The sequence below is a fragment of the Lyngbya sp. PCC 8106 genome (assembly GCF_000169095.1).
In the GTDB taxonomy this organism is placed as follows: domain Bacteria; phylum Cyanobacteriota; class Cyanobacteriia; order Cyanobacteriales; family Microcoleaceae; genus Capilliphycus.
This window is the reverse complement of record NZ_AAVU01000011.1, coordinates 115344-166738: the sequence shown is the minus strand read 5'-3', so window position 1 is coordinate 166738 and position 51395 is coordinate 115344. Positions and strand designations below refer to the sequence as shown.

The window sequence follows — 51395 nt, the reverse complement described above, 5'->3', positions numbered from 1 at the left end:
CTCCGGTTAACGGTGCAGCGACAACATTGAAAAAGAAGTGAATATAAACTCTGAATTTATCCCAAATTGAATTGTAGATAACAATATCATAATACTCAGTAACAGGTATAGAGTTGTACTGAATTGAATAAATAAAACTACAAAATACAAAAGATGTTAACCATAAAAATAATCGTTTTGTTTTTTGTATTGGTGAACCTTCTAGGGTTGAAATTGATGGAATCAAAGCCAGCCAAGACATTAAACCCTGTGCCGAAGAAAAACTAGCAATAATACAAAAAAATCCAGCCAACTTTAGCTTGGTTCGAGAGTTAAACTTAGAAAAGCTTGCGAAGATAAAGATAGCTAAAATAACACAAAAATTAATCAAATAGAGAGCAATTTGAAATCCCCATAGCCAATTGCTGTATTGAACCCAGGAGAACATCAGAAAACAGGTAATTATATTTGTTGCATGAAACAAAAAAATACTTTGAGTTCGATTGGTAATTTCTGAAAGTTTATAAATGAGTAAAAATGTAATTAAAGCTAAACTAAAACTCCAATAGAGTTCATAAAAAATATTCCAGTTAGAAAAAAAAGCAGTCACCGCAAAGATAATTTTAGGAAAAATCATACGATGATTATTGTTTAATTCCCACAGTTCAGCCAAAACAGAGGATAAATCAATTGAAGAAATTGCCTCAAATAAATCAACCAAAGACCATTGATCAACCCAAACCGGGACATCGACTCCATATCTTTTAATTAGCCAAAAAGTTGATAATATCGGTACAAGATATAAAATCCAGATAAACTTGTAAAAAATAGAATCATTTTTCGCTTCTTCGATCTGAGTTTCTAGCAATTTCATTTAAGATTTAATTCTCAATGATTTTAAGATTAAAATGATATACTATGACTGTTGAACTGTCAATACTCTAACGATCAATCATTCTGATCAATTTTTATTCGCTATCCTTATAATGATCAATCAGCTTTTCAAAAATACAGCATCAGCGCTATGCTACTCTATCATTCAGCAGTCCGGTGAACCGATTCACTCAAGTAGTGTTTTCCCCCATAATGATGTCGTTCGCTTTGTTTTGCAACAACACAACCGAATGCCAGATTATCTTCGGTTTCCGATTGTATGCTTGACAATCCTCTTTAATTTCTGGGGTTTTATAGTAAGAGGTTATCCCTTTTCTCGTCAACCTCACACAATGCGTTGGTGTCAAATTTTAGCTTGGAAAAATGCACCGATTAGTATTTGTAGAGATTTGATGCGCTTTTATGAAAGTCTAGTGGTACTCTGTTGGAAATCCGAGCAAATAAAAGAATTAAATTAAAATCAAAGAAAAAGTTAAGTTGATGTCTAAATCCGTACAAAATCACAGAATTACTCATCCTAAATCGCCTCTAACTTGTGAAATTGCCGTGATCGGTTCAGGCCCAGGAGGAGCAATTACAGCTTGTCTATTAGCCGAAGCAGGACGAGACGTTTTATTAATCGAAGAAGGTTCCTATTTTTCTTTAGAATCTTGTCGTGCTTTTTCTCAAGTTGAACTCGAACAAAAATATCGCAACGGAGGTTTAACCGCAGCATTTGGAAAGCCTAAAATTCAATATGTAGAAGGGCGATGTGTCGGAGGTGGAAGTGAAATTAATAGCGGGCTTTATCATCGAACACCTCCCGAAATATTAGAAAAATGGCAAACTGAATTTGCAGTAGAAAGTCTAACAGAAGCTGAATTATTACCTCATTTTGAAGCCTGTGAACAAGCCGTTACCGTCTGCAAATTACCCGGAAAACCTCCCCTTGCTTCTCTTAAACTTCATCAGGGAGCAGTCAGTTTAGGTTGGCAATCTTTAGAAGTACCTCGTTGGTTTCGGTATCAAGAACAAACCGATTCTGCTGTCACTCCAAAAGGAACCCGACAGTCAATGACTCAAACCTTTATTCCTAGAGCAATAGATGCAGGCTGCAAACTATTAACAAATACTCGAATAAACTCAATCAAACAACAGGGAAATCAATGGTTGATTAAAGGAGAATATATCCCCGATTTACAATCCCAACAAACGGTAAAAATTCAAGCAAAAACTCTATTTATTTGTTGTGGAGCCATTCAAACACCCGCTTTATTAAGACGTAGTGGAATCACCAAAAATATTGGGAATAGCTTACAAATGCACTCCACCGTTAAAGTTATTGCTCAATTCAATGAAACGGTTAATTCAAAAGACATGGGTGTTCCGGTTCATCAAGTCAAAGAATTTTCTCCTCGATTTAGTTTTGGTTGTTCAATTAGTTCGCCTCCTTATCTCGCCGTGGGAATGACCGATCATCCTCAATATAAACATGAAGTCGATCAAAATTGGCAAAAAATGGCGATTTATTATGCCATGATTACAGGTTCAGGTCAAGGTTCTGTTCGCTGTTTACCCGGATTTCGTGATCCGCTTGTTCGCTATCATCTCACTCAACAGGACTTAAAAGACTTATCAGAAGCCCTGCAAAAATTATCTCAACTTTTGTTTGAAGCAGGAGCTAAAATATTGTATCCTAGTATTTCTAATTTCCCTCGATTAACTCAACCGGATGACCTTAAACAAATTCCAGATCTATTACCAAAATCTCAGACAAACCTAATGACCGTTCATGTGATGTCTTCTTGTCCGATGGGAGAAAATCTAGAAAAATGTGCAGCAAATTCCTTTGGAAAGGTTCATGGTTTCGATAATTTATATATCTCTGATGCGAGTTTACTTTGTACTGCTCCAGGTGTCAATCCTCAAGGTTCAATTATGGCAATTGCTCGTCGTAATGCACTCAAATTTTTAGGAAAACTTTAAAAAAATGATAGAATTTGAAACAGATTTAGTTTTAGTAACCGGAGCATTAGGCTGGCTAGGAACCAGTTTAGTTAAAGCCTTAGCTCAAGGATTAACAGATTGTGAATCTTTAAGTCAGCCCTCAGAAACACTCAAAATTCGCTGTCTAATTTTACCCCATCAAGATGCAACAATTCTTGAAAAAATTTCCGATAAAATAGAAGTTTTCAAAGGAGATCTACGAAATTCTCAAGATTGCGATCGCTTTTGTGAAGGAGCAAAAAATGCGGTTTTATTTCACACTGCTGGAATTATTCACCCTCAAAAAATCAACGAATTTTATCAAATCAATGTAGAAGGAACCCAAAACCTACTGAATTCCGCCATTCAAACCTGGATTAAACGAGCGGTTATTGTTTCCTCTAATTCTCCCTGTGGGTGTAATCCCCATCCCGATCATTTATTTGATGAAAAATCGCCCTACAATCCTTACATGAACTATGGGCGTTCTAAAATGTTAATGGAATTAGCGGTTAAAGAATATTATCAAGCGGGAAAAATAGAAACCGTTGTTGTGCGTCCACCCTGGTTTTATGGCCCTAATCAACCGCCTAGACAAACCCTATTTTTTCAGATGATTCGAGAGGGAAAAGGGCCGATTGTTGGGGATGGAAATAACCTCAGATCTATGGCTTATGTTGATAACTTGTGTCAGGGTTTACTGTTAGCCGCCCTCACCGAAAAAGCCAACGGAGAAACCTATTGGATTGCCGATGAACGTCCTTATTCAATGAATGAAATCATTGATACTGTGGAAAAATTATTAGAATCAGAATTTAATCAAACCTGCAAACATAAGCGGTTAAAACTACCCGGTATCGCCAGTGAAGTTGCTCTAGGTGTTGATAGTTTACTGCAATCTTTAGGACTCTATCAACAGAAAATACACGTTCTATCTGAGATGAATAAAACCATCGCCTGTTCTATTGCCAAAGCCAGACGAGAATTGAATTATAATCCTCAAATTTCCCTAGAAGAAGGAATGCGACGCAGCTTAAAATGGGTGTTTGAAAACTATGGAGGAATTGATCCCTAATGGTTCTCATATTGTTATCCCAGAAGGCTTAGTTACAGAGGATAATACCCCCGAATAACTTGAAATAAATGGATTTTTGTATTGATCGTGTAAGTTCCATTTTAAATCCTTTACGAATGAACAGCTTTCGTTATATCATTTGTGCAGTCAAATTGTGTGAGGCGTGAACAAAAGTCAATGAAACATCTCGTTACAGGTGGCTCTGGTTTTTTAGGAAATTTAATTGCTCGACGCTTACAAGAACGGGGAGAAGATGTTAGCATCCTCGATATTTGGGAAGATCCTACGCGCCCCAAAGATATCCAATTTATTCAGTGTGATATTCGTGATCGCGAAGGGGTTGCAAAAGCGATGAAAGGGATTGATATCGTTCATCATAACGTTGCTTTAGTTCCCCTAACAAAATCCGGTAACAAGTTTTGGGAGGTGAATGTAAAAGGAAGCCAAATCGCCGCAGAAGAAGCTGTAAAAGCAGGTGTTCAAAGCTTTATTCACATGAGTTCTAGTGCATTATTTGGTGATTGTCAATGTCCGATTAATAACGACACACCCACTAAAGCTGTTGAAATTTATGGTCGAGCTAAACTCGCTGGAGAAATCGCCGTTCGTGAGGTTTGTGAACAGGGAAATTTACCTTTAATTGTGATTCGTCCTCGGACAATTTTAGGAGAAGGAAGACTGGGTATTTTTCAGATTTTATTTGAATGGATTCAAGAAGGAAGAAATGTATACGTGATTGGGGATGGAAACATTAAATTTCAGTTCATTCACGCCTTAGATTTGATGGATGCTTATCTACTCGCTCTTGATTTAGGTAAACCCGGAATTTATAATGTGGGAACTGATCGTTTTGGAACGCTACGAGAAGGTTTAGAAAACTTAATTGCTTATGCGGGAACAAAATCACAAGTCAAAAGTCTACCTACAGGATTGACCATTAATACCTTGAGAATTTTAGATTTAGTTGGTTTGAGTCCCCTCGCGCCTTGGCATTACTTAACCTATCATAAAGAGTTTTATTTTGATGTCAATCCTCTGCTAGAACTCGGCTGGAAACCTAAATATTCTAATGATGAAATGTTTCGTGAAAGCTATGATTGGTTTCAAAAAAATTATGATAAGTTACTGGCTGAAAAAGCAGGTTCAGCTCATCGACGCCCTGTGAAAGAAAAACTTCTATGGGTTCTCAAAAAGTTTTCTTAAAACTTGATCAAAACTTTTAATCTCAGCTCTCTAGTATAGACTTGAAGACTTACTACTGTTATTCCAGAAGAATTAGAAATCACCTCTACTCGTCTGAGGCTAACAGCATTTTTTAACTGTCTTTCTCAGGTTGATTTCAGAGGCGAAACTCACTAAAAAGGTTAAGATTGACGTAAAATTTCACGAACCGCCATTAAAATCTCGCCGAGTTTATTCTTTCCACTGCCATCTTGACCACACCCCCAATAATAATCAATTGGAGAATTTTCGACAATGAATTCATCACCCGTTGATAGTAATATTTCTCGAATATCTGCATGAGTTTGAAACTTACATAAAACGACTTTTTGCATAATTTCATCTTTGACTTCTTCCCAGTCTGAACGTAGAGGATGTTCACGGCTGCGTCCCATTCTCGCTGATTGTGCAGGCGTTTTTGCAGTCTGAATTTTTGTAAACCACTCTGGATCTGTAGAAACAAACTTTTGGGCTTGAAAATAATGTTCGTTTGTTGGCCACCACAATTCATCGAGTACAAAACCGTGATAGGAAAAGTTAGAAAAACAACCGTACTGTTCCTCGCGACTGCTATAAAAGTAAATTGTCATTTCTTGACTGTTCTTCTGAATCAACTCTTACACCTATAAAATTATACACAGTATGAATTGAGTACAAGTCAGAGATCAGCAAGAGACAGAGAACAAAACAAGGCCCCGGTGACAATCATATCTTGATTATCCCGATTTCTAATCTAAATCTAGAAAGAGGGTTAAACAATAATGAGTGTAAAGACAGTCGGATATCGCTTTCAGGCGGACAGGTTAGAGTTGCTCCTCTGCTCACACGGGTTAGAGGGGATTATGGTAGGATCAGTCAAAACTATGGTTAAATAGTCCATAATCAAAAAATTAAAAGACATTTTTGGGATAAAAACCGGGAGTTGGGTCGTCTATGAAGCTGTCTCAGTTTGATCAGAAAGAGAAGATAAATTCTCTCCAGCATGAGTTATTCAAACAGTGTTTGGCAGACCTATAAGATACCGCAAAAAATCGAGAGTCGGTAAAATAAAACTGCTTTGTGTGACACTGAGATCTACCCCATAGGTCTAACCCTTGATGTAATGTTCTTTCAACATAAAAATAGGCAAAAATGATGAAATCACTGGCTCGTTTAAGTTTGGTATTAGGAATAATAGGTAGTCATTTACTCATTAACCCGGGCTTACCTTCTCGTCTACCTAGCTTTTTACCCATTGGAATTCAACCCGCATTCGCACTCACCCCTAACGAAGTATTAGAAAAATTGGGTGCGGTTCCTGTTTTTACGATTACAGATTCTGAAGGTTCTCCTTTAGTGGGAACGGCTCAAAGTCAAGGTCAGAGTGCTTCTGTTGTCGAAGTTTATATTAGTCGTCAGGATGCTCAAGCTTTTATTAATGAGTTAAAAACCCAAAATCCTGAGTTAGCTTCCTCAGTTCAAGTCACAGCAGTTCCTCTCGGAAAAATTTATGAAATTGGTCAACAAAATCAAAGCGATCCAGAACGGTTGATGTTTGCTTTTGTTCCAACTCAACAACAATTAAACTCTGCAAAGGCTGTTTTAGAAGCCAACGGTCAAGATGTTAATCAGTTTAGAGGAGTGCCATTATTTTTGGCAAGAGCTGGAGCAGATGATCGAGTAATTACTGTACAACAGGGCGATAAACAGGCGATTCCTTTCTTTTTCACCAAAGAAGACTTACAGGGAATGCTGGAACAATTTAAAACTCAACAACCGGATTTAATTTCGTCGGTCAAAATCGAGGTGGTACCGTTAGAAGTTTTACTGGAAGCGTTTCGGACAGATAGTGACCAATTTTTAGATTTGGTGATTTTGATTCCTCCTCGCGAAACTGTAGAATTTATCCAACAACAACGACAATCTTCGGGTCAGTAACCGCTCGAAAGCTTAATCAGATCAACGGTTGAGTCAGCAACACGCGCAAATTTTCAGTATGAAAGAGAATGCCGTGATCACAGGTCAACAGCTCTGGGAATGGTCACAAAAGGCAAAAGCAGAAGCCATTGCTGCCGATATTCCCCCCAGGGAAGTAGATGGGTTGTTACAAGAATGGGTGGGGTTAGATCGCCTCACCCTCCGTTTGGGATCGTTTAAAGATCAGCCTGAGATCAACTTACGTCTTCCCTGGCGAGAATTTATGCAGTTGTGGGAACGACGAGTCAAGGAACGAGTTCCCCTACAATATCTCACCGGGGTAGCGGGTTGGCGGCATTTTGGGCTGACGGTTTCTCCTGCGGTTTTGATTCCTAGACCCGAAACCGAATTGATCGTTGATTTAGTAGTCGGATTGATTCAACGTCAATCTCAGATCTGCGATCAGAATCTTCAACTCGGACATTGGGTAGATTTGGGAACGGGGAGTGGAGCGATTGCTTTAGGGTTAGCGTCCGTTTTAACAGAGGCTTCTATTCATGCCGTTGATTGTAGTCGAGAAGCGTTGGCGATCGCTCAAAAAAATGCTCAAGATTTGGGGTTTGCAGACCGAATTGCGTTCTATCAGGGTCGATGGTGGGAACCGTTAGACTGTTTGCGGGGAAAAGTCAGTGGGATGGTATCTAATCCGCCTTATATTCCGACTGCAATGCTTTCGACCTTACAACCAGAGGTGGCTCGACATGAACCTCATTTAGCCCTAGACGGCGGAGAATCGGGGTTAGATTGTATTCAACATCTCGTTCAAACGGCACCCGCTTATTTGCATTCTGGAGGGGTTTGGCTGGTAGAAATGATGGCCGGACAAGGGGAACAGGTGGTTGAACTCCTCAAGGATCAAGGCTGTTACACTCAGATTGAACAAATTAGAGATTTGGCAGGAATTGAACGATTTGTCCTCGCCAGATACCAGTAAGACTGAATTGACGGGGAGATTGGGAGATCTCAACGTCTAAAACCTCACGACTGTAAACACGGAGCAATGGTACAAGTTTCTTTGGATACCCTCGTTGAAGCCGCAATTTCAGGGGATCAGGTGGTGAGTTTTCCCACCGATACCGTACCTGCGTTGGCGGTTCAACCCCAACAAGCGGAGTTGATTTTTCAACTCAAACAACGATCTGCGGATAAACCCTTAATTTTGATGGGAGCAACACCGGAGTCACTTTGGCCGTTTGTGCAAGGGACGGTTGAGGAGTTGCAAGTTTGGAGTCAAATGGCTCGTCAGTATTGGCCGGGAGCCTTAACGTTAGTTTTACCTGCGAGTGAGAAGGTTCCTCGAGCAATGAACCCGAGTGATCCGACAACGATTGGTTTGCGGATACCTAACGCTGAGATTTCTCGCGCTATTCTCCAACGAACCGGGCCATTAGCGACGACCAGCGCCAATTTATCGGGTCAACCTCCGTTATTAACTATGGCTGAAATTGAGGTACAGTTTCCCCAAGTGTTCACCCTTGATCCTGGCGAGTTGAAAGTTGTTTCAGAAGTCTCTTGTGTTCCCTCGACGGTAATTAAGTGGAATCGAGAAGGAACTTGGAATATCTTACGACAAGGGGCTGTAACAGTTTCCCATAATCTCTTGTAAACTACCCAACGCCAACGTATAAACACTTATGACGTGGGCTTTATCCCTAACCCAGTCCCATCGGGAAACAACAAAAGCTGTCCCGACCACTGACAGGAATAGGTCGAGATTTCAGGCTGATTTACGGCAGCCCCATCTTGAAAACTTTGGCCGGACAGAAATTGCCAAGTTTCCGCAAGTTGAGAGATATTTAACGCCCCATTAACATCGGCATCATGTTCACGCGCCACAAAAACCACACTTAAAAATCTTTCCCTTTCGGTAAGATTTTCCTTTTTGAGGGTGGATGTGGTGACATCTCGAACAGGTTTGAGAGGTGTATCTCGGCTCAACCAAGATCACACTAATTCCAGCAATACGGGCTTTGTATTCTGTGAACAATCTCAACTGAAAAAAAGCCCATCTATTGATTTCTGTTCGGGTTTTCTTCCTAACTTTCGTTCTCAGTCGAATACCCGACAAGTCTTCAAAAGCAATTGCCGAATTAAGTTGTTCAGCCTCTTGTACAAGCTGTTTGCTGATGTTGTGATTGACCCAATGCCCGAAACCTCGATTCCTTTCCAGAGAGCCTTCTAAGCAGGCGTTTTGCGGACTTAGTGCGTTTGGATTGAATCGAGGCGCGAACACGGACAAACTTGGCTCGGGTTTGCCTCAATTGCTTGCCATCCCAGGTTTTTCCTGTACTTGTTGTTGCAAGATCTCGAAGCCCCAAATCGACACCCAACACTTTCGGAGTTTTCCCTTTGGGTTGGGTGGGAACTTCAACTACTATATTGATGTAATAGTTGCCATTCCTACTCTTAGAAAGCGTGGCACTTGTGGGGAGTTGACCTCTAAGCAATGCGATTTGATAGCCACCAATTTTCAACTCAAAATTAGTCCGTCCCGACTTAAGTGTGACTCCAACTTTTTGCAAGGACTCAATATATTTGAATGTTCTTGCGTCAAGAGAGACACTTGTTGGTCGAAACTTGTGGATTTGTTTGGTAGTTTTGTGTTGGTTAACAACCCTTCTGATGGCTTGACAAACGTGGTTAGCCTTCAACCCCGTCGCCTCTCTGACGGGTTTGTAGGTCAGGTGATGCAGCTTGGTTGTGTTCCAACAGTTCTGTTCTTTTGCCTCGAGCAATATTTGGTTACAAGCATCGGAAAATCCCACCAAAGTTTCATCGACCGATTGGGTCAAGTCTGGTGGGACTATCAACTTGCATTTGACCGTTATTGCTTGCGTCATACCCCTACAATATCTCAAGCAGGGGTTTTTTGTAAACTTTATAGGTCGCGGCATTCCTCCCATCGCCAACTCAGACTTCTGGCGTGGGTCTCCTGCCGAAATCTAGATGAGTTCAGAAGACAACTTGAATATAAATGTAAGTTGTATGGTTCTGAGCTTGTTATTGTAGACCGATGGTTTCCGAGTTCTAAAACTTGTTCCAACTGTGGAACGATTAAAGAGTCTCTATCTTTATCTGAGCGAACATTCATCTGTGATGATTGCCATTTTGAGTTAGACAGGGACTTAAATGCCGCTAGAAACTTGGCGGCGTTGGCGGGTAGCTTGCCCGTGTCAGCTTGTGGAGTAGTAGATGCCGACATCACTACATCGAAGCAAGAACAGAACGAAGAACCCAGATAGTTAGAGATTATCTAAGGTTCTTGTCGGTTTCTGAGAGCGGCAATCAGGTTAAAATTTCAATAAAACTTAGCAAGAGATACTAAGCTCATGGGTTGGAGTGAATTTCTGTATTTGGCAGTGGGGCTAGGCTTAGGGTGGGGAGTCAAGGAAATGTTGCCGAACAAGGCGGAAAAACCGTCTAAATTCAACACCCAACCCGAACCCATAACGCCTTCTGAGCAGTTCTACCAAATTTCGGATCAATTAAAGCAGACTCAATTGGCTTATCGGATGGCCCTGGAGATGAGTCTGTTTAAGGCCGGGTTTCTGGCTCGGACTTCCCACGAATTGCGATCGCCGATCAATAGTATTATTGGCACGCTTCAGTTAATTTTGTCGGATTTGTGTGAGAGTCCCGAAGAAGAAAAAGAGTTTATCCAGCAAGCCTATCTTTCCGCTTTAAAATTTGTCGAACAACTCGATGAAATTATCCACGTTGCCAAAACGGATCATGGTACGGAAAAGATGAATATCCAACCGCTTTCTTTGAGTGAGATCCTTGAAGAAGTTGAGGATTTAACTCATCTCCAAGCCGCTAACGGCAGTATTCGCCTCAAGTTTCAAATGCCTGACACTCAAGTTAAAGTTTTGGCGGATCGACCTCGACTTACACAAGTTTTATTAAGTCTGGTGGATACAGCAATTGCTCAAATGGAACATGGAAGTGTGATCATCTCTTGCCAGACGGCCCCGGAATCAAAATCGATTTATGTTTGGGTTGATGATCAACGTCCAGTCAGTGCCTGGAGTGAGTCTTGGGATTTACTCAAGTTGACTTTAGAAAAGTCTCCTCTAGAAACGGCTTTGACTTCTATTTCTTCAACTGACGCTCATCAATTATCGCCGGGAATGCGGTTGTTGATGAATCAAACCCTGATGGCATTGATGAACGGATCTCTAGAAGTCGTTGCGATACCGACAGAGGGAGAGGATTCTAATTTTACTCGCACTCAATGCTCACTCCCTTTAGCTTGATCAATTCAACCCAAAAACGATTCACAAAAATAAAAACTTAGCCACCAATACTGACTGCATCTGCCGTTTGATTGACACTATTGTGTTCGGTTCGGGGTAAACTTTCCATCGGCTGATTGTATAAAACCATCGTGGTACTTTGGTTATATTCAAAGCCAATCCGCTCATAAAATTTTTGTTGATGAGTGGTCATCAGATAAACCCGTTCAACTCGACACATTAAGGGATGACTTAAAACCGTTTCCACCAATTTTCGTCCGAGTCCACCGCCTTGATAATCGGGATGAATCACCACATCCCAAATGGTAGCGCGATAAATACCATCAGAAGTACCGCGTGCAAAACCAATCATTTCTTCTCCATCCCAAGCGGTCACAATAGGATTACTGTTGGCGACTGCAATTTCCAAGTCTTCTGAGCATCGTTCTCTTGCCCAAAATGCAGCGAGTTTAAATAAAGTTTGGAGTTGTTTGATATCTACTTGGGAACGATCATCACAGAATTGGATATGACGGTAATCTTTTGTAGTGCTTTTCATGGGTTAGATTTTCCTTGTATAGATGGAATTTGATCCTGATCTTGACCAGGAACGATGCAGAAACTTTTGCTGCGTCTCAATCTACAAATTTTCCAAAAAACTAGACTAAAGACGAATTCAACTCAATCTGAAGTTATCCACAGGCTTGATCGAAAGTTGTATCTGTTGACTAGAGCTGTTGTGCTTTCAAGAGGTTAGCAATATTGTAGATCTTGACATAGACTAAACCGATTAAATGCAATAAAGTATACGAACATTCAGTGACTAGATTGGGAGCGATAGTTTACCTGGAGAACGATAGATAAACGTTTGGAGTGAAGTTATGCTCTTGATGGCTTGGGAATGTTCAGAAAAAATTATGGATCAGATAATCTTTACTGATTCCAAGAGTTCGTGGACTTTAGAGCAGTTTTAATCTTCATACTGTTAAATGTATAACATTTTTCTAAAACTATCAAGAGATCTCGCGAAATTTTGAGTCTTTTTTTGTGGTGATTTGATGACATTTTGCTGGGATTCCGTTTTTGATCTTTTGACCCATTTTTCAACCCAATCAATCCACGTCAGAGTCGGAAATTGACAAAAATCTGACCGAGGTTCAAGACTATATATTGCTAAAGCTAGGTGACAAAACTAAAGTGATGACAGTATTTTATCGGACAGAACTTTTAAAACTATTTTGATAGAGAGATTACCCGAGTAATCTAAAAATTCTTTTGGTAATTTTAGACAAAAAAACGGGCTAAAGATAGCCCGAACACAGCATAAACTTCTAGACAATTCGACTAGGAAGCCTCAGCCGTTGCTAATACAGGTTCAGCTTCAGTTTCAGGGATGGAATACACACTAATTTTTTTGCGGCTTTTTCCCTTGCGTTCAAAGGTAACAATTCCATCAATTTTGGCAAACAAGGTGTCATCTCTACCAATGCCAACATTATTACCGGGGTGAAACTTACAACCCCGTTGACGGACTAAAATACTACCCGCGCTAACAACCTGACCACCATATCGCTTTACACCCAACCGTTGGGCGTTAGAGTCGCGACCGTTACGGGTACTTCCTGTTCCTTTCTTATGAGCCATGATTTCCTCTGCAACAGTTCACTTTACTATTATTATGGGCTTTTGATTGGCAAAATTGAGCCAGTTAACCCCCTTCTCAGCCTTTTTGCTACTCCGCTTCCGATGTGACCGAAGCCGTTTCAGTCTCTACAGGAAGTTCTGCGGCGCTATCAGAAACAAGTACAGGCGTTTCCTTTTGTTCCTCGCTGCTGCTGGCTAACACAGAACCATTGAAGGAGATTGCATTAATCATCAACCGAGTAATCTCCTGGCGATGTCCTCGTTTTTTGCGGGTTTTCTTTTTCGGTCGCATCTTGTAGACAATCACCTTGCGTCCCCGAAAGTGGCGTAAAACCGTCCCTTCTACCGTCGCGCCCTCGACCCAAGGTTGACCAACATGAATATCATCTTCATGCTTGACTAACAACACTTTATCGATGGTCACTTTTTCGTCGGGTTCTACAGCAAGCAGTTCGATATCATAAAACCGACCGGGTTCAACTCGTATTTGCTTGCCGCCCGTTTCAATAATCGCGTAACTCATGAGATTATGATTAAATTTGGCCGTACAGGTAGCTGGCGCGTGTTTCTTTGTTGACTAGATTCTTCAACCCAAGCACTCGGATATGGTCAGTTAAACCCGATCAACCCAAAAACACAAGACCAACATTTGCTGATGTCTCAACCTGATCCGAGCAGGGATATGACACACAATCTGTCATTATCTCAACTTATGCGTTTTTTGTCAAGTTTTATTTTCCTTTGACTTGATCAAGCTCAGTTGCTTTTTCTGAGGCTTCATTGAGGACGAAAAAATCCAGATCAACCGCTTCTATTCCCTTCTCAGACCAAAGTTCTAACATTGAACCGAGTTGAAACCACATCAACAAAGCAGTCGGGATAACAACAGCAAAAGCGATCGCAGAGGCTAACCAAAAAATCTGTACAAATACAGTTAAACTGAAGGCAACCGAAAACAGAACAAAGAGGCTAGTTGCAGAGTAAGCCAAAATAATATTACCTGTTTTGTAATTAATTTTGGGGTTAGCTTCAGGGTTTGTCGTCCACAACGCCACCTGGTACTCCAACATATCTTTAAATATTAGCCCAAACATGACTGCAAAAAATGTTGTCGCCACAACAAAGATATAAATGGGAGCAATTACCGTAGATTCAGGATACATAAGTGCAGATTAAAAGAAAAGTTTACAAAATGTTAACATTAAGTATAAACTCAGACTGCCCCAGATCGCAATTGCTTATTTTTTAGTCTGATTTAACGATAATCTGACCTTGGCTATCAATTTCTAACGGCGTTTCCGGAAAGTTACTTTTAGTCAGACTCCGAATTAATCCCACACTGCGAAAATTATTATCTCGAAAAGGAACTCCTTTGCTATCAAGTTGAATCGGAATAATTTTACCGCCTTTAAAATTTCCCACCGGATCAAGATCCGCTTCCAACACCAAAGAATATCCGAGTTGAGCTTTAGTAGATAAGGTACGATAACCCATAAAATTCCCTAAAGAATAAGCAATTAATTTACCGTTATAAAGTTCTAAAGCCCGAGGAACATGAGGCCCATGTCCTAACACCAAATCCGCCCCCGCATCAATTAAAGTTCGAGCAAACAATACCTTATTACCGCGATTTTCCCCATAGAAATATTCCGTTTTATTCCGAACATTCAAAGCCGCAGTTCCTTCTGCACCAGCATGAACAGAAATCACAATCACATCAGCGCCTTCTGCTTCTGCCTTTTTGACAATCGCCTTAGACGCTTCCAAATCTAACATATTATTATGAACGGGAAAATAACTAAACCCAATAAAGGCAAATTTTACCCCTTTCACTTCATGGTAAACAATTTCATCCTTACGTCCGACCGCCTTCATTCCCAGTTGATTAATATTATCAATCGTATCATCAAAACCCGCCTCAAAAAAATCAAAAGAATGATTATTTGCCACACTCAAAATATTAAAGCCCGCATCTTTTAAAATCGAAGTATATTCGGGCGGTGTTCGGAACGCAAAAACCAAACCCCGACCAATATTTTTAGCACTCCGAGGATAATTTGTTAAAGTGCTTTCAAAATTCCCAAAAACAATATCCGCCCCTTGCAATGCAGGTTTCACATCTTGAAACAACGATTCTTTGCTAGCGGGAAGTTTATTAGAAGGATAATTGGTACCCGGAATAATATCACCCACCGCTTTGATTTTAATCCGCATATCCGGACTAATCGGATTTTGTAAAGAAGTCAAAGCTAACTCCGAAAATCGATTCAGATTAGCCAGGGTTTCTGCTTCACTCACCGAAAGAGGAACAGGTGTAGATTCCGCAAAAGCAAAAGAAAATTGAGGAAGTTGAGGAAATTTTGGCGGTTCCACACTTTTCAGCCCAGAAGTCAGCAGAGATGGAATTGAAGCAAAAGTTTGAGCAATTGTTCGAGAAAATTCAGAAATTCTATCTTGCTGAAGTGTAAAAAACCAACCCGAAAGCGGCGCCATCATCAACCCAATTGAACTCGCCATCAATAACTGTTTAACAGATCGAGACAGTGAAAGTTGAGGAATAGGGAAGGAAACCGCTTGATTTTTGGCTGGGGGAGAAGGTTTTTTGGCGGTTCGAGAAGAAGGTTTTTTGGCTTTTTTGGGTTTGTCAGCAGATGTGGGTATAAAATGGGATGGAGCGGGAATCGATTTTGCCTTCACAAAGGCAGATTCTTTCTCTCTTGTCGGCACGCAGGTTTTTGCAGATGCCACAGAAGTCTGGAGTGCGATCGTATCAGTCCAATTTAAAGATGGCTGACTACTTTTTTGACCTCTAATGGTGATCAGTGTAATTGCAGTGATTCCCAGACGGAGCATACCGTTCTGGATAACTCGAATGCAAGCCGATTGATTAGGCAGTTCCTCGGACTCAAGTAAAATGTACAGGAGGTGATCCCGTCGTGTGGCTTTTGCTTCGACTCCTTTGGATTGTAATGCCTGATTAATTAAGGTAGCAATTGCACTGGAATCCCCCTGCTGGGCGAGCTTAATTAGGTTTTGCTGACTCACACTCAGTCTCCTCACGCCGACAAATAAAACAAACTGTATCAATAATACGGTTGAGTGGCGACTTATGGAGGGGTTTATTAAGGATTGCTCAAAAGGCAGGATTTTTCTATCCCAGACGCAATAGAGTAGTTAGAATGGTCAAAGTTATATAGGATCAGGGCTTAGAGCATCTCTGCTCGATAAGTTTTTAGATAAACAAGCAGATTTTTGGGAGGAAATCACTGTGGCAATGCAGTACAGTTACGATAACAGTGAAGACAGTTCGCCCCGTCGATTGTTGGTGACTGGGGGAGCAGGTTTCATTGGCTCAAATTTTGTCCATCACTGGTGTCACGCCTACCCGGAAGATCGGGTTGTGGTATTGGATGCGTTGACTTACGCTGGAAATCGTCAAAATTTAGCGACTTTAGAGGATAAAGAGCATTTTCGCTTTGTTCAGGGCGATATTTGCGATGGTGCGCTGGTGAAAAAATTACTTCAGGAAGAAGAAATTAACACTGTAGCTCATTTTGCAGCAGAGTCCCATGTTGATCGGTCAATTTTAGGGCCAGGAGCTTTTATTCAAACGAATGTTGTGGGTTCGTTTACGCTACTCGATGCTTTTCGCCAACATTGGAATGCTCAAAGTAGTCCTCCTGATTACCGCTTTCTTCATGTGTCTACCGACGAGGTGTATGGTAGTCTTAGCGCTGATGATCCGGCTTTTACCGAAACAACTCCCTATGCTCCTAATAGTCCCTATTCTGCCTCAAAAGCAGGTAGTGATCATTTAGCAAGAGCTTACTATCACACCTACAATGTTCCCACAATTATCACCAATTGTTCTAACAATTACGGGCCTTATCATTACCCTGAAAAATTGATTCCGTTGATGTGTATCAATATTTTGTTAGGGAAACCTTTACCCGTTTATGGAGATGGACAAAATGTTCGCGATTGGTTATATGTTCTTGATCATTGTCGGGCTTTAGATACCGTGATTCATCAAGGAAAACCTGGAGAAACTTATAATGTTGGCGGTAATAATGAGGTCAAAAACATTGATTTAGTCAAGATGTTGTGCCGAATTATGGATGAACTGGCACCCCATTTACCTGTCAAACCTTCTGAACAGTTGATTACCTTTGTTAAAGATCGACCCGGACATGATCGCCGTTATGCGATTGATGCGACGAAGATTCAAACCGAGTTAGGTTGGGCGCCTTTAGTCACCGTTGAAGAAGGATTACGACAAACGGTCGGTTGGTTTTTAACTCATCGCAGTTGGTGGGAACCGCTTTTATCCGAAGAATATCAAAGCTATTACCGCCAGGTTTATGCTTCCTAATTAATTGATCTGATTAGCCTAGAATTATTTTTTGATCTAGGCTCAGATCGGATATTTTTACAGTAGGTAGAGTTCTGGAGTTTTAACTAAAATTTGAATAGTAAGTTAACTCAGTATTTTCAGAATAAAGTTAAATAAAGCCCCCCTTTCTCCCCAAGTTTGGCAGGGCTGTTTAAAACTCAAAGGTGTCATTCTGAGCGCAACGCAGTGGAGCGAAGAATCTATATTTTTCGTTGAGGTCAGGGATGCTTCACTCTGCGCGCGCGTCGTTCAGCATGACAAAATTGATACTTTGAAAACACGCCCTAACAAGGCGAGGAAAATAAAACAGCCCTCCGTCCCCATTTGCATAACCTCCCGAACATCAGACATACTTTGATATGAGAGGTTCTTGCGGTGAGGAAATCCAATTCATGCGTCTACCCCAACTGTGGCTATCTATTCTCAGCGTTAACAGCATCTTTCTGTTGAACTTGGGTTTTCCCCTGTTAACCCTACCTACAGTCCTTAATCGCGGAGAAGTTATCGCCCAAACTGACCCCAATGCAGAACAACTTGATCAAGATGTTACTCCACTCTCTTCACAATGCGAGTACAACGAAGCTATACCTTCAGAAGTTCTGGGAGAAAATCATCCCGATTATGCGACCCTGGAGGCGAGTGTGATCAAGTTACAAAGATGTCTTTATAGTCAAATTGACTCCACTTGGAGGTCTCCGGTCGATGAAGAATCAGTCTATGTGGTGAAAGTTAACAGTCAAGGTGAGATTATTGGATATGAACCTCTGTCTCAAGTCGCCAAAGAAAATATTGAGAATACACCACTTCCTGAATTACTTAAATTTGATGCCGTTTCAACTAAACACGTTTTCGAGTTCAAAGTTATATTTTCAATTTCTGGATTATTAGAAGTGCAAGTTCTAGGAATAGCGGAGGATATCATCGCCCAAACAGACCCCAACGAAGCTATACCTTCAGAAGTTCTGGGAGAAAATCATCCCGATTATGCGACCCTGGAGCCGAGTGTGATCAAGTTACAAAGATATCTTTATAGTCAAATTGACTCCACTTGGAGGTCTCCGGTCAATGAAGAATCAGTCTATGTGGTGAAAGTTAACAGTCAAGGTGAGATTATTGGATATGAACCTCTGTCTCAAGTCGCCAAAGAAAATATTGAGAATACACCACTTCCTGAATTACTTAAATTTGATGCCGTTTCAACTAAACACGTTTTCGAGTTCAAAGTTATATTTTCAATTTCTGGATTATTAGAAGTGCAAGTTCTAGGAATAGCGGAGGATATCATCGCCCAAACAGACCCCAATGTAGAAGCTGAAAGATTATTTAATCGGGGGTTTGAACTGTTTCGACAGGGGACGGTAGAATCTTATAAACAGGCAGTTCTAGTTTGGGAAAAGGCACTACAACTTTATCGGGAAGCGGGAAATTTAGAAGGAGAAGCTGCTAGTTTGTTAGGACTGGGTAGAATCTACGATGCTTTGGGAGACTCTCAACAGGCACTCAATTACTACAACCAATCCCTTCCCCTATGGCGACAAGTGAGGAATCAAAGGGGGGAAGGTATAACTCTTGGTCTTATTAGAAGTCTCGGAAAAAATAACTCTACAGACCCCAATGTAGAAGCCGAAAGATTATATAACCAGGGAGTTGAACTCTTTGGGCAAGGGACAGCAGAATCTAAAAAACAGGCAATTGTAGCTTTAGAAAAGGCGTTACAACTTTATCAGCAAGCCCGAAACTTGCAAGGACAAGCTATTAGTTTGCTTGGATTGGGCAGAATCTACTCAGATTTGGGAAACAAACAAACCGCCCTTGATTACTACAACCAATCCCTTCCCCTATGGCGACAGGTGGGGGATAAAGCGGGGGAAGCTACTATCCTCAGCAATATTGGCGCTGTCTACGATGCTTTAGGGGACTCTCAACAGGCACTCAATTACTACAACCAATCCCTTTCCCTAAGGCAACAGGTGGGGGATAAAGCACTCGAAGCTAACACCCTCAACAATATTGGCCTTGTCTACAATGCTTTGGGAGACAGACAAACCGCCCTCGATTACTACAACCAATCCCTACCTCTATCGCGACAAGTGGGGGATAAAGCGGGGGAAGCTAACACTCTCAGCAATATTGGCGCTGTCTACGATGCTTTGGGAGACAAACAAATTGCGCTCGATTTCTACAACCAATCCCTTCCTCTATCGCGACAAGTGGGGAATAAAGCACTCGAAGCCGCGACCCTCAACAATATTGGCGCTGTCTACGATGCTTTGGGAGACAAACAGCAAGCCCTCGACTTCTACAACCAATCCCTTCCTTTAAGGCGACAGGTAGGGGATAAAGAGGGGGAAGCTAACACCCTCAACAATATTGGCGGTGTCTACTATACTTTGGGAGACTCTCAACGGGCGCTCAATTACTTCAACCAATCCCTTTCCCTAACGCGACAGGTGGGAATTAAAGCAGGTGTTGCTGCCACCCTCAACAATATTGGCAGTGTCTACGATGATTTGGGAGACTCTCAACAAGCCCTTGAATACTACAACCAATCCCTTTCCCTAAGGCGACAAGTGGGGAATAAAGCGGGGGAAGCGGTTACTCTCAACAATATTGGCGGTGTCTACAATGATTTGGGAGACAAACAACAAGCCCTCGATTTCTACAACCAATCTCTTCCTCTATCGCGACAGGTGGGTGATAAAAGACAGGAAGCGACTACTCTCAACAATATTGGCCGTGTCTACGATGATTTGGGAGACAAACAACAAGCCCTCGATTACCTCAACCAATCCCTTCCTTTAACGCGACAGGTGGGGGATAAGGCGGGGGAAGCGGCTACTCTCTATAATTTTGCCCTCCTGAAACGCAATCAAGGCAACCTCACCGAAGCCTTAATCGATATGGAATTAGCCATTAATATTATTGAAGAACTCCGCACCAAAATTATTAGTCAAGACCTGCGAACAACCTACTTTGCCACTGTTTATGGTTATTATGAATTTTATATTGATTTATTGATGGAGTTGCACCAACAAAACCCCAATCAAGGTTATGATGCCAAAGCATTACACGCCAGCGAACGGGGTCGGGCGAGAAGTTTATTAGATATTTTGGCGGAGTCGGGGGCGGATATTAAAAAAGGGGTTGACCCGCAATTGTTGGCAAGAGAAAAGAGTTTATTGCAACGACTGAATGCGTTAGACCAAACTCGACAACTCAATCCGGGGGAACGAAATATTGATGAATTAAAGCAAGAAATTGAAGCGGTTCGCCGTGAACTCCAAAACCTAGAAGTTGAAATCAAACGCAATAGTCCCCAATATGCCAATTTAAACTATCCCGAACCGTTAACCGCCTCAGAAATTCAACAACAAGTTCTCGATGATGAAACGCTTTTATTAGTTTATTCGTTGGGAACTGAACGCAGTTTTTTATGGTTGGTGAGTACAACGGAGGTTAAAAGTTATCAACTCCCCAAACGTTCAGATATTGAAGCGTTAGCAACATCTTTTTTAGAAGAAATTCAATCTCTGGCTGTAGTTCCGCCCTCGGGTGAAAAATTGAGTCAAATTTTATTATCTCCGGTTATCAATCAGTTGGGAAATAAACGGTTAGTTATCGTTGGGGATGGGATTTTACAAACTGTTCCCTTTGCGGCGTTACCAATTTCTAGCCCCGTTTCTAGCCCTGTTTCTCGCCCCCTAAATCCCTCCGCCCCCAAACCCCCAATAATGGGGGCTTCCATAGATGGGGGACTTGGAAAGATGGGAGACTTTGAAAAGATGAATTCCCCCCAAACCTTGAAAACTACGTCCATGACTTCCAACAATTTGGGTATTATAGAGAAATTTGAAAAGATTAGTTCCCCCCAAATTTGGGGGGCTAGGGGGGCTAAACTAACTTCAAACGAAGGCGAGGGGAGTCAGAAAAGTGATAATTCTTCCCTCCTTTTAGGGGGGACTGAGGGGGGTTACAAACCCTTAATTGTTCAGCATGAAATTATCACATTACCTTCCGCTTCCAGTTTAGCAATTCTCCGAGAACAAGTTCAAGGACGAACACCCGCCCCAAAAAAAGTTGTAGTTATTGCTGACCCCGTTTTTGAACAAAATGACCCCCGTTTTCAAATTGCATCATCAACAAAAACCGAAACAAATGATGTTAATACAATCGTATTAAGACAATCTCTAGAGGATTTTCTGGGTAAATCTTTTGGTCGTTTGCAACACACTCGCCAAGAAGCGGAAGCCATTTTAGCGTTAGTTCCTGACAATTTAGAACGATTAGCACTGGATTTTAATGCTAACCGAAAAACTGCAACGGATTCTAATTTATCTCAATATCAAATCGTTCATTTTGCCACCCACGGACTCTTAAATGAAACCCAACCAGAATTATCAGGATTGGTGTTTTCTTTATATGATGAACAAGGAACAGAAAAAGCGGGATTTTTACAATTAAGTGATATTTTTAATTTAACGCTATCGGCTGATTTAGTGGTATTAAGTGCTTGTCAAACCGGAATTGGTCAGGATATTCGGGGCGAAGGATTGGTGAGTTTAACGAGGGGATTTATGTATGCCGGCGCCGAACGAGTTGTGGTGAGTTTGTGGGCGGTTGCTGATAATTCGACTTCGGAATTGATGCAAAATTATTATCAAAAAATATTAGAAACAGGTTCAAATCCAGCTACAGCAATGCGAGAAGTTCAGTTAGAAATGCTTCAATCTGATCACTATAATTCTCCCTATTTTTGGGCGGCGTTTGTGTTTCAGGGAGAATGGAAAACTGGACTTTCTCATCCTTAACCTTCTTTCTGTCTTTTGCCTATGGCTACACTTTTAGAAGAATTAATAGACAGAGTAGAGATAACCCAATAGAAACAGAAACTAAAACTCATTCAATTCTATGATCTCAGATAAAGAATCTGAAGATGGAGTTTTTTGAGAACAGGTCAGTTCCTTGAGATAGAGTGTTCCCTCCGCATAATAAAGATAGAGTTTCCAGTCTCCCCGTGTATCAATATTAGCTGTATAAAGCGGGAGTTGAGTTCCTAAAACTCGCTTTAAGTTGGCTTGAGGAAAACGTTTTTTCTGATAACAGTCGGGATTTTCCAGTTCAGCTAAAATGGCTAGAAAGCGCAACCTCAGTTCATCGGGTAAAACCTGAAACGCTCGACGAATTATTCCCAAGTTATCAATAATCGAGGGAGGATTATTTTCAGGAATCATGAGTAATGACTGGCTTGGCTAAGGTTAGTATTTCACTGGTGAAAATAGGCTGATAAATTTGTTCGCCGACTTGTTGATAAACTTCAGCAATTGTTTGACTCTCAACGACTCGAAATAAAGTGATTAATGTTCGTTCAAAAATTGGATCATCATCCCAGGTTAGAACCACTCGAATTCGATAATTTACAATAAAAGAATAGAGAGAGGAGGCAGAATGATCAGGAAGATTAAAGGTATAAAATTGATGAAGACGTCTTTGGTGAAACGTTTGATCTTCAAAAAGTCGAGGTATACCTTGCTGAATTTGTTCGAGAATGACTGATTGTTCTGACTCACTAAAAGCGGTGAGGTCTTGTTTAAAAGCCTCTGTTGATTCTACAACAATATCCATTGAAACGACAAAGTTTGACTTAATCTAAAGTTAATCCTGTTAAAGTCTTCAAGTGTTGAGAACACCGTTAGAACGGCCAGGTTGTGACTAAAAAAACAATAACACAAGCCAGCGCTAAAATTCCTTGAATTAGATTCCCCACAAGCGTTCCGACAACAATACCAATAGCGGCTCGAAATGCTAGCTGAATTCTAGCGTTAAATTCTAGATCTTTGCGATAGAGAAACTCACCAATCATCGCCCCCAACAACGGCCCAACGATTATCCCTAAAAGAGGACCACCAAGGGGTAAAGCGGGTAAAAGCCCAAAAAATCCCACAATAAAGCCAATTATCGCCCCAATTTGACCCCAACGGCTTGCGCCTGCTTGTTGGGCGCCGAGATAAGCGCTGAGAAAATCCACCCCGACACTCAATAATAATACAGCAACCGCAGTTCCTAACGCCCAACCGATTTCTGTAAACCCATTCACCACACCCCAAACTAAAATTGCACCTAAAATCAAGCTAGAACCGGGAATCGCTGGAACAACCGCACCGATAATCCCGACCAGCATCACGAGAACCAAAATACAGTATAAAACTAACATTGGGATTAAAGCCTAAAATTTCAGTAATTACTTTTTAGTCAAGGATTGACCGAGAGTATTTTCCAGCTTATCTGCAATTCCTTCAACCCATTTTTCATCTTGTTGGGTATAACTCCGAGGTGCATTCGCCCCCAGGATTAAAACCCCTTGATCACCTAAAGGTTGACAAATAACCCCTTGCGTATTTTCAGGTAAATAATCAAACTCAATTTGCCCTGGATAAAGAGCAAGTTTCACCAAATAAACAGGCTTTTGTGTTTCTAAAACTCGTTGCAGAATTGCACCCGGTTTAACTTGGGGATTTTTGCCCAAAACCCCCCGACGCAGCAAGACTTGACCTTGATAATAAACAACAACTGACCGAGTAACCGTATTTGTTAACAGCAGATGAGTTGCCCAAGCCAATTCTGTTTTCACCGCCTCTGACAAATCCGGTTGAAACTCAAATCCAGTTTCCCCAATCAGATCAACAGTATCGGGAGGTTTGGGTTGAACTTGTTGCCACAGCAAGCCTGTCAAAATCAGGACAGCACTCAAAATAACCCCTAAAGCATCAGAACGCGCTTGTGAGTCCAATATTTGCGGGGTGAGAATACGATTCACCAACAACAACGTCCCTCCCAATCCGCCCGCGACTATCGGCAGAAGTCTTAACACTCGATTGGGATCAGATTTAGCCATCTTTTGCGTGATCAGTAACACAGAAGAATCCCATTAATCGATAGTTGAGCCAGAAATGCCTTAAACCTACTGCGGCTCAATCTATGATTATCCGACTTCTCCTGGTTCTATAATACGTTGAAACAGATAACCCGTACCCCGTGCAGTCAGAATCAATTCGGGATTACTGGGGTCTTCTTCTAATTTGGCTCTCAAGCGAGAAATGTGAACATCGACAACCCGCGTATCAACATGACGTTCTGGGGTATATCCCCAAACTTCCTGTAAAATTTCCGAGCGGGAAAACGGTTCACCCGAACGACTAACCAACAACTCCAAAAGACTAAATTCCATTCCCGTCAGACGAATCCGTTCATCACCCTTGTAGACTTGACGTTTGTTCGTGTCAATTCTAATTGTAGCGACTTGGATGACTCCTGAACTGGGAATCCCAGAAGCCCCATTTTTGTCAATCCGACGTAATACCGAGCGAATTCTCGCCTCTAGTTCCTTCGGAGAGAAGGGTTTAACGACATAATCATCAGCCCCTAATTCAAGTCCTGTAATCCGATCAGCGACATCTCCCAAAGCCGTTAGCATAATGATGGGAATATCCGATTCTTTTCGTAACTCCTGACAGACCCCATAACCATCTAGTTTAGGCATCATCACATCCAAAACCACCAAATCGGGTTCTGTTTTCCGAAAAGTCTCTAAAGCTTCTTCTCCATCAGCGGCCGTCACCACATCATAACCAATCATCGAGAGACGAGTCTCTAGAATCCGACGGATACTTGCTTCATCATCAACAACCAGTATTTTTTCTTTATGATTTTCCAATTGACTTCACCAATCCCTTTGTTACATTAAGCGACTTTTTTGATACAACCCTACCCAGACTTGCTCACCGGGAAAACGGAAACTCAAGTCTACAACAGAGTCGGTTGTTGTGTAATCACAGTTTGTTTGACAAATATGTTTATTTTTTTACCCTATCATTAATAGAACCTGCAAGAATTCTCTCAGTGTAACTTAGCTTAACGATACGGCTAGCACAAATCCCATTTGCTCATGTAGTCTAGGAACAAATGACTAGAGAGTGGGATTTCCCGGTAAAATTAGAAGCGACGAGAATTTTAGATTTTTTTTATCCTTGAACTCAGCGTTGAGCATGAGTTATTGCTGTTCAGTCTCGATGAATGGGAATCACAAATAGCCCCGGTCTGATTGATTTGCGATTTTGTGAAGATCGAGTCCATTCTAAACTTGAACGTTCAACCTGTCTACATCAATTGATTTTAAGCAATGCCAAAGCAGCGAATTCAATATGTTTGTCACGAATGTGGAGCCGAGTTTCCTCAATATTTTGGCAGATGTCCGAGTTGTCACGCTTGGAACTCTTTAGAAGAACAAATTGAAACCCAAACCTCACCTTCTCTACAGCGATTTAGTTGGAGTACCTTAAAGGAAGAAAAAGATGCCTCCCGGGTTGATTCGCCCTCGAAAGGACAACCTCGATCTTCTTTTAAACTCTCTCAAATCGCCGATCAAACCCAGTCTAGAATGTCTTCCGGGTATGGAGAACTTGATCGGGTTTTAGGGGGAGGGATTGTACCGGGTTCTTTGGTTTTAATTGGGGGAGAACCGGGAATTGGAAAGTCAACTTTACTGTTACAGGTGGCGAATACTCTGTCTCAAAGAACTCGGGTTTTGTATGTTTCTGCCGAAGAATCTGGACAACAGGTAAAATTGCGATCGCAACGTTTGGGAGTTGGGCCAAAACCTGAAGATGTAGACTTTCACAATGGCGACTCAAAACCACAAGAATCTTCTTTGCAAAACCCTGATCGTGAAGGTGATCCGTTTACAGAAGAATTAAAATCTCAAAAACCCAAAACACCATCTTCTCAGCCTGAAAAAACTGAAAAAACAAATGGAAGTAATGGTCATTCATCTCCTGAGAACGTAGAAGAAACAGAGCCAGAATTATATCTTCTTCCTGAAACCGATTTAGAAATGATTTTGAGAGAATTAGAATCTCTTCAACCTCAATTAGCGATTATTGATAGTATTCAAACAATATTCTTTTCAAGTTTAACTTCTGCGCCCGGTTCTGTTGCTCAAGTCCGAGAATGTACTTCGGCTTTAATGCAAGTTGCCAAACGAGAGAATATTACCTTATTTGTTGTTGGTCATGTGACTAAAGATGGGGCTTTAGCAGGGCCGAGAGTTTTAGAACATTTAGTGGATACAGTCTTGTATTTTGAGGGGGATAGATTTGCCTCTCATCGGTTACTCCGTTCCATGAAAAATCGCTTTGGGGCGACTCACGAAATCGGGGTTTTTGAAATGGTCGCCGATGGTTTAATGGAAGTTCTTAATCCCTCGGAATTATTCTTAGGAAATCGAGAAGAATTTGCACCCGGAACTTCTACCGTTGTTTCTATGGAAGGGACTCGTCCAATTGTCGTGGAGTTACAAGCGTTGGTGAGTCCCGCTAGTTTTGGGTCTGCGCGTCGGGCGGCGACTGGGGTTGATAGTAGTCGTTTATTGCAAATTTTAGCGGTTTTAGAGAAACGGGTCGGAATTCCTTTGTCGAAGTTAGATGCTTATGTGGCTTCAGTCGGAGGCTTGAAAGTGGAAGAACCCGCAGCAGACTTAGGGATTGCGATCGCCATTGTAGCGAGTTTTCGCGATCGCATGGTTGACCCTCGGACAATTTTACTCGGAGAAGTGGGATTAGGAGGTCAAGTTCGACCCGTTTCTCAGTTGGAGTTACGCCTACGAGAAGCCGCAAAATTAGGGTTTAAACGGGCGATTATTCCCAAAGGTCAAAATCCGGCGGATTTAGGAATGCAAATTATCCCCGTGGGTAAAGTGTTGGATGCGATTATTGCGTCTATACCCTCTCAACCCGCAACAATGGGAAGTCCAACTCCTGCAAGTTCTTCTGAGGCGAGTTCTTCTGAGGTTGATCACTCCGAAGTCCCAGATTTTTAGGGAAAAACAACAAACAGCCCCTCATCTTCTCTAACAGAATGACAAGGGGATAAAAAAACTTAAAAATTTAGTCGTGATCTCTCTAAAACGTCGTCTTTTTACGCATAGCCCTTCTCTGGCGCTGGTTGGCGATGGCTTTGCGTTTACGTCTTTCAGGGGGGGTTTCAAAATGACGCTTCTTTCTCACGTCTGCTAAGATACCCGCTTTTGAAACTTCACGCTTAAAGCGACGTAGTGCTGATTCGAGTTGTTCGTTTTCACCCAGGATCACTTGGGTCATTGTTTCTCCTTTCTCTTCTAAAACTACACTTAATTGTTGACTCAAGTTTTTTTAGAACCTACGGTTGTGGGTTCCTGTTTGAGTTTTATAGCGAAGTTAAGTAGAAATGTTTCTGTTCTCTAAAAAGCTGAGTCATTCCTTCGTCGTTGATCCAGAAAACTGATCATCTAACCATTGAACTAACTTCAGCGAGTCCAGAAACAATTTCAAGATGGGCTTCAAGAAGCTGATTATACCGGAAACTACAACTATCAGGTCAATGAGTCCACAATTTTGACAAACTCTCCCCGTTAGAAACTAGAGATTCTTGTTCTTGATTCGTGGACATCACTGATTAAATCCAGTTTCCCTTGATCAACAGAAGTGGAACTCTCTTTTAGCGTTCCCAGTTCTTCTACCGTTTCACTTCAGCCCTTGGGTACTGTTGTCTAGGTCAGCATTCCCTAACCATTGTTTCACCCAATACTTAGAACTTCTAAACCCTTTTCAAAAATAGCGAAGGCATTGATGAGTTCTATTGACTTCATTACTTTATTGGTTCTAGCTTACAACTTGTTGCCAGATTTAAACCCAAACAAATTTGAGTCAGAAGTTAGGTTTTTTTGCTGGCTCGAGTCAAACACCAACCTCATAACTTCGGAGAAGATCAACTTCCAAGCTTCTATCCCTCAGAGTACATTCGTCTTCTGTTTAACAGGGATTAAGAAGTTTTCCTCCGATAGTCGGGACTGACCCAAGAGCAATTATTATTAAATTTTAAGCGATAATACCTCACTTCTGAGGATAGATTTCAATATTACCAGTAACTATACTAACGCCAAGGGTCAATTTTCATCTAGATCTCGATAGATTAGCCAATCATGGCCTTTTCCTATCGGCTAATCTGGCGGAGAACTCCTATTGTGATCGATAACATCAGCAGTATCCAGATCACGACCCCCGGTAAAAAAGCCAAGACCTCTAGACCTCTGAGAATCCAGACCAATAATGTAATTGTCGTAATAATCGCAAAGATGTAGGAAAAAACAAGCTTCTGCGAGTAAGGAGGTCGAGTCAAAGCAGATACCTCGTCAATATTAAATAGAGGAAAACAGCGATCGCTCTGAGTCAATTATTCTAACCAACGTTCGCGATCGCTGTTGCTAGGATAGCAGGTTAGCTAACGAATGTAGTAAAACTACTTTCAGTTAAAGCACTCGTTTGTACAGTATTGAGAATTGCTAACTGTTGATCATCGAGACTAATAATCGTCGAGGTGCCATCTTGAGAGAACGTTAAATCCTCAAAAGTTAAACCGCCACCCAAAGCGATGAAATCAGTACCCAGTTGGAAATCACCAATCGTATCCGTTCCCTCGCCAGAGAACAGGACAAAGCGATCGCGGCCACTTCCTCCAAATAGTAGATCCTCAGCTTCATCGCCAACAAGCCAGTCGTCCCCCTGTTCTCCGTAAAGCGTATCTTCTCCTAAACCGCCATAGAGAGTATCGTTATCGGTTCCCCCACAGAGGCGATCTTGGTCTTGATTTCCATAGAGGAGATCATTGCCACTTCCGCCACACAGCGTATCTTCTCCCGGAGTATCACTAAACGTTTCATTGTCGTTGATATCCCCAAACAGAGTATCATTACCCTCATCCCCACAAACCTCGTCATTGCCTAAATCGCCGTAAAGCAGGTCCGAACCGACTTCACCGTAAACGAGATCGTCTTCTTTCCCCCCACGAACGTCATCATTTCCAACACCTCCACTGAGGGTATCATTACCGCGACCCCCATTCATTGAGTCATCACCTGCACCCCCCCACATCAAATCAATTACCCCATTCACACCTCGTTGAGGCTCAATCTCATCTTCATCAACCGTGTCACCCAACATCGAGTCATCACCCTGATCGCCGTAAAGGGTATCATTACCTAAATCTCCCAAGATGATATCCCGATCTTGACCCCCGTAAGTGAAATCATCTTGTTCTCCACTGAAGATCGTGTCATTTCCAGGGCCACCTTGAAGTAAATCGTTACCCTCGTTGCCATAAATAATATCTTGTTCAATGACATCTCCAACGGAAATACCAGAACCATCGGTACCGATAATCGTGTCGTTACCCAATTCTCCAAATAGAGAATCATTTCCCTGATCCCCAAAAATTAGTTGATCGCTATCACTTCCAAAAACCGTATCATTCCCCTCAAAGCCAACAATCACAGCATTTTCACTGACAGGAAAAAGCGTGTCATCGACCACGGTTCCTCGGAAAATTTCATCCGCATCCGAACCGATAATCGGCTGATCGATGTCTGAAGGATTGGGAACCGCATCAGGACGGTCTGGGAGATCAATCGCACCAAATTCAGGTAGAGTCGGACAGTCACAACCGCCATCATCAACGGGTTCATTGGGCGGAAAGACCGCATCTTCTTCAACGATAAACTGTACCGTTCCTACATTAGAAAGCGCACCCTCATTATCTGTTGCTGTGAACGTAAAGCTAGTTTCGCCAATAAAGTTCGGATCAGGTTGAAAGCTGAGTAATCCTGCTTGTTCGGGGGTTAGATTTTGAACTTGATCGAGGTCAGTAACTTCTTCACCATTGAGGAACAGAGTTCCATTCGAGGGGAGTTCAACGATATTAAAGGATTCAACAGTACCGTCAGGATCGGTTGCCGTTAACTGAGGGATCTCAGCAGTTGTACCATCATTGATAATGGTTTCAGTTTTATCCTGTGCTTCTGGCGGTAAATTTGTAATCGGATCGGGATTTTGGGGAAAACTAGGAACAGATAAGGGAATAACCGGAATGGTTATATTTGCAACATCAGAGATTGCCTGATCATTGTCAGTAACGGTATAGGTGAAAACAGTATTTCCGCTAAAACTCAGATTTGGCTGGAACGTCAGGTTCTCAAGTTGATCGGGAGTTAAATTCTGTACCTGAGTTGCGTCTGTAACCGCTATACCATCCAACAACAAAAATCCTTGTTCAGAAGGGGGTAGTGTTAGGCTGACAATCTCTACCGTACCGTCAGGATCGTTGAAGTCTGCTGGAGACAGAGGTAAAGGAATCGAGCTGACATTTAAAATCTGGTCACTTTGAACAGTGTTGGCAACAGGGGGTTGATTGGGGTTAACGGTAACTGAAATTGTACCCGCAGGTTCTGAAATTTCACCCCGAGTATCTTGGACGGTGTAGTTGATAACAACGGGGTTTGCTGAACCTAAAAATCCTTGGGCGGGTGTAAAGGTAACAAGAGGTTCGTTATCAACAATTTCAACTGTAAATGTTCCTTGTTCTGGAATTGTCCGAGTTGTCTCAAATTCTGGAGTTGTAGGATCAAGGTCAATAGTCGTTAAATCTTCGTTGTTATCGGGATCGGTAATGTCTAGAGGAAAGGGAGCTGTTGGAGAGTTAAACCGGGTTTCAGCAGTGACGTCCCCAGCAACAGGAGGTTCGTTAGCGGGGAGGAACCCAAAGTTAATATCTGTTACGGGTTGGTTAGCAACAGTTACGGGAGTGCTAGCTGTTTCTAGGGTTGCGCCTTCAGGAAGATCTGGGTCTTCAGTATCAACTTCAACGGTATAGTCACCCGGAACAACATCATCAAATTGGTAGCTTCCATCAGCATCGGTAACAACGGTAGTAACAACATTGCCATCACCATCAACTAAGTTAACAGTAATATTAGCCAATCCCTCATCGGGGTCAAGGGTATTATTGATGTTGGTGTCGATAAAGATTGTACCGTTTACGGGTTGGGAAGGTGGAGGATTAACGGTAACTGTAACCGTTGCTGTATCGGTATCCTCACCATCAGTAATGATGTAGTCAAAAGTCTCAGTGCCACTAAATCCTGCATTGGGTGTATAGTCAACTAAATCATCGGTCGGGTCATCGGGTGTACCGTTATTATTGAGAACCGCAGTACCATTAGCTGGATCTGTAATATCAGCAATACTTAATGGGTTAGGGCTGTTGTCTGGATCTGAGTCGTTAGCCAGAACATCGATAGAAACAAGTGTTGCGGCATCGGTTGTAGCCGGATCATCTACCGCAATTGGAGGTTCGTTGGGTACAGCATTAACGGTAACTGTGACTGTTGCGGTGGCAGTATCAGCACCATCAGTAATGGTGTATTCAAAAGTATCAGTGCCACTAAATCCTGGATTGGGCGTATAGTCGATGACATCATCAGTTGTGTCGGGTGTACCCTGATCATTGAGAACCACAGTACCATTAGGTGGAGTTGTAATATCACCAGAAACAATACTTAATGGATCTGGGCCATCATCGCGGTCAATGTCATTATCTAAAACCGGAATAGAAACTTCTGTCTCTCCCGGATTTATTGTTGCGGTGTCATCGGCAGCTTCCGGGGGAACATTAACCCCCGATGCTCGATAAACAACACCCCCTCCCACCAAATCTAGACCTCCTCGCCGAGCCTCATCGCCTTGTTGATCGGAGGTGTCCAGAGGAAAGTCACTCAGTCCCACTAAGTCGTTTGTTCCGTCAATATCCGGCGGAAACAGAGAATACCCAAAAAACGCCTCACTCGTAGGATTAGCACCCAATAAATCTTCGTAGCTAACAAAAATACCCGCAATATTTTGAATGTTGGTGTCCGGGTCATTTAGTCGGGGTACTATTGTCGGGGCAAGATCTTCTTCACCTTCTTCTTGACGCAGAACGACCACTCTAAATCCAGTATCAGATATACCCCAATCAGCGTCATTGGGAAAAGAGCGCAAATCCCCATATGCAGTCGGATTCCCTTGCTCGTCAATGGCAGTAATCGCTGCTATTTTGAACGGATCATTACCTCCCCGCTCTAAAATAAGGAAACCAATACCATCTAGATCCTCTTGATTTTGAGGAAACGGTAAACCCGATGTAGAAATATAGTCAACCCGTTCAATATTATTGACATTTCCATCCTGATTGCCTTGATTTGCGAAAATATTATCTGTACCCCGGTTAATAAATTCACTAAACAAAGCCGTTTCCATCGCCGGACCGTTAATGGTAGGTACGGCTAGCTCGGGGGCTAAGTTAACGTTTGTGTTAGTGCTATTGGGGGCTAGTTCGTACCAAATAATTTGGCGTCTGTCAGGTTCGGCGTCTGGATCTTGATTTTGATCGACCCGTCTTAATTCAAAGTCGTTCAGTATACCTGCTGATAAAAATTCGACACCGCCCTCTGTCTCAAAGCTAGTGACTTCTAGATTGCTACCCTGCCCAAAATTATAGGTGATTCCTTGATTGACAATTGTACTTTCTTCGGCATTTTGCTCCTCTGTTATTAGACTAACAATGGGAAGAGCAAAAGTAGAATCATAATTGGCGATCGCTTCTGAAGTGAGTGCTAAAGAGACTTCAAATTCATCGGTTTTGACTTCTAGGTTCCAATCTCCACCTAAATCTGAATAACCCGTTTTGTTTGCAGAAGCGGCGATTTTAGCACCTGTGAATTGATGGAGTTTTTCAATAAACTCAACACCTGCATCTCCTGCGGCGACATGACAACCGTAGAGAATTAAATGCGGGACTGACCAAGTTTTTAGGGTGTTGGCGTAATGTTGTAGCGTATCTAAACTGAGTTGGGTATTACCCAGTTGTAAACAGCCAGGACTACCATGAGAAATAAGATGAATTTCCGAAATATCTGTATATTCTCGCAGAGCTTGGCTAATTTGCTGAACTCCGTCTTGAGTCGCATCTAGAACGATGACTTTAGCTCCTGATACAACGCCTCTGAGTAACTTTTGTGCGTCTTCTACGTGAGCATCAATAATAACAAGAAGCTGGGTTTTTGAGGAACGATAAGCAAGAGAAAAACAAGTTTCTGTAGAGTTTTTAACTTGTGCCTGGTCTTGCAAAAGTGAACGAGAAAGAGTAGGAGAGAAAGTTTGAGTAGAGCCTGAATTAGAAGACATCATTTCAGTGGGTTTAAGAAAAATTACATTACAAACTGATAATCCTTCCAAAGTTTCGGAGGATTTTTTAATTATGTGGAAACTTTCCACCTCACAGACAGAAGTAGAATATTATGGGGAACGGTCAAATCCTGAACTTGTCCATTAAAATAGCAATAGAATCTAGATTTCTAGATATTCATAGCCTTTGAGTTTCTACTTAATAAAGAAAAAATTTCTGATCTAGCAACTGAAATTTATTCATTTATACCACTCCCCTATGACTGTTGTTAAGGATTAGATCGATTTTACTGATCGTCTCAGTAAGATCACTTATAGATATAACTACTCCTGGTTATTTTTCACGTTTTGATTTATAACAGTTGATAAACTGTCATATTAACCCTTGACAAAATGCTACTTTTATGAAAGTTGTATCTGGGTTTGTTGAGAAGTTTAAATAAAGAAAAATTTAATAATTTAATCGATAAATAGAGAATAACTTTTATCACTCTAAATCAATCGTTATTTGCAACATATCTTGAGAATTTTGTAATAGGCTTGAAAAGCTGAATTTTCAAAGGAATTCTTCTAATTTTTTGAGCAAAAGAACTAGGGTACTGTAATCAAATACCCAAAGTTCAAAGTCATACTTTAGTCTTCTGATCAAATTCAAAGGCGCAGCGATCGCTATGAATTAGTCATTATAACCAACGTTCGCGATCGCGCTGTTGTCAGGATAACAGATTAGCCAGCAAAAGTCGTAAAGCTACTTTCAGTGATTGAACTCACCTGGATCTGATTGAGAATAGCCAACTCTTGACCGTCGAGACTGATAACGGTGGAAGTACCACTTTGAGACAGAGTTAACCCATCAAAGCTTAAACCCCCACCCAAAGCGATAAAATCAGTACCGAGTTGGAAATCTTGAATAGTGTCCGTACCGCTACCTGACAATAGAATAAAGCGATCGGCACCACTTCCGCCAGAAATCAAGTCATCACCTTGATCGCCAAACAACCAATCATCACCCTGTTCACCCGCTAGAGTATCCTCAGCTAACCCACCATAAAGGGTATCATTATCAGTTCCCCCGCAGAGGCGATCTTGATCTTCATTCCCAAACAGGATATCATTACCGTTACCGCCACAGATGGTATCTCGTCCGGGAGCATCACCGATACTTTCCTGGTTATCAATATCACCATAAAGGCTATCGTTGCCGTCACCGCCGCAGAGTTGGTCATTGCCCAAATCTCCGTACATCAGGTCCGAACCGGCTTCACCGTAGATGAGATCATCTTCCTTACCGCCGCGAACGGTATCATTTCCAACCCCACCGCTGAGGGTATCATTACTGCGACCGCCATTGATGAAATCATCACCGGCACCCCCCCAGACCAAATCAATCATCCCACTCAGACCGCGTTCGGGTTCGATCTCGCTTTCATCAACGGTATCACCCACTAAGGTGTCATTACCTTCATCGCCGTGCAGGGTATCATTACCCAAATCCCCCCAGACAATATCATTACCCTTTCCACCGTAGGAGAAGTCATCCTCTTGACCGCTATACATCAGGTCATCACCGGGGCCACCTTGGAGTAAATCATCGTTGCGGTGGCCGTGAATAGTATCATTCTCCTCAACAGCCGACGACGCGGCCAAGCCGTTACCGCCGTTACTGCCGATCAGCGTGTCATTACCATCACCACCCAACAGAGAATCGTTACCCTGGTCGCCAAAGGTCAGATCATTACCAATACCACCAAAAACCGTATCATTGCCCTCAAAGGCTTCAATACTATCGTCTCCGCCAAACGCAAAGACAACATCGCTACCGAGGGAACCGGCTACGATATCATCAGCGTTATCACTGCCATCAATAACGTTATCGAAGGCATTAAACGCACTGGGAGTCAAGCCTAAAGGTTCGGGTAGGGGAACAGTACCAAACTCGGGTAAAGGAGGACAGTCACAACCGCCATCATCAATGGGTTCACCCCGAGGAATTGAACCGTCATCTTCCAGCGTCAGGCGTACAGTCCCCACGTTAGAAACGGCGTCGTCATCATCGGTGGCGGTATAAGAAAAGCGAATTTCTCCTGTAAAATTCGGATTGGGTTCAAAGGTGAGTTGTTCGGCTTGAGAGGGGGTTAGGCGCCGAACTTGCTCTAAGCTGGTGATTTCTTCGTCATTGAGAAACAGAGTACCATTCGGGGGTAATTCGGTGATGGTGTAGAAATTAACCCGACCATCTCGGTCATTCCCTTTTAACGGGGGGACCGGAAAACGATTTCCGTCATTGGGAACGGTCTTGCTTTGATCTTCGACGACAGGCGGTAAATTAGCGGGGGGTTCGGAAGGTTCAGAGGGAATTGACGGAATAGAGGGAGTTGGGGGAATGGTGGGAGCGGAGAAGGCGCTAACGGGAATGGTAATATTAGCCAGGTTAGAATTAGCACCATCATCGTCTGTCACGGTGTAAGTAAAGGTGACGTTCCCGACAAATTGAGAATTGGGTCGGAAGCTGAGGTTATCGAGTTGATCTGGGGTTAACCGTTGAACCCGAGCGGGGTCTGTTACCGCCACACCATCAAGCAACAGTGTACCTTGTCCGGAGTCGGGTAATGTCAAGTTAATCCGTTCTACTGTACCATCGGGGTCGCCAAAGTTCGCCGCAGATAAGGGTAGAGGAATTGCAGCGCTACTGTTGAGAATGGATGTATTTTCAACGTCCTCGGCTGTGGGGGGTTGGTTGGAGTCGGGGTTAACTGTAATGGAAATATTGGCGGGTTGGGAAGTTGCTCCCAAGTCATCGGCTACAGTATAAGGAATGCTGACAACTCCGGTAAAACCGCCAACGGGTGTAAAGGTGGCTTGACCTTGATTATTTACGGTTAATGTTCCCTGAGATAATGTTAGCTGACGATTAATTTCTGGCGTTGTCAAATCGAAGTCTATTGTACTCAGGTCTATGTTTCCATCCGGATCGCTAACATTATCACTCAGATTAAAGGTAACAGGAGTTTGAAAGGGTGTGTTAACGTTTTCGTCGGTGGCTGTGGGGGGTTGGTTTTCCACCTCGTTGGCGGCTTCAACGTTAACGGTAACGGTGGCGATATCGGTATTTGTTCCATCGGTAACTTGATAGACAAAGGTATCAACACCGATAAAACCGGAAGCGGGGGTATAAACTAAAGATTGACCGTCTTCAGAAGCCGCAACTGTTCCTCCGTTGGCGGAAGTTTGATCGAAGGAATTAATATTTAACGGATCGTTTTCCGGGTCAAGATCGTTAGCCACAACATTGATACTAACTTCTGCATTCTGTTGGGTCGTGGCTCGGTCGTCAACCGCTTCGGGTTTGAGTTGTTCGTCGGTGACGTTAATAGTAACTGTCGCCGTATCGGTTCCGCCCTGACCATCATTAATGGTGTAGGTAAAGGTGTCTGTTCCTACAAACCCTTGAGGGGGTGTATAAACTAACGCCTGACCCTCTTCGGAAGGCTCGATAATACCCCCGTTGGCTGAAGTTTCATCAAAATTTTCAATGGTTAACGGGTCGTTTTCCGGGTCTGTATCGTTGGTGAGAACGTTGACGGTAACTGCTGTATTCACCTCAGTCCGGCGCTCGTCATCAATGGCTGAGGGTTCGGTGTTGGTTGCGGGGTTAACGGTAACGGTAACAGTCGCGATATCGGTATTGGTCCCGTCTGTGGCTTCGTAGGTAAAGGTATCTGTTCCTGAGAAACCGGGAGCCGGTGTATAAACTAATGCTTCACCATTTTCTGAGCGAGAAATTGTTCCGCCCGAAGCTGAATTTTCGTCAAAGGTGTTAATCTCTAACGGATCATTTTCCGGGTCAATGTCATTAGCTAAAACGTTGATTGTAACATTGGTATTTTGGTCGGTGGTGGCGGTGTCGTTGGCGGCGAGCAAGGTTTGATCGGTTTCAACGTTAATGGTAACTGTTGCTGTATCCGTTCCCCCATTACCATCATTTACCGTGTAGGTAAAGGTATCTGTTCCGGTGAAATTCGCCGCAGGTGTATAGACTAACGCTCGACCGCTTGCTGAACGAGTTATCGTTCCACCGTTAGCCGAATTTTCCTCAAAGTTGCTAATATTTAAGGGGTCGTTTTCCGGGTCGCTATCGTTACCAACAACGTTGATAATAATTGCTGTATTAGAACGAATTGAGCGCTCGTCATCAACCGCGTCGGGATTCGTATTTACAGGTTCTTCAACTGTTACCGTAACTGTTGCTGTATCGGTTCCCCCATTACCATCATTTAACGTGTAGGTAAAGGTATCTGTTCCCGTGAAATTCTCAGCAGGAGTATAAATTAACTGACCATTAGCTGAAGGTGAAACTGTTCCCCCATTAGCTGAATTTTCGTCAAAAGTTGTAATGTTTAACGGGTCGTTTTCCGGGTCGGTATCGTTACCGAGAACGTTAATAGTAACGGGTGTATTGAAACCTGTTATCAGAGTATCATCAACCGCATCAGGATTGGTATTTGGACGGGTGTCAACTGTTACTGTAACTGTTGCTGTATCCGTTCCCCCATTACCATCATTAATGGTGTAGGTAAAGGTATCTGTTCCCGTGAAATTCTCAGCAGGAGTATAAATTAACTGACCATTAGCTGAAGGTGCAACTGTTCCACCATTAGCTGAATTTACGTCAAAAGTTGTAATGTTTAACGGGTCGTTTTCCGGGTCGGTATCGTTACCGAGAACGTTAATAGTAACGGGTGTATTGAAACCTGTTGTTAGAGTATCATCAACCGCATCAGGATTGGTATTTGGACGGGTGTCAACTGTTACTGTAACTGTTGCTGTATCGGTTCCCCCATTACCATCATTGATGGTGTAGGTAAAGGTATCTGTTCCCGTGAAATTCTCAGCAGGAGTATAAATTAACTGACCATTAGCTGAAGGTGAAACTGTTCCGCCATTAGCTGAATTTTCGTCAAAAGTTGTAATGTTTAACGGGTCGTTTTCCGGGTCGGTATCGTTACCGAGAACGTTAATAGTAACGGGTGTATTGAAACCTGTTGTTAGAGTATCATCAACCGCATCAGGATTGGTATTTGGACGGGTGTCAACTGTTACTGTAACTGTTGCTGTATCGGTTCCCCCATTACCATCATTGATGGTGTAGGTAAAGGTATCTGTTCCCGTGAAATTCTCAGCAGGAGTATAAATTAACTGACCATTAGCTGAAGGTGAAACTGTTCCGCCATTAGCTGAATTTTCGTCAAAAGTTGTAATGTTTAACGGGTCGTTTTCCGGGTCGGTATCGTTACCGAGAACGTTAATAGTAACGGGTGTATTGAAACCTGTTGTTAGAGTATCATCAACCGCATCAGGATTGGTATTTGGACGGGTGTCAACTGTTACTGTAACTGTTGCTGTATCGGTTCCCCCATTACCATCATTAATGGTGTAGGTAAAGGTATCTGTTCCCGTGAAACCGTCAGCAGGAGTATAAATTAACTGACCATTAGCTGAAGGTGAAACTGTTCCGCCATTAGCTGAATTTTCGTCAAAAGTTGTAATGTTTAACGGGTCGTTTTCCGGGTCGGTATCGTTACCGAGAACGTTAATAGTAACGGGTGTATTGAAACCTGTTGTTAGAGTATCATCAACCGCATCAGGATTGGTATTTGGACGGGTGTCAACTGTTACCGTAACTGTTGCTGTATCGGTTCCCCCATTACCATCATTAATGGTGTAGGTAAAGGTATCTGTTCCCGTGAAATTCTCAGCAGGAGTATAAATTAACTGACCATTAGCTGAAGGTGAAACTGTTCCACCATTAGCTGAATTTTCGTCAAAAGTTGTAATGTTTAACGGGTCGTTTTCCGGGTCGGTATCGTTACCGAGAACGTTAATAGTAACGGGTGTATTGAAACCTGTTATCAGAGTATCATCAACCGCATCAGGATTGGTATTGGGACGGGTGTCAACTGTTACTGTAACTGTTGCTGTATCGGTTCCCCCATTACCATCATTTAACGTGTAGGTAAAGGTATCTGTTCCCGTGAAACCGTCAGCAGGAGTATAAATTAACTGACCATTAGCTGAAGGTGCAACTGTTCCACCATTAGCTGAATTTTCGTCAAAAGTTGTAATGTTTAACGGGTCGTTTTCCGGGTCGGTATCGTTACCGAGAACGTTAATAGTAACGGGTGTATTGAAACCTGTTATCAGAGTATCATCAACCGCATCAGGATTGGTATTGGGACGGGTGTCAACTGTTACTGTAACTGTTGCTGTATCGGTTCCCCCATTACCATCATTTAACGTGTAGGTAAAGGTATCTGTTCCCGTGAAACCGTCAGCAGGAGTATAAATTAACTGACCATTAGCTGAAGGTGCAACTGTTCCACCATTAGCTGAATTTACGTCAAAAGTTGTAATGTTTAACGGGTCGTTTTCCGGGTCGCGATCATTGCTTAAAACGGCAATAGGAACTGATGTATTTACCTGTGTTGTAGCGGTATCATCAACCGCATCAGGAGGAAGGTTCAGATCTGCCCGTTGATAGATAAAACCTCCTCCTACTAAGTCCAAACCTCCTGTCTCCTCGTTGTTACCATCACGGGTATTTAGGGGAAAATTACTCCAATCAACCAAGTAGTTTGGGTCAGAATTTGCTCTTTGTTCATCAATATCCGGTGAAAACAGAGCATACCCAAAGAATTGATTAATATCAGGATTCTCACCTAACAAATCTTCGTAGCTGATAAAAACGCCTCCGATGGGTTGTGAGTTGTTGTTGCGGGGCTGTGAGGAGATAATCTCGTCTCCGTTTTCCTCTTGACGCAGAACTTTGAAGGTATACTGGGCATCGTCAGATTTGCCCCAATCATTCCTTCCAACCTTGACTAAGCTCCCGAAGGCACTGGGGTCGTCATTGTCATCAAGTTCGGTAATAGCTGCTATGAAGAAAGCATCATTTCCTCCCCGTTCCATGATCACAACACCAATATCATCTAGATCGGTTTGGGGAACATCTAAACCGTTTCCTGACTGAATATAGTCAACTCGTTCTATGTTGTTGACCATTCCTTGATTGTTGCCAGTATTAGCGAAAATATTATCCGTACCTCGGTTAATCAAGTCACTACTCAAAGCAACTTCCATCGCTTCTTGATCGCCGGTGCCCGTGGCAAGATTCGGAGCTAATTTAATCTCTGTATTGGTGCTATCAGGCGTTGTTTCGTACCAGATGATTTGTTGCTTACCTGTAACTTGATTGTTATTAACCCGTCTCAACTTAAATGTGCTAATGCTAATGACCGGCTCAAATTCTTGATTACTTTCCGAGTCTAAAAAGCTGAAAATTTCTTTGTTCTCACCCTGCCCAAAGGTATAAGTCAATGATTGTCCATCTTGATTAACTTCAAGCTCGGATTCTTCAGATACTTGAAGATTTCCTATATCCTCATTTCTGATTTCAATGGGGCGAGGGAAGGTAAAGTTGTAGTTGGCGATCGCGTCTAAACTCAGAGCTAAAGAGACTTCAAATTCTTCGGTTTTAACTTCTAAATTCCAGTCTCCTCCCAAAGCAGAATGACCTGTTTTATTGGCTGAAGCGGCTATTTTTGCTCCGGTAATTTCACGGAGTTTTTCGATAAATTCAACCCCGGCGTCTCCGGCTGCAACGTTACAACCGTAGAGTAATAAACTGCTGAGGGACCAAGTTTTTAGGGAGTTGGCGTAGCGGTTTAACGTCTCAAGACTCAGTTCGCTATTACCCAGTTGTAAACAGCCGGGTGAACCGTGAGAAATGATCTGAATTTCGGAAATATTGCTATTTTCTTTGATTGCTTCTGTAATCTGTTCAACCCCGTCTTTAGTCGGGTCGATAACTATTGTTTTTGTTCCGGTTACAACGCCTTCAAACAGCTTTTTTGCGTCTTCGACTTGAGCATCAATAACAACCAGAATCTCTGTTTTTGTTGGGTTCATTTTTGCCTATTTAGAAAAATTACGGAAAACTTTAGGAGGATTAATTTTTTGCACAGAGAAATGTCACCTCTAATGAGGTTGATTTTTCCCAATCAATTTGTTGCTTTGCAGCATAAATTCAGCCGAGTTTCTAGACGAAAAGTAACTGAAAATCACTTCATCGACTTGAGCTAAATAATCTAGAAAATCGCTAGTTTTTGAGAAACCTGTGAAAGGATTTCCTCTGAATACTTAAACTTAATTTTAGGCAAAATTTAACACAAATCTAGCCTCTTGTTATTGAGTTTTAAGAATCAAGATGACCCAGAAACCCTTAATTATTATCGCTTTTTAAGGGTTCAAACGTTGAAAAGATTGTAGAGGTCTGCGCTCAAACTTCGAGCCTCTTGTTTCTTTTAAAAATTCAGATGCGTTGCTAAAGTTAACCTTCTAGTGATAGAGAAAACTTATCTGATCTTATCACTTCAGCTTGTTTATTTATTTACCCTGATTTTAACCCAGTTGTGTATCTCATTGACTGAGATACTCAGTGAGATTACTTAATTTATATATAGCTTTTTTTCGTCGCTCTCCGAGTTTCCTCGTATGACAGTTGGTAGATTGTCATATTTACTGTTGACAAAATGACTCGTTTGTGGTATATTAATCCGGAATCAGGATATACATTTTGCTATATATAGCACTACGCGAATACATGATTGTCATTTCTAAATCCTAGAATCCTCACAGGCGTGCGCGTTCCCTAAGATTGCCAACTTCCAGAGCGACTATTCCGCCTGTTAGGGTCAGCGTTCCCATAGCGAGGAAACCTCGCTGGGGTCTGACCGCAAGTCGCGAGGCAAGCGCGATTCGCCCGCAGGTGGTGAGTTAGTGCGTTGGTGAAGCAGCAAGGGGGCGCGCGGGTTTCCCCCATGAGTGACTGCCGTTGGGCGGGTTCCCCGACAATCACGCAACTAACGAACCCTTTAGGGGGTCGCACCGCTTTCATAGTCTGCTGTTGCCGGGCCGCTTGATTGCCTATTGCAAGAGCGCTTCGCGCTATATTTTTCGCCAGATCATAAAAGTTTGGAAAGATCGAGGTGTAGGTTCGGTTAAGGAAAGAAACCCAATCGCACAAATATTAATGATTGCGATCGCGCGATCACTGAGAATGTACGCGATCGCACGATCGCTAAGATAAGAGTCTAGTTCGAGATCGTGATTTGAACGCCAGCCTCAATGCGCGAACATCGTGGCCGTTGGCTATTCGGTTTAAGCCTGTGGAATAGGAAGTGCCGACACCCTATGAAAACCAGTTATCCGAAGGAAGCAGGAACGAAACGTTAATACCGATTATACCGCGTTATGTCAGTTTTCGATAGCAGATTAGCCGACAAAAGCCGTAAAGCTAGTTTCAGTCAAAGCACTTACCTGTATATCGTTGAGAATTGCCAACTGTTGAGTGTCAAGACTGAGAATTGTCGAAGTTCCACTTTGAGATAGAGTTAACGCATCAAAAGTTAACCCACCACCCAAAGCAATTAAATCAGTACCCAGTTGGAAATCTTGGATAGTGTCCGTACCACTACCTGAGAATAGAATAAAGCGATCGATACCACTTCCACCAGAAATCAAATCATTACCTTGATCCCCAAATAACCAGTCATCTCCCTGTTCTCCGGCTAAGGTATCTTCACTATCGCCCCCATAAAGAGTATCACTATCTTCGCCACCACAGAGACGATCTTGGTCTTCATTTCCAAACAGGATATCATTACCGCTACCGCCACAGAGAGTATCTCGTCCGGGAAGTGTACTAATCGTTTCGTTGTCGTTAATATCACCATAGATCGTATCGTTACCCTCATTACCACAGAGTAGGTCATTACCCAAATCTCCGTACATTAGGTCATCTCCGGCTTCACCATAAACGAGATCATCTTCCTTACCCCCACGAACGGTATCATTTCCAACACCACCACTGAGGGTATCATTACTGCGACCCCCATTCATCAAGTCATCGCCAGCGCCGCCCCACATGAAATCAATCATCCCACTCAGACCCCGTTCAGCTTCGACCTCGTTTTCATCTGCGGTATCACCAATCATGGTGTCATTGCCTTGATCGCCGTAGAGGGTATCACTTCCCAAGTCACCCCAAACCATATCATCATTTTGACCGCCATAGGCGAAGTCATCTTGCTTACCGCTATACATCATGTCAGCACCAGGGCCACCTTGCATTAAATCATTGCTGGCGTGACCATAGATAAAATCGTTTTCATCTATGGTGGCGGTGGCGGCGATGTCTTGACTGCCATTACTCCCGATGAGAGTATCACTTCCGCGATCTCCCAATAGAGAATCATTACCTTCTTCTCCAAAACTGAGGTCATTACCATCACCCCCAAAAACGGTATCCGGACCTTCTGAAGCTTCAATGTGATCATCTCCGCCAAACGCAAAGACCATATCACTACCAAGTGAACCTGAGATGGTATCACTTTGCGGGGTGCCATCAATACTACCAAAGGCATTAAACGCAGTTGGAATTAAGCCAGACGGTTCAGGTAGGGGAATTACACCAAACTCAGGGAGGGGAGGACAATTACAACCGCCATCATCAATGGGTTCACCCCGAGGAATGGAACTGTCATCATCAACAACGAGGCTGACAGTCGCGACGTTAGAAACAGTACCTTCATTGTCGGTAGCGGTGTAAGTAAAGCTGACATCACTGGTTAAGTTGGGGTCAGGTTCAAACGTAAGTTGTCCAGCTTGTTCTGGGGTAAGCTGTTGAACTTGATCTAAGTTCGTGACTTCTTCGCCATTGATCAATAATGTTCCATTAGGGGGTAATTGGGTGATGGTGTAGAAGTTAATACTACCATCGAGGTCTGTCGCCCTTAACGGCGGAATTGGAAAACGAGTCCCGTCATTGGGAATATTCGCCGTTTCATTCTCAGCTTCTGGCGGTAAATTCACAGGAGGCCCGGAGGGGCCACCGTTGCCACCACCCGGATTAGTGGGAACAGAAACAGCGATTACAGGAACAGTAATATTGGCAATATTAGAGTTTGCCCCATCATCATCTGTCACCGTATAACTAAAAGACGCATTACCCGAAAACCCACTACCGGGCTGAAAGGTCAGGTTATCGAGTTGATTTGGAGTTAACCGTTGAACCTGAATCGGGTTAGTCACCGCAACACCATCGAGTAACAGGATACCTTGGGCGGGATCGGGTAAGGTAAAGTTAATCAGTTCTACGGTGCCATCAGAGTCACTGAAGTTAGCCGTAGACACAGGTAGAGGAATGGGGTTACTATTGTTGAGAATGGATGAACTCTCAACATCTTCAGCGCTGGGCGGTTGGTTGGAGTCTGGGGACACAGTGACTGAAATATCAGCCAGTTCGGAAGTCGCGCCTAAGTTATCCTGAATGGTATAAGGAACAGTTACAGTACCGCTAAAATTACCCGCAGGTGCGAAGGTGACTTGACCTTGATTATTGACGGTGAATGTTCCCTGAGGTAGAGTAACCTGCTGATCAATTTCTGGAGTTGTGGGATCGAGGTCAATGGTCGTCAGGTCAACTGTTCCATCGGGATCACTGACATTATCAGTTAGATCGAATGAGGCGGTTGTTTCAAAGGTCGTATTAACGTTTTGGTTGGTTGCGGTCGGGGGAACGTTTGTATTAGAAGAAGTCGAATCAAACCCAAAATTCTGATCAGGTACAGATTGATTGGCGACAACGGTAACGGGAACGTTATTGGGTGTTCCTAGTGTAAAATCTGCGGGTATATCGGTGTCTGTTGTATCAATCTCAACAGTATAATCGCCAGATGCAACACTTTCAAACTGGTAGACTCCATCTACACTGGTTTCAGCAGTATCAACAACAGTCCCATTTTGATCAACTAAATTAACCGTAATATCTTCGATTCCGGGTTCACTCGGATCAAGGGTGTCGTTGTTGTCGTTATCAGTAAAGACGGTTCCACTAACTGTGCTATTGGAGGGGGTTCCTCCTCCTGCTGCTGCTGCGACTGGAATGGTGATGCTGGCTAGATCAGAAGTGGCACCATCATTGTCTGTTACTTGATAGGTAAGGGAAGCATTTCCCTCATAGGTGGGATTGGGTCGGAAGCTGAGATTATCGAGTTGATTTGGAGTTAACTGTTGAACTTGACTCGGATCAGTGACCTCTACACCATCAAATAATAGAACTCCTTGTGCAGGATTGGGTAAGGTCAAGCGGATGGTTTCTACAATGCCATCGGGATCGCTAAAGTTGTCTGTAGACAATGGTAAAGCAATTGAATTGCTATTGTTGGGAATCGATGAACTCTCAACATTTTGTGCAATTGGCGGTTGATTAACTGGGGTAGGAGTGGAGTCAAACCCAAAATTAACTCCGTCAAAGGGTTGATTCGCTTCAACATTAATTTCAACATCGCTTGATGTTCCCAGTGTGACATCTGTGGGAAGATCAGTGTCTGTGGTATCAACAACCACGGTATAATTTCCGGGTGCAACTCCCTCAAACTGATAACCCCCATCTGCATTTGTCGGAACACTAGCCAGGATATTCCCATTTGTATTGACTAAGTTAACCGTAATATTTTCGATTCCGGGTTCGTCTGGACCGAGGGTGTTGTTGTTGTCGGTGTCGGTAAAGACGGTTCCACTAACTGTGGTTGTCGGTATTGGAATGGGTGGGGAGTCAAACCCAAAGTTAACATCAGTTACAGATTGATTGGCGTCAACAGGAACGCTAACGTTATTGAGTGTTCCTAGTGTAAAATCTGCGGGTATATCGGTGTCTGTTGTATCAATCTCAACAGTATAATCGCCAGATGCAACACTTTCAAACTGGTAGACACCATCTGCATTTGTGTCAACGCTATCAACAACCGTCCCATTTGTATTGACTAAGTTAACCGTAATATTTTCGATTCCGGGTTCGTCTGGACTGAGGGTGTTGTTGTTGTCGTTGTCGGTAAATACAGTTCCACTGACGGTACTATTCGAGGGGGTTCCTCCTCCTGCTGCTGCGACTGGAATAGTGATGTTAGCGATATCCGAGACGGCACCATCATCGTCGGTGACTTGATAGGTAAAGGAAGCATCTCCCTGATAAGTGGGATTGGGACGGAAGCTGAGATTATCAAGTTGATTGGGAGTTAACAGTTGAACTTGAGTTGGATCACTAACCTCTACACCATCAAATAATAGAACTCCTTGTGCAGGATTGGGTAAGGTCAAGCGGATGGTTTCTACAATGCCATCGGGATCGCTAAAGTTGTCTGTAGACAATGGTAAAGCAATTGAATTGCTATTGTTGGGAATCGATGAACTCTCAACATTTTGTGCAATTGGCGGTTGATTAACTGGGGCGGGGTCAAACCCAAAGTTAACCTCAGTTACAGGTTGATTCGCTGCAACGGTGACGGGAACACTATCTGTTCCGAGTGTGACACCTGTGGGAAGATCTTCATCTGTGGTATCCACCTCAACGGTGTATTCTCCCGGAGCAAAACCCTCAAACTGGTAGACACCATCGGCACTGGTTTCGGCCGGAGTGCCAACGGGATTCCCCTGATCGTCAACTAAGTTGACCGTGATATTCCCCAATCTTGGTTCATTGGGGTCAAGGTTATCATCGCCGTCGGTATCGGTGAAAACGGTTCCGCCAACAATCGTGCTGGTAACGGTAACGGTAACGGTTGCTGTTGTTGTATCTTCGCCATCGGTAATCTGATAAACAAAGCTATCCTCAGCACCATTAAACCCAAAGTTGGGCGTATAAACGATGACATCATCCGTCGGGTCATCGGGTGTTCCGCGATCATCGACGGTGGCAATACCGTTAGCAGGAGGAGTCGTGATGCCAACAATACTGATTGGATCTTCAACTGGCTGACCGGGAACGTCGTCGCGATCGTCGCGATCGTTTTCTAAAACCGAAATCTCAACGGGTGTATCGGGATCTGTTATTGCCGTATCATCTCCGGCTTCGGGAGGAAAGTTAATATCTTCGCGTCGATAAACGACACCGCCTCCAACCAAGTCCAAACCCCCTCGCTCATTCTCCGGGCCTTCTCGATCGGAAGTGTCCGGAGGAAAGTCACTCAGTTCAACTAAGTCGTTTGTTCCGTCAATATCCGGCGGAAACAGAGAATACCCAAAGAATTGGCTATCTTGAAGATCAGGATTTCCAGCCAACAAATCTTCGTAGCTAACGAAAATACCCGCGATGTTTTGAGGGTCCGAGTTTATCTGTTGGGGAACTCTGGTATTGGAAATGTCGCCATCACCTTCTTCTTGGCGCAGAACTCTTACTCTGAATTCGGTGTCGGATAGACCCCAATCAACGTCATTGGGATCAGCCGGATTGGCAAAAGAGAGCAAATCCCCATATGCAGTCGGATTCCCTTGATCGTCAACAGCAGTAATGGCTGCTATTTTGAACGGATCGTTACCTCCCCGTTCGAGGATCAGAAAACCAATACCATCAAGATCTTCGCTGTCTTGAGGAAGGGATAAACCATCTGTGGAAATGTAGTCAACCCGCTCTATATTGTTGATATTCCCATCGGGGTTATCTACGTTGGCGAAAATATTATCCGTACCTCGGTTAATAAATTCACTAAACAAAGCGGTTTGCATCGGTGTCCGCCCATCATCGCTTTGAGCCTGTTCGGGGATCAAATTAATCGTGGTACTATCTGGATCGGTTGCCGATGACTCGTCTTCTTGATACCAAACAATTTGTCTTAAACCCTGAACTCCTTCGGGATTATCTACCCGTCTCAGTTTAAAGTTGTTGAGTACACCCGCAGATAGATATCGACTATCTTCCTCGTCTTCAAAGCTTTGTACTTGTAAGTTGCTACCTTGCCCAAAATTATAGATGATTCCTGAAGCCTCAGTATCGCTTTCCTCAGCGTCTTGGGCTTCGGTGACAAGATTTTGAATCGGAAGGGGTAAGGTATGGCGATAGTTGGCGATCGCTTCTGGGCTTAGAGCTAAGGTTACATCAAATTCATCGGTTTTGACGTCTAGGTTCCAGTCTCCCCCTAACGCTGCGTTACCAGTTTTGTTGAGTGAAGCGGCTATTTTCGCCCCGGTGAATTGATGGAGTTTTTCAATAAATTCAACACCTGCATCGCCTGCGGCGACGTTACAACCGTAGAGTATTAAGGTGTCTACTGACCAGTTTTGCAGTTCGTTGGCGTAGAGGTCAAGGGTATCAAGGCTTAGTTGGGTATTTCCGAGTTGTAAGCACCCCTGAGTTCCGTGAGAAATGATCTGAAGTTCAGAGATCTCCGTATATTCTCGGAGAGCATGAGTGATCTGTTTGACTCCATCTTTTGTAGAGTCGAGGAGAATCACCTCAGCACCAGAGATAACGCCTTTCAGTAGCTTTTCTGTATCTTCGACTTGAGCATCAACGACAACAAGAATGTCTATTTTTCTGGCGCAAACTGAAACCGAAGAATAAACTTCAGGAGAGTTTTGAAAAGATTCCGGTTTCTTCTGGAAAATGTTAGAAGAAATTGTAGAGTAGGAAGTTGAAGTAGTGCCTGATTTAGAAAATGTCATTGTACTTAATTTGGAAAAACTACGTTTAAGACTGATATTCCTCTAGAAAAGTTTCAGAGGAACATCTTTTTATGTGAATTATTTTCTCATCGACTGAGCCTGAGTTGTCTTTGGATATGCCTAATTTACAGAGCAATCAGCTTTTGCTGCTCAGTTTTAACATTCCGTAAAATCAGATGGATTTTGAGGGAGTTTAGGATAGAGAAAGGCACTTGTAAATATAAATTTTGGTGTGAGTCGCTAACTTTCTTTAAGTTTTATGTTCCTAGAAGAGAATCAACTTAAGGGATTAAGGAATGTTTATAGAGTTACTCATCTATCTAGATGTACATTAATCTAAAACAAACCTCTAGACTCAACAATTGAGAGCAAGTTCTTAAATTTTAAAATTTTGAGGGTTTGTGACAAGAATCAGCTTAAACCTCTAACTTTTTTTTGACCAGAAGACTGGCAACCAGCTTATACAGTTTTGACTTTGGGTGAACTGAAAAACAACTGCAAACTGGACAGATTAACTTGCTCATTTTTACAATTCCCCCATAACTGCAACCTGGCTTTGTATCTAATTCACTGGCGATCTCAGTGATAACACTTACAGGTATAACCGTTCTTTAATATTATCCGTGTTTTTTCGTATGGCAGTTAATAAACTGTCATATTATCTCTTGACAAAATTACACTTTTATGTACGGTTTCCTGTATGATTCGGGTTAAATTTTTCAGTATAAAGAACTATATAATAGACTTGATAAAGCCATCATACCTTTACTGGCCTTTAATCGATGACCATTCGCAACATATTGTTAGAGTGTTGGTTTTGTTGCTAGAGTTTTAGATTACATTTGAAGAACACTTTTAAAAAATTTTAAATGTGATAGAAACAGCGATCGCTATAGGGAATTAGTTATGATAACCAACGTGAGCGATCGCGGAGAGTTGAGTCAGTTAGCCAACAAAAGCGGTAAAGTTATCTTCTGTTAACGCACTCACTGATACATCATTTAAAATTGCCAACTGTTGACCCTCTAAACTCACAACAGTTGAGGTTCCACTTTGAGACAGAGTTAACTGTTCAAAAGTTAAGCCTCCACCCAAAGCAATTAAATCAGTACCCAGTTGGAAATCTTGAATAGTATCTGTACCGCTACCGGAGAACAGAATAAAGCGATCAACACCACTTCCCCCAGAAATCAGGTCATTGCCTTGATCGCCAAATAACCAGTCATCTCCCTGTTCACCGGCTAAGATATCTTCACCTAAACCCCCATAAAGAGTATCACTATCTTCTCCCCCACAGAGACGATCTTGGTCTTCATTTCCAAACAGGATATCATTACCGATACCGCCACAGAGAGTATCTCGTCCGGGAATATCACTCGGGGTGTCATTGTCGTTAATATCACCATAGACAGTATCGTTACCCTCATTACCGCAGAGTTGGTCATTACCCAAATCGCCGTACATCTCGTCATCTCCGGCTTCACCGTAGACGAGATCATCTTCTTTCCCGCCTCGAACAGTATCATTACCGACTCCACCACTGAGAGTATCATTACTACGACCGCCATTCATCAAGTCATCACCAGCGCCGCCCCACATGAAATCAATCATCCCAGGCAAACCCCGTTCAGCCTCGATATTGTTTTCATCTGCGGTATCACCAATCATCGTGTCATTGCCTAAGTCACCGTAGAGGGTGTCAGTTCCCAAGTCACCCCAAACCAGATCAGAATTTTTACCGCCATAGGTAAAGTCATCTTGCTTACCGCCAAACATCATGTCCGAACCGGGGCCACCTTGCAGTAAATCATTGCTTTGATGACCATAGACAGAATCATTGTTCTCCGAGTTAGCTGCTGCGGCTAAATCTCCAACGCCGTTACTGCTGATGATTGTGTCCCTACCGTCTGATCCCAGGAGATAATCGTTACCATCATCGCCAAAGTAGAGATCATTATCAACACCGCCAAAAACGGTATCACTGCCGTTAAAGGCTGCGACCATATCATCTCCCCCAAAGGTGAGTACAACATCACTGGTGGGGGTTCCGGGTAAGGTATCACTCTGCTCAGTACCGCGAATAATATTCGACTCCGACGCTAGCTGAGGAGTCAAACCGAGACGATCCGGTAAAGGAACCGCTCCAAAATCAGGTAAAGGAGGACAATCACAACCGCCATCATCTATCGGTTCACCCCGAGGAATGGACTGATCTTCTTCTACATTGATCTGTACAACGGCTTGATTAGAAACAGCACCATCATTATCAGTCGCAGTATAAGTTAAGCTGACATCCCCTGTAAAATCAGGATCGGGTTCAAAGGTCAGTTGTTCGGATTGTTCGGGGGTAAGCTGTTCAACTTGTTCGGAGGTAGCGGCTTCACCGTCGATCA

At 42.8% G+C, this 51395-nt stretch carries 31 protein-coding genes and 1 pseudogene (1 of these 32 only partly in view); 12 read left to right on the top strand and 20 right to left on the bottom strand.

The genetic code is table 11. The features are described 5' to 3' along the window. A pseudogene (locus L8106_RS09960) lies at positions 1-853 on the bottom strand (hypothetical protein); the annotation flags it as partial. A gap of 112 nt (positions 854-965) precedes the next feature. Between L8106_RS09960 and L8106_RS09955 the strand changes: the two are divergent. The 4 genes from L8106_RS09955 to L8106_RS09940 all read left to right on the top strand — a co-directional run bounded on the left by L8106_RS09955 (position 966) and on the right by L8106_RS09940 (position 5116). Then, on the top strand, positions 966-1331 hold the full coding sequence (locus L8106_RS09955; protein ID WP_009784146.1) for a hypothetical protein: 366 nt from the start codon (positions 966-968) through the stop codon (positions 1329-1331). A 22-nt stretch (positions 1332-1353) separates the two neighbouring features. Beyond that, positions 1354-2838 (top strand): GMC family oxidoreductase, encoded by a 1485-nt coding sequence (locus tag L8106_RS09950; RefSeq protein WP_009784145.1) that lies wholly within the window; start codon positions 1354-1356, stop codon positions 2836-2838. Positions 2839-2842: 4 nt separating this feature from the next. Continuing rightward, a complete protein-coding gene (locus tag L8106_RS09945) occupies positions 2843-3913 on the top strand; it encodes an NAD(P)-dependent oxidoreductase (RefSeq protein WP_009784144.1) in 1071 nt (356 codons plus the stop codon). A gap of 177 nt (positions 3914-4090) precedes the next feature. Next, the gene (locus L8106_RS09940; protein WP_009784143.1) at positions 4091-5116 is read left to right on the top strand and encodes an NAD(P)-dependent oxidoreductase; all 1026 of its coding nucleotides are present in this window, start codon (positions 4091-4093) and stop codon (positions 5114-5116) included. Positions 5117-5277: 161 nt separating this feature from the next. Here the strand turns inward: L8106_RS09940 and L8106_RS09935 are convergent, their stop codons facing one another. Beyond that, the gene (locus L8106_RS09935) at positions 5278-5724 is read right to left on the bottom strand and encodes an NADAR family protein (protein WP_009784142.1); all 447 of its coding nucleotides are present in this window, start codon (positions 5722-5724) and stop codon (positions 5278-5280) included. A 541-nt stretch (positions 5725-6265) separates the two neighbouring features. Between L8106_RS09935 and L8106_RS09930 the strand changes: the two genes are divergently transcribed. From L8106_RS09930 to L8106_RS09920, 3 genes are all read left to right on the top strand, one after another. Next, positions 6266-7051: a Tic22 family protein gene (locus tag L8106_RS09930; protein WP_050779099.1), complete on the top strand. Its 786-nt coding sequence runs from the start codon at positions 6266-6268 to the stop codon at positions 7049-7051. Between the two features lie 58 nt (positions 7052-7109). Further along, positions 7110-8024, top strand: coding sequence for a peptide chain release factor N(5)-glutamine methyltransferase (gene prmC, locus L8106_RS09925; protein WP_009784140.1), 915 nt, complete (start codon positions 7110-7112; stop codon positions 8022-8024). A 66-nt stretch (positions 8025-8090) separates the two neighbouring features. After that, the gene (locus L8106_RS09920; RefSeq protein ID WP_009784139.1) at positions 8091-8696 is read left to right on the top strand and encodes an L-threonylcarbamoyladenylate synthase; all 606 of its coding nucleotides are present in this window, start codon (positions 8091-8093) and stop codon (positions 8694-8696) included. 26 nt (positions 8697-8722) lie between these two features. Here the strand turns inward: L8106_RS09920 and L8106_RS33585 are convergent, their stop codons facing one another. The 3 genes from L8106_RS33585 to L8106_RS32910 are packed head-to-tail and all read right to left on the bottom strand — an operon-like array spanning position 8723 to position 9930. Further along, entirely contained in the window at positions 8723-9028 is a 306-nt protein-coding gene (locus L8106_RS33585) for a hypothetical protein (RefSeq protein WP_009784138.1), read from the bottom strand. Beyond that, positions 8916-9173: a transposase gene (locus L8106_RS33580; protein ID WP_232228457.1), complete on the bottom strand. Its 258-nt coding sequence runs from the start codon at positions 9171-9173 to the stop codon at positions 8916-8918. Before L8106_RS33580 ends, L8106_RS33585 begins: the two co-directional genes overlap by 113 nt. A 16-nt stretch (positions 9174-9189) precedes the next feature. Further along, entirely contained in the window at positions 9190-9930 is a 741-nt protein-coding gene (locus L8106_RS32910) for a transposase (protein ID WP_009784137.1), read from the bottom strand. Here L8106_RS32910 and L8106_RS34430 point away from each other — a divergent pair. Beyond that, a complete protein-coding gene (locus L8106_RS34430; protein WP_369748122.1) occupies positions 9829-10332 on the top strand; it encodes a zinc ribbon domain-containing protein in 504 nt (167 codons plus the stop codon). The genes L8106_RS32910 and L8106_RS34430 overlap by 102 nt on opposite strands. A gap of 87 nt (positions 10333-10419) precedes the next feature. After that, on the top strand, positions 10420-11346 hold the full coding sequence (locus L8106_RS09910; protein WP_009784136.1) for a sensor histidine kinase KdpD: 927 nt from the start codon (positions 10420-10422) through the stop codon (positions 11344-11346). Between the two features lie 37 nt (positions 11347-11383). Here L8106_RS09910 and L8106_RS09905 read toward each other — a convergent pair whose 3' ends face one another. The 5 genes from L8106_RS09905 to L8106_RS09885 form a co-directional block, all read right to left on the bottom strand. After that, positions 11384-11884, bottom strand: a complete 501-nt coding sequence (locus tag L8106_RS09905) for a GNAT family N-acetyltransferase (protein ID WP_009784135.1) — start codon at positions 11882-11884, stop codon at positions 11384-11386. A gap of 785 nt (positions 11885-12669) precedes the next feature. Beyond that, a complete protein-coding gene (gene rpmA / locus L8106_RS09900; protein WP_009784134.1) occupies positions 12670-12969 on the bottom strand; it encodes a 50S ribosomal protein L27 in 300 nt (99 codons plus the stop codon). 88 nt (positions 12970-13057) lie between these two features. After that, positions 13058-13492: a 50S ribosomal protein L21 gene (gene rplU / locus L8106_RS09895; RefSeq protein WP_009784133.1), complete on the bottom strand. Its 435-nt coding sequence runs from the start codon at positions 13490-13492 to the stop codon at positions 13058-13060. A gap of 208 nt (positions 13493-13700) precedes the next feature. Continuing rightward, on the bottom strand, positions 13701-14132 hold the full coding sequence (locus tag L8106_RS09890; protein WP_009784132.1) for a hypothetical protein: 432 nt from the start codon (positions 14130-14132) through the stop codon (positions 13701-13703). 82 nt (positions 14133-14214) lie between these two features. Beyond that, the gene (locus L8106_RS09885) at positions 14215-16014 is read right to left on the bottom strand and encodes a CapA family protein (RefSeq protein WP_009784131.1); all 1800 of its coding nucleotides are present in this window, start codon (positions 16012-16014) and stop codon (positions 14215-14217) included. A gap of 229 nt (positions 16015-16243) precedes the next feature. Here L8106_RS09885 and rfbB point away from each other — a divergent pair, with 229 nt between their 5' ends. After that, positions 16244-17341, top strand: a complete 1098-nt coding sequence (gene rfbB / locus L8106_RS09880) for a dTDP-glucose 4,6-dehydratase (protein WP_009784130.1) — start codon at positions 16244-16246, stop codon at positions 17339-17341. 413 nt (positions 17342-17754) lie between these two features. After that, positions 17755-22170 carry a CHAT domain-containing tetratricopeptide repeat protein gene (locus L8106_RS33575; protein ID WP_009784129.1) on the top strand — a complete coding sequence of 1472 codons (4416 nt, stop codon included), beginning with the start codon at positions 17755-17757 and terminating at the stop codon, positions 22168-22170. 81 nt (positions 22171-22251) lie between these two features. Here L8106_RS33575 and L8106_RS09870 read toward each other — a convergent pair whose 3' ends face one another. From L8106_RS09870 to rpaB, 5 genes are all read right to left on the bottom strand, one after another. After that, positions 22252-22593 carry a hypothetical protein gene (locus L8106_RS09870; RefSeq protein WP_009784128.1) on the bottom strand — a complete coding sequence of 114 codons (342 nt, stop codon included), beginning with the start codon at positions 22591-22593 and terminating at the stop codon, positions 22252-22254. Beyond that, complete coding sequence (locus L8106_RS09865; protein ID WP_009784127.1) at positions 22583-22984, bottom strand: hypothetical protein; 402 nt, start codon at positions 22982-22984, stop codon at positions 22583-22585. The genes L8106_RS09870 and L8106_RS09865 overlap by 11 nt, the downstream gene beginning before the upstream one ends. Positions 22985-23051: 67 nt before the next feature. Next, positions 23052-23573 (bottom strand): DUF456 domain-containing protein, encoded by a 522-nt coding sequence (locus L8106_RS09860; protein WP_009784126.1) that lies wholly within the window; start codon positions 23571-23573, stop codon positions 23052-23054. A gap of 27 nt (positions 23574-23600) precedes the next feature. Then, entirely contained in the window at positions 23601-24254 is a 654-nt protein-coding gene (locus L8106_RS09855; RefSeq protein WP_009784125.1) for a cofactor assembly of complex C subunit B, read from the bottom strand. 87 nt (positions 24255-24341) lie between these two features. Next, entirely contained in the window at positions 24342-25073 is a 732-nt protein-coding gene (gene rpaB / locus L8106_RS09850; RefSeq protein ID WP_009784124.1) for a response regulator transcription factor RpaB, read from the bottom strand. Positions 25074-25538: 465 nt separating this feature from the next. Here rpaB and radA point away from each other — a divergent pair, with 465 nt between their 5' ends. Next, complete coding sequence (gene radA / locus L8106_RS09845; RefSeq protein WP_009784123.1) at positions 25539-27233, top strand: DNA repair protein RadA; 1695 nt, start codon at positions 25539-25541, stop codon at positions 27231-27233. Between the two features lie 82 nt (positions 27234-27315). Here the strand turns inward: radA and rpsU are convergent, their stop codons facing one another. The 5 genes from rpsU to L8106_RS09820 all read right to left on the bottom strand — a co-directional run. Then, positions 27316-27513 (bottom strand): 30S ribosomal protein S21, encoded by a 198-nt coding sequence (gene rpsU / locus L8106_RS09840; RefSeq protein WP_009784122.1) that lies wholly within the window; start codon positions 27511-27513, stop codon positions 27316-27318. A gap of 1155 nt (positions 27514-28668) precedes the next feature. After that, positions 28669-33447: a DUF4347 domain-containing protein gene (locus tag L8106_RS29520; protein WP_050779098.1), complete on the bottom strand. Its 4779-nt coding sequence runs from the start codon at positions 33445-33447 to the stop codon at positions 28669-28671. 726 nt (positions 33448-34173) lie between these two features. Beyond that, the gene (locus tag L8106_RS32060; protein WP_009784120.1) at positions 34174-41412 is read right to left on the bottom strand and encodes an Ig-like domain-containing protein; all 7239 of its coding nucleotides are present in this window, start codon (positions 41410-41412) and stop codon (positions 34174-34176) included. 1365 nt (positions 41413-42777) lie between these two features. After that, the gene (locus L8106_RS09825; RefSeq protein WP_009784119.1) at positions 42778-49002 is read right to left on the bottom strand and encodes a DUF4347 domain-containing protein; all 6225 of its coding nucleotides are present in this window, start codon (positions 49000-49002) and stop codon (positions 42778-42780) included. Positions 49003-49947: 945 nt separating this feature from the next. After that, positions 49948-51395, bottom strand: the 3' end of a protein-coding gene (locus L8106_RS09820) for an Ig-like domain-containing protein (RefSeq protein WP_039895893.1). 4270 nt of this gene lie beyond the right edge of the window; 1448 of the gene's 5718 nt are visible here — the last part of the coding sequence; its start codon lies off the right edge, out of view — the gene reads right to left on this strand; it ends in the stop codon at positions 49948-49950.

Excerpts from the sequence above, each read along its gene's own strand:
- L8106_RS09955 (WP_009784146.1), top strand. The coding sequence starts at position 966 with ATGATCAATCAGCTTTTCAAAAATACAGCATCAGCGCTATGCTACTCT.
- L8106_RS09950 (WP_009784145.1), top strand. The coding sequence starts at position 1,354 with ATGTCTAAATCCGTACAAAATCACAGAATTACTCATCCTAAATCGCCT.
- L8106_RS09945 (WP_009784144.1), top strand. The coding sequence starts at position 2,843 with ATGATAGAATTTGAAACAGATTTAGTTTTAGTAACCGGAGCATTAGGC.
- L8106_RS09940 (WP_009784143.1), top strand. The coding sequence starts at position 4,091 with ATGAAACATCTCGTTACAGGTGGCTCTGGTTTTTTAGGAAATTTAATT.
- L8106_RS09935 (WP_009784142.1), bottom strand. The coding sequence starts at position 5,724 with ATGACAATTTACTTTTATAGCAGTCGCGAGGAACAGTACGGTTGTTTT.
- L8106_RS09930 (WP_050779099.1), top strand. The coding sequence starts at position 6,266 with ATGATGAAATCACTGGCTCGTTTAAGTTTGGTATTAGGAATAATAGGT.
- prmC (WP_009784140.1), top strand. The coding sequence starts at position 7,110 with ATGAAAGAGAATGCCGTGATCACAGGTCAACAGCTCTGGGAATGGTCA.
- L8106_RS09920 (WP_009784139.1), top strand. The coding sequence starts at position 8,091 with ATGGTACAAGTTTCTTTGGATACCCTCGTTGAAGCCGCAATTTCAGGG.
- L8106_RS32910 (WP_009784137.1), bottom strand. The coding sequence starts at position 9,930 with ATGACGCAAGCAATAACGGTCAAATGCAAGTTGATAGTCCCACCAGAC.
- L8106_RS09910 (WP_009784136.1), top strand. The coding sequence starts at position 10,420 with ATGGGTTGGAGTGAATTTCTGTATTTGGCAGTGGGGCTAGGCTTAGGG.
- L8106_RS09905 (WP_009784135.1), bottom strand. The coding sequence starts at position 11,884 with ATGAAAAGCACTACAAAAGATTACCGTCATATCCAATTCTGTGATGAT.
- rpmA (WP_009784134.1), bottom strand. The coding sequence starts at position 12,969 with ATGGCTCATAAGAAAGGAACAGGAAGTACCCGTAACGGTCGCGACTCT.
- rplU (WP_009784133.1), bottom strand. The coding sequence starts at position 13,492 with ATGAGTTACGCGATTATTGAAACGGGCGGCAAGCAAATACGAGTTGAA.
- L8106_RS09890 (WP_009784132.1), bottom strand. The coding sequence starts at position 14,132 with ATGTATCCTGAATCTACGGTAATTGCTCCCATTTATATCTTTGTTGTG.
- rfbB (WP_009784130.1), top strand. The coding sequence starts at position 16,244 with ATGCAGTACAGTTACGATAACAGTGAAGACAGTTCGCCCCGTCGATTG.
- L8106_RS33575 (WP_009784129.1), top strand. The coding sequence starts at position 17,755 with ATGCGTCTACCCCAACTGTGGCTATCTATTCTCAGCGTTAACAGCATC.
- L8106_RS09870 (WP_009784128.1), bottom strand. The coding sequence starts at position 22,593 with ATGATTCCTGAAAATAATCCTCCCTCGATTATTGATAACTTGGGAATA.
- L8106_RS09865 (WP_009784127.1), bottom strand. The coding sequence starts at position 22,984 with ATGGATATTGTTGTAGAATCAACAGAGGCTTTTAAACAAGACCTCACC.
- L8106_RS09860 (WP_009784126.1), bottom strand. The coding sequence starts at position 23,573 with ATGTTAGTTTTATACTGTATTTTGGTTCTCGTGATGCTGGTCGGGATT.
- L8106_RS09855 (WP_009784125.1), bottom strand. The coding sequence starts at position 24,254 with ATGGCTAAATCTGATCCCAATCGAGTGTTAAGACTTCTGCCGATAGTC.
- radA (WP_009784123.1), top strand. The coding sequence starts at position 25,539 with ATGCCAAAGCAGCGAATTCAATATGTTTGTCACGAATGTGGAGCCGAG.
- rpsU (WP_009784122.1), bottom strand. The coding sequence starts at position 27,513 with ATGACCCAAGTGATCCTGGGTGAAAACGAACAACTCGAATCAGCACTA.
- L8106_RS29520 (WP_050779098.1), bottom strand. The coding sequence starts at position 33,447 with ATGTCTTCTAATTCAGGCTCTACTCAAACTTTCTCTCCTACTCTTTCT.
- L8106_RS32060 (WP_009784120.1), bottom strand. The coding sequence starts at position 41,412 with ATGAACCCAACAAAAACAGAGATTCTGGTTGTTATTGATGCTCAAGTC.
- L8106_RS09825 (WP_009784119.1), bottom strand. The coding sequence starts at position 49,002 with ATGACATTTTCTAAATCAGGCACTACTTCAACTTCCTACTCTACAATT.